Source organism: Deinococcus sp. AB2017081 (assembly GCF_034440735.1).
Lineage (GTDB): Bacteria > Deinococcota > Deinococci > Deinococcales > Deinococcaceae > Deinococcus > Deinococcus rufus.
The window spans coordinates 115,247-172,917 of sequence record NZ_CP140098.1 but is presented as its reverse complement, the minus strand read 5'-3'; the positions used below and the strand labels follow the sequence as shown (position 1 = coordinate 172,917).

General features: G+C 70.0%; 45 protein-coding genes (2 of these 45 running past the window's edge). 21 read left to right on the top strand and 24 right to left on the bottom strand.

All coding sequences use genetic code 11. The features are described from left to right. The 6 genes from U2P90_RS00815 to U2P90_RS00790 form a co-directional block, all read right to left on the bottom strand. A protein-coding gene (locus tag U2P90_RS00815) for a beta strand repeat-containing protein (protein ID WP_322473369.1) crosses the window boundary here: on the bottom strand, nt 1–5,636 show its 5' portion. The gene continues 223 nt to the left of window position 1, outside the view; only the first 5,636 of its 5,859 coding nucleotides appear in the window; its start codon is at nt 5,634–5,636; its stop codon lies off the left edge, out of view. Between the two features lie 64 nt (nt 5,637–5,700). Further along, complete coding sequence (locus tag U2P90_RS00810) at nt 5,701–10,446, bottom strand: DUF11 domain-containing protein (protein ID WP_322473368.1); 4,746 nt, start codon at nt 10,444–10,446, stop codon at nt 5,701–5,703. A 2-nt stretch (nt 10,447–10,448) separates the two neighbouring features. Continuing rightward, nucleotides 10,449–13,247, bottom strand: a complete 2,799-nt coding sequence (locus U2P90_RS00805) for a DUF11 domain-containing protein (protein WP_322473367.1) — start codon at nt 13,245–13,247, stop codon at nt 10,449–10,451. Nucleotides 13,248–13,419: 172 nt separating this feature from the next. Beyond that, the gene (locus tag U2P90_RS00800; RefSeq protein ID WP_322473366.1) at nt 13,420–15,741 is read right to left on the bottom strand and encodes a hypothetical protein; all 2,322 of its coding nucleotides are present in this window, start codon (nt 15,739–15,741) and stop codon (nt 13,420–13,422) included. Between the two features lie 95 nt (nt 15,742–15,836). Continuing rightward, entirely contained in the window at nt 15,837–16,334 is a 498-nt protein-coding gene (locus U2P90_RS00795) for a hypothetical protein (RefSeq protein WP_322473365.1), read from the bottom strand. A 448-nt stretch (nt 16,335–16,782) separates the two neighbouring features. Next, nucleotides 16,783–19,230, bottom strand: coding sequence for a transglycosylase domain-containing protein (locus U2P90_RS00790; RefSeq protein WP_322473364.1), 2,448 nt, complete (start codon nt 19,228–19,230; stop codon nt 16,783–16,785). Between the two features lie 175 nt (nt 19,231–19,405). Between U2P90_RS00790 and ttcA the strand changes: the two genes are divergently transcribed. Further along, nucleotides 19,406–20,239 carry a tRNA 2-thiocytidine(32) synthetase TtcA gene (ttcA, locus tag U2P90_RS00785; protein WP_322473363.1) on the top strand — a complete coding sequence of 278 codons (834 nt, stop codon included), beginning with the start codon at nt 19,406–19,408 and terminating at the stop codon, nt 20,237–20,239. 146 nt (nt 20,240–20,385) lie between these two features. Here ttcA and U2P90_RS00780 read toward each other — a convergent pair whose 3' ends face one another. From U2P90_RS00780 to U2P90_RS00755, 6 genes are all read right to left on the bottom strand, one after another. Continuing rightward, on the bottom strand, nt 20,386–21,090 hold the full coding sequence (locus U2P90_RS00780; protein WP_322473362.1) for an N-acyl homoserine lactonase family protein: 705 nt from the start codon (nt 21,088–21,090) through the stop codon (nt 20,386–20,388). 28 nt (nt 21,091–21,118) lie between these two features. Next, complete coding sequence (locus U2P90_RS00775) at nt 21,119–21,730, bottom strand: LysE family translocator (RefSeq protein ID WP_322473361.1); 612 nt, start codon at nt 21,728–21,730, stop codon at nt 21,119–21,121. 90 nt (nt 21,731–21,820) lie between these two features. Continuing rightward, nucleotides 21,821–22,504, bottom strand: coding sequence for an SDR family oxidoreductase (locus U2P90_RS00770; RefSeq protein WP_295817899.1), 684 nt, complete (start codon nt 22,502–22,504; stop codon nt 21,821–21,823). 48 nt (nt 22,505–22,552) lie between these two features. Continuing rightward, nucleotides 22,553–23,782 carry a M24 family metallopeptidase gene (locus U2P90_RS00765; protein WP_322473360.1) on the bottom strand — a complete coding sequence of 410 codons (1,230 nt, stop codon included), beginning with the start codon at nt 23,780–23,782 and terminating at the stop codon, nt 22,553–22,555. A gap of 16 nt (nt 23,783–23,798) precedes the next feature. Then, nucleotides 23,799–24,431, bottom strand: coding sequence for a DUF2268 domain-containing putative Zn-dependent protease (locus U2P90_RS00760; protein WP_322473359.1), 633 nt, complete (start codon nt 24,429–24,431; stop codon nt 23,799–23,801). A 190-nt stretch (nt 24,432–24,621) separates the two neighbouring features. Further along, complete coding sequence (locus U2P90_RS00755; RefSeq protein ID WP_322473358.1) at nt 24,622–26,181, bottom strand: DUF4153 domain-containing protein; 1,560 nt, start codon at nt 26,179–26,181, stop codon at nt 24,622–24,624. Between the two features lie 152 nt (nt 26,182–26,333). On the opposite strand from U2P90_RS00755, the gene U2P90_RS00750 reads away from it, so the two are divergent. Next, nucleotides 26,334–26,990: a hypothetical protein gene (locus U2P90_RS00750; RefSeq protein WP_322473357.1), complete on the top strand. Its 657-nt coding sequence runs from the start codon at nt 26,334–26,336 to the stop codon at nt 26,988–26,990. Between the two features lies 1 nt (nt 26,991). On the opposite strand, the gene U2P90_RS00745 is transcribed toward U2P90_RS00750, so the two are convergent. The 5 genes from U2P90_RS00745 to U2P90_RS00725 all read right to left on the bottom strand — a co-directional run bounded on the left by U2P90_RS00745 (nt 26,992) and on the right by U2P90_RS00725 (nt 31,363). After that, nucleotides 26,992–27,663, bottom strand: a complete 672-nt coding sequence (locus tag U2P90_RS00745) for an amino acid ABC transporter permease (RefSeq protein ID WP_322473356.1) — start codon at nt 27,661–27,663, stop codon at nt 26,992–26,994. A 217-nt stretch (nt 27,664–27,880) separates the two neighbouring features. Continuing rightward, nucleotides 27,881–28,648 carry a transporter substrate-binding domain-containing protein gene (locus tag U2P90_RS00740; protein ID WP_322473355.1) on the bottom strand — a complete coding sequence of 256 codons (768 nt, stop codon included), beginning with the start codon at nt 28,646–28,648 and terminating at the stop codon, nt 27,881–27,883. Between the two features lie 105 nt (nt 28,649–28,753). Further along, on the bottom strand, nt 28,754–29,905 hold the full coding sequence (locus U2P90_RS00735; RefSeq protein WP_322473354.1) for an MFS transporter: 1,152 nt from the start codon (nt 29,903–29,905) through the stop codon (nt 28,754–28,756). After that, nucleotides 29,898–30,884, bottom strand: coding sequence for an arsenic resistance N-acetyltransferase ArsN2 (gene arsN2 / locus U2P90_RS00730; protein ID WP_322473353.1), 987 nt, complete (start codon nt 30,882–30,884; stop codon nt 29,898–29,900). The genes U2P90_RS00735 and arsN2 overlap by 8 nt, the downstream gene beginning before the upstream one ends. Next, nucleotides 30,881–31,363 (bottom strand): MarR family winged helix-turn-helix transcriptional regulator, encoded by a 483-nt coding sequence (locus U2P90_RS00725; protein ID WP_295817886.1) that lies wholly within the window; start codon nt 31,361–31,363, stop codon nt 30,881–30,883. Before U2P90_RS00725 ends, arsN2 begins: the two co-directional genes overlap by 4 nt. A gap of 397 nt (nt 31,364–31,760) precedes the next feature. Between U2P90_RS00725 and gntA the strand changes: the two genes are divergently transcribed. The 5 genes from gntA to U2P90_RS00700 all read left to right on the top strand — a co-directional run bounded on the left by gntA (nt 31,761) and on the right by U2P90_RS00700 (nt 38,405). After that, nucleotides 31,761–32,606: a guanitoxin biosynthesis heme-dependent pre-guanitoxin N-hydroxylase GntA gene (gene gntA, locus U2P90_RS00720; protein ID WP_322473352.1), complete on the top strand. Its 846-nt coding sequence runs from the start codon at nt 31,761–31,763 to the stop codon at nt 32,604–32,606. Further along, nucleotides 32,603–33,220, top strand: a complete 618-nt coding sequence (locus U2P90_RS00715) for a DUF1989 domain-containing protein (protein WP_322473351.1) — start codon at nt 32,603–32,605, stop codon at nt 33,218–33,220. Before gntA ends, U2P90_RS00715 begins: the two co-directional genes overlap by 4 nt. Before the next feature lie 4 nt (nt 33,221–33,224). Then, nucleotides 33,225–34,997: an asparagine synthase-related protein gene (locus U2P90_RS00710; protein WP_322473350.1), complete on the top strand. Its 1,773-nt coding sequence runs from the start codon at nt 33,225–33,227 to the stop codon at nt 34,995–34,997. A gap of 249 nt (nt 34,998–35,246) precedes the next feature. Continuing rightward, nucleotides 35,247–36,557, top strand: a complete 1,311-nt coding sequence (gene nhaA / locus U2P90_RS00705; RefSeq protein ID WP_322473349.1) for a Na+/H+ antiporter NhaA — start codon at nt 35,247–35,249, stop codon at nt 36,555–36,557. 9 nt (nt 36,558–36,566) lie between these two features. Beyond that, nucleotides 36,567–38,405, top strand: a complete 1,839-nt coding sequence (locus U2P90_RS00700) for a menaquinone biosynthesis decarboxylase (RefSeq protein ID WP_322473348.1) — start codon at nt 36,567–36,569, stop codon at nt 38,403–38,405. Between the two features lie 3 nt (nt 38,406–38,408). On the opposite strand, the gene U2P90_RS00695 is transcribed toward U2P90_RS00700, so the two are convergent. Together U2P90_RS00695 and U2P90_RS00690 are read right to left on the bottom strand one after the other, a co-directional pair. Further along, a complete protein-coding gene (locus U2P90_RS00695) occupies nt 38,409–38,957 on the bottom strand; it encodes a molybdenum cofactor guanylyltransferase (RefSeq protein ID WP_322473347.1) in 549 nt (182 codons plus the stop codon). Next, nucleotides 38,950–40,392: an aldehyde dehydrogenase family protein gene (locus U2P90_RS00690; protein WP_322473346.1), complete on the bottom strand. Its 1,443-nt coding sequence runs from the start codon at nt 40,390–40,392 to the stop codon at nt 38,950–38,952. Before U2P90_RS00690 ends, U2P90_RS00695 begins: the two co-directional genes overlap by 8 nt. A 220-nt stretch (nt 40,393–40,612) precedes the next feature. On the opposite strand from U2P90_RS00690, the gene U2P90_RS00685 reads away from it, so the two are divergent. Further along, complete coding sequence (locus U2P90_RS00685; RefSeq protein WP_295816343.1) at nt 40,613–41,062, top strand: superoxide dismutase; 450 nt, start codon at nt 40,613–40,615, stop codon at nt 41,060–41,062. Between the two features lie 59 nt (nt 41,063–41,121). Here U2P90_RS00685 and U2P90_RS00680 read toward each other — a convergent pair whose 3' ends face one another. Next, nucleotides 41,122–42,276 carry a prepilin peptidase gene (locus tag U2P90_RS00680; RefSeq protein WP_322473345.1) on the bottom strand — a complete coding sequence of 385 codons (1,155 nt, stop codon included), beginning with the start codon at nt 42,274–42,276 and terminating at the stop codon, nt 41,122–41,124. A gap of 273 nt (nt 42,277–42,549) precedes the next feature. On the opposite strand from U2P90_RS00680, the gene U2P90_RS00675 reads away from it, so the two are divergent. After that, nucleotides 42,550–43,887, top strand: a complete 1,338-nt coding sequence (locus tag U2P90_RS00675) for a S8 family serine peptidase (RefSeq protein WP_322473344.1) — start codon at nt 42,550–42,552, stop codon at nt 43,885–43,887. 492 nt (nt 43,888–44,379) lie between these two features. On the opposite strand, the gene rimO is transcribed toward U2P90_RS00675, so the two are convergent. Together rimO and U2P90_RS00665 are read right to left on the bottom strand one after the other, a co-directional pair. Then, on the bottom strand, nt 44,380–45,861 hold the full coding sequence (gene rimO, locus U2P90_RS00670) for a 30S ribosomal protein S12 methylthiotransferase RimO (RefSeq protein WP_322473343.1): 1,482 nt from the start codon (nt 45,859–45,861) through the stop codon (nt 44,380–44,382). Nucleotides 45,862–45,991: 130 nt separating this feature from the next. Further along, nucleotides 45,992–46,228, bottom strand: coding sequence for a hypothetical protein (locus U2P90_RS00665; RefSeq protein ID WP_295816336.1), 237 nt, complete (start codon nt 46,226–46,228; stop codon nt 45,992–45,994). Between the two features lie 107 nt (nt 46,229–46,335). On the opposite strand from U2P90_RS00665, the gene U2P90_RS00660 reads away from it, so the two are divergent. From U2P90_RS00660 to U2P90_RS00605, 12 genes are all read left to right on the top strand, one after another. Next, the gene (locus tag U2P90_RS00660) at nt 46,336–47,634 is read left to right on the top strand and encodes a hemolysin family protein (protein WP_322473342.1); all 1,299 of its coding nucleotides are present in this window, start codon (nt 46,336–46,338) and stop codon (nt 47,632–47,634) included. Nucleotides 47,635–47,681: 47 nt separating this feature from the next. Next, nucleotides 47,682–48,482 (top strand): septum site-determining protein MinD, encoded by an 801-nt coding sequence (gene minD, locus U2P90_RS00655; RefSeq protein ID WP_295816332.1) that lies wholly within the window; start codon nt 47,682–47,684, stop codon nt 48,480–48,482. A gap of 1 nt (nt 48,483) precedes the next feature. Continuing rightward, on the top strand, nt 48,484–48,735 hold the full coding sequence (minE, locus tag U2P90_RS00650) for a cell division topological specificity factor MinE (protein WP_295816330.1): 252 nt from the start codon (nt 48,484–48,486) through the stop codon (nt 48,733–48,735). A gap of 134 nt (nt 48,736–48,869) precedes the next feature. Beyond that, the gene (locus U2P90_RS00645; protein WP_295816328.1) at nt 48,870–49,937 is read left to right on the top strand and encodes an FtsW/RodA/SpoVE family cell cycle protein; all 1,068 of its coding nucleotides are present in this window, start codon (nt 48,870–48,872) and stop codon (nt 49,935–49,937) included. A 108-nt stretch (nt 49,938–50,045) separates the two neighbouring features. Further along, nucleotides 50,046–50,594: a dihydrofolate reductase family protein gene (locus tag U2P90_RS00640; protein WP_322473341.1), complete on the top strand. Its 549-nt coding sequence runs from the start codon at nt 50,046–50,048 to the stop codon at nt 50,592–50,594. A gap of 16 nt (nt 50,595–50,610) precedes the next feature. Beyond that, nucleotides 50,611–51,201 (top strand): YdeI/OmpD-associated family protein, encoded by a 591-nt coding sequence (locus U2P90_RS00635; RefSeq protein ID WP_322473340.1) that lies wholly within the window; start codon nt 50,611–50,613, stop codon nt 51,199–51,201. Then, on the top strand, nt 51,198–51,614 hold the full coding sequence (locus U2P90_RS00630; protein ID WP_322473339.1) for a cupin domain-containing protein: 417 nt from the start codon (nt 51,198–51,200) through the stop codon (nt 51,612–51,614). The genes U2P90_RS00635 and U2P90_RS00630 overlap by 4 nt, the downstream gene beginning before the upstream one ends. Beyond that, nucleotides 51,611–52,384, top strand: coding sequence for a DUF429 domain-containing protein (locus tag U2P90_RS00625; RefSeq protein ID WP_322473338.1), 774 nt, complete (start codon nt 51,611–51,613; stop codon nt 52,382–52,384). Before U2P90_RS00630 ends, U2P90_RS00625 begins: the two co-directional genes overlap by 4 nt. Nucleotides 52,385–52,436: 52 nt before the next feature. Next, on the top strand, nt 52,437–53,384 hold the full coding sequence (locus U2P90_RS00620) for an aldo/keto reductase family protein (RefSeq protein WP_322473337.1): 948 nt from the start codon (nt 52,437–52,439) through the stop codon (nt 53,382–53,384). A gap of 113 nt (nt 53,385–53,497) precedes the next feature. Beyond that, nucleotides 53,498–54,463 (top strand): ABC transporter ATP-binding protein, encoded by a 966-nt coding sequence (locus tag U2P90_RS00615; RefSeq protein WP_322473336.1) that lies wholly within the window; start codon nt 53,498–53,500, stop codon nt 54,461–54,463. Beyond that, the gene (locus tag U2P90_RS00610; protein ID WP_295816316.1) at nt 54,456–55,328 is read left to right on the top strand and encodes an ABC transporter permease; all 873 of its coding nucleotides are present in this window, start codon (nt 54,456–54,458) and stop codon (nt 55,326–55,328) included. Before U2P90_RS00615 ends, U2P90_RS00610 begins: the two co-directional genes overlap by 8 nt. Before the next feature lie 52 nt (nt 55,329–55,380). Then, nucleotides 55,381–56,061 (top strand): histidine phosphatase family protein, encoded by a 681-nt coding sequence (locus U2P90_RS00605; protein ID WP_322473335.1) that lies wholly within the window; start codon nt 55,381–55,383, stop codon nt 56,059–56,061. Nucleotides 56,062–56,067: 6 nt separating this feature from the next. Here U2P90_RS00605 and U2P90_RS00600 read toward each other — a convergent pair whose 3' ends face one another. Further along, nucleotides 56,068–57,330 (bottom strand): vWA domain-containing protein, encoded by a 1,263-nt coding sequence (locus tag U2P90_RS00600; RefSeq protein WP_322473334.1) that lies wholly within the window; start codon nt 57,328–57,330, stop codon nt 56,068–56,070. Then, nucleotides 57,327–57,671, bottom strand: partial view of an AAA family ATPase gene (locus U2P90_RS00595; RefSeq protein WP_322473333.1) — the end only. The gene runs 555 nt beyond the window's last position; the window shows 345 of its 900 coding nt (coding positions 556–900); its start codon lies beyond the right edge, outside the window — the gene reads right to left on this strand; the stop codon is at nt 57,327–57,329. The genes U2P90_RS00600 and U2P90_RS00595 overlap by 4 nt, the downstream gene beginning before the upstream one ends.

The window sequence follows — 57,671 nt, the reverse complement described above, 5'->3', positions numbered from 1 at the left end:
CGCACCCGGTAGCCGTTGGCGACCGTGCCCAGATCCGCGCCGCCCAGGTTCCGGGCTTCCAGGCAGTATTCGAGCACCTGTCCGGGTTTCCCGCCGCCGCTCGTGCCGAAGACCGAGCTGGGCTCACTGGTGTTGCGGACCAGTTTGGTCAGCTGCGTGAGGATCATGCGGGTCGTCACGGCGGCCGAGGTGTTGTTCGCAGGGTTGGGGTCGCCCGTCAGCGTGGCGGTGGCGGTGTTCTGGACGGTGGTGGTTCCGCTGCGCACCTGCGGGTCGGTGGGCGCCGTCACGTCCAGCGTCAGGAGCTGCTGGGCGCTGCCCGCCAGCGAGATCAGGGGCCACGTCACGGTGCGTGTGCCGCCGTCGTAGGTGCCGCCGTTGCTGGCCGACACGAAGGCCAGGCCGGTGGCCAGGGTATCGGTCACGGTGTATGCGGCGGCGGCGGCGGCGGTCGTATTCGTCACCGTGATGGTGTACGTGATGGCGTCTCCCGGTCTGGCGAACGCCGGGCCGGCCTTGCCGATCGACAGGTCGGCGGCGGCGGGCACGCTCACGGTGATGGTGGCCGCGGTGCTGGTCAGGCCCGCCAGATCCTTCACGGTGTAGGAGATGGTGCTGCTGCCCAGGACGAAGCCGGGGGCGGGAGTAAAGGTCACGTTGCCGCTGGCATCGACGGTGTAGCTGCCCTTGCCGGGATCCGTGAAGGTGGTCTGCTGGCCGGCCGTGGCCGGGTCGAGGTCGACGGTGGCCGGATCGGCCGGGCCGGTGTCGTTCCCGGTGACGTTGAAGGTCACGGGCGTGAGCGGGTTGGTGCCTGTCGTGTCGGGGTTGGCGGTGGGGGTTTCACGCGCGTCGGTGTCGGTCGCCGTGTTGTTGCCGGTGCCCGGATCGGTGGTGCCGCCCGGCGCGGTCACGGTCGCGGTGTTGACCACGGTGGTTCCCGTGTACGTCATGGGCACCACGACCGTGACCGTGTACGTGACCGTACCGCCCACCGGAACCGCCACGGTGTCGCTCAGGGCGCCGGTCTGCGTGCCGCTCACCAAGGTGGTCGCGCCGCCGCTGACCGCAGCAGAGTAGGTCATGCTGCCGGCGGGAATCCCGCTGGGCAGGGGATCGCTGACCGTGACCGCGCTGGCGTTGGAGGGGCCAGCGTTGCTGACGACGACCGTGTAGGTCAGGGTGACGCCGGCCCGGAAGGTCGTGACACCGTCGGTCTTGGTGATGGACAGGTCCGTGGTTCGGGTCAGGGTGGTGGTCACGGTGCTGCTGGTGTTGTTGGCGGTGTTCGAGTCCACCACACCGGCCGGGACGGTCGCCGTGGCGGTGTTCGACAGGCTGGCTGTGGCCCCGGCCGGGATACTCGCCGTGATCACGATCTGTACACTGCCGCCGCTGGGGAAGGTCGTGACCGAACCGCTCAGGTCGCCCGAACCGTTGATGCTGGCCGTGCAGCCGCTCACGCCGCCCGTGGCGTTCTGACAGGTGGCCGTGGCGCCCGTCAGGACGTTCGGGAGGTCATCGGCGAAGGTCACGCCGTCGGCGGGGTTCGGGCCGGCGTTGTTCAGGGTCAGGGTGTAGGTGACGGTGGTGCCGGCAACCGCGCTGGCGGGGCCAGCCTTGGCGATGCTCACGTCCACGGTCCGGCCGTTGGTGAAGGTGCAGCTCAGGTTGTCGCCGGGGGCCGGCGTCAGCGTGAAGCTCGTGCCGGTGCCGCTGGGAGTCTGGCCGCCGGCCAGGGTGTTCGTGCAGGCGTAGGTGGTGGTGTAGTTCCCCAGCACCGTCGTGCCGGCGGCCGTCTCGGAGATGGTGTAGGTCGTGCCGGCGACCGCCGGATTCAGGGTCGCGGCCGCGCTGGTCACGCTGGTGCCGGTGCCGGTGGTCGTGACGTTCACCGCGCCGATGTTCAGCGTGAACTGATCGGTGCTGGACAGCCGCGCCACGCTCAGGGCCTTCTGCAGCGTGATGACCGGCGACCGGTGGTTGGTGAAGGTGCAGGTGATGTTCGAGCTGGCCGCCGTGGCCGCCGCGTCCAGGGTCAGGGTATTTCCGCTCAGGGTCGCGGTGCCGCCGCTGCCCAGGCCGGTACAGGTGGCCGATGCGAGCACGAAGCCTGCTGCCGGGGTCTCGGTGATGGTCGTGACGGTCGAGGTGGCCGTGAGCAGCCGGGTCACTCCGGTCACGCCGGTGCCGGCCGTGGTGGTGGTCAGGGTCTGGCTGACCACGCCGTTCGTGCCCGAGAAGCTGAACGCGCCCACGCCGCCCTGCGAGACCTTCGTGATCGTCAGGCGCGGCAGGGTGCTGGAGAAGCCGAAGTCCGGGCCGGTGTTCGTGCCGCTGGTGTAGTTCGGGGTTCCGGGAATCGCGGCGTTGTTCGGTGTGGCCAGGGTATAGCCGGCCGGCACGGTGCTCGGCTCACCGGCCAGCGAGCCGTCCTCGACATGGACGTAGTACGTGAAGCCCGTCGGGGGCGGCGGCACGTTTGTGAACACGTACTTGCCGGTGTCGGCCCCCACGCCCGTGGTGGTCTTGGCGACCGTGACTGGATTGCCGTTGGCGTCGGTGTAGCGCAGGTCGACCACCACGCCGGCCGGCAGCTGCGGCTCGGCAGGGTTCTGGAAGGTGCTGCTGGTGTTCAGATCGGCGTACAGGTAGCCGCTCAGGGTGTTCGTCCAGTTGCCCTGGCAGTGGTTCAGGTTCAGCTGGTCGAAGGCGAAGTCATTGCCGTTCCCGGACGGCACGTTGTTCACCAGCTTGAAGGTCAGAGAGGTCGAGGTGCCCGAGTTGAAGACGAAGCCCGAGGTGCGCCATTTCGCGGCCATGTCCTGGGGAATGTTGCCCGTCTTGAAGAAGGTGTTGCCGTTGATATAGAGCGTCACATCCGGAAGGATGTGTCCGGTGGTCCCGTTGTCGATGACGTTGGCAAACAGTCCGGTCAGCTGGTAGTTGGTGTTGGGACTCAACCCGCCGATGGTCGTCTCCAGCACCGAGAGACCTGGATTCGCGCCGTTGACCAGCAGGAACCGTCCGGTGGCCGAGTCGTCCGAGGCCACGCCGCTGCTACTCACGGTGATGGGCGTCAGGGTCGAGGTCCAGACGTTGAAGATTCTGGGGCTGCCCATCCGGTTGACCAGGGACACGAAGCCGTCATTCGGGCTGGTCGAGCTGGCCTGGATGTAGGTGTAGTTGGGCAGGTTGGCCGCCGTGTACGGCCATGCCGCAGGCGATTTCGTGCCGGTGGAGGCCACCGTGGGATCACTGGTACTGACACCGAATGTTCCATTGTTGAAATCCGTGACCAGGTTGCTGCCCAGTCCGGTGTTGCCGCTCAGGGTAGAACAGACGTTTGGCGTGGTGGTCACGAAGGGCGGAGTCACATTGGTGGTCTGCGAGCCGGCGTTGTTCGTCGTATAGGTGTCGGTCGTGCCGGCAGGTGCCGCGATATTCGCCGTGTTCGTGAAGCTGCCGGTGCTCGACGACTGGCCGGTCACTGTGATCGTCAGGTAATCCCCAGTCGTGGGTGCGGCGTTGGTCGCGCCGGCCGCGCCGGTGCTGGTGTTCACCGGCAGGGCACCGCTGGCGAAACTGATGGCATTGCCGCTGCCGCTGGCCGTTCCACACGCAGCCGTGCCGCTGGCCGTGCAACTCCAGGTGACGTTCGACAGGTTGCTGGGCACTGTGTCCGTGATCGTCGCTCCGGTCGCGGCACTCGGCCCCTGGTTCCAGACCTTCAGCGTGTAGGTGGCCGTATCGCCCTCCACGACGGTACTGGTACCGGTCTTGGAGATCGCCAGGTCGGCGACCGGCGTGACCGTGTCGGTGTCGGTGGCGGTGTTGTTGCCGGAGGTGAGGTCCGTGGTGCCGCTGGGGGTGGCGATGGTGGCGGTGTTGGCGACACTGCCGCTGGTGGCGGTGACGGTGCCCGTGACGGTCAATTCGTAGAACTGACCGCTGGTCAGGGTGGGCAGGGGGTAGCCGGCCTGGAGCTGGGCGACGGTGGGGGTGGTGCCGGCGGTGCACTGGCCGGGCGTGGCCGAGCACGCGACGGTGGTGACGTTCAGGCCCGTGACGGCCGCGTCAGTGAGGGTGGCGCCGGTCACGCTGCCGGGGCCGTTGTTCGTGACACGGATGGTGTACGTGGTGGTGCCACCGGCATTCACGCTGGTCACGCCGTCTGTTTTCGTGATCGCCAGATCGGCGACGGGCGTGATGGTGGCCGTCGTGGGATCCAGAGTCGCGGTCTGCGTCTGGGTCACGCTGCCCGCCGGCACGGCCGTCCACCCGGTCGCAGCGGTCGTGGTGGGCGGGAAGGCGGTCGTGGTATCGACGTTGTCGCTGTTGGTGCTGCTGATACCGGTGCCGGTCGCGGTGGCCTGATTACTCAGGGTGGTCGGGAGCAGGATTACGCCGACCGTCACGGGAATGTCCACGCTGATGGTGCCGCCGACGGCGAGGGTCTGTGCCGCTGCCAGCAGGGTATTCGCGGCCGCAAGACCGGTGTAGGTCGCGTTTCTGGCCCCCGCCGTGACGGTGCCGTTGACCTTCACGGTCTGCGCGCCCACGCCGGTGATCGTCACGTTGGTGGGCAGCGTGTCGGTCAGCTGGACGTTCGTGACGGCCGCGTTGCCGGTGTTCACGGCGGTCAGCGTGTACGTCAGCGTGTCGTTCGGGGTGATGCTGCCCGAGCCGTCGGCGTCCGTGGTGAGCTTCACGGACTTGTACACGTCGACGACGGGGGTGGTGTACGTCGACTCTGCCATCTGGAAGCTGTAGGCCCCGAGGCGGTTGCAGGCATTGGATCCACTTGGCGGCGACACTACTGTTGTGTCACAGGCGTTGGCGTCTGAACCCTGAATGGCGCCCGCCAGGAAGTCGATTTGCCCGGGATTGTCGTAGCGGGCGCTGGCCCGGTACGCGGGATCGACGGTGATGCCGTTGACGGAGTAGATATTGGGTGTGGCTGCTGCGGGTTTGACCGTGTACTGGGTTCCTGCTCCCGTCACGGTCGTCAGGAGGTTGGTGGTGCCGGGCAGGCCCGTGCCGCTGAAGCCCCGGTATTCGATGTACTCCCGCAGGCCGTTGACCACGCCGTTGGTGTCCGTGTCGGAACTGGTCATGAAGACCGTGCCGGGCAGGGGATTCAGGGTGGTCGTGCCCACGGTGTAGAACCTGATGGTGAACAGCACGCCCGACGTGACGCCGGCGGTGTCCGGTGCCACCACGATGGGCGCGAACACTTCCGGGTGGGCTCCGGCAATGGCAGTGCCAGTTGCCGTTGAGTAGGCCACCGTGTCGTTGTCGAAGGGAGTGGCCAGGGAGGCGGCGCCGACGAAACTGGTTACCGTGATGACCGCGTCCCGCTGAAGCGCGGCGGGCGGGTTGCCCTGCACCACGTTGCTGTACCGGCACTGGCTGCCGACGATCAGGCCGCACGCGCCGCCGCCGCCGGACAGACCGGCGGTTCCGCCGCTGAATGTCAGGTTCAGCGTGCCGGCCTGGGCGGCGCCGCTCATGCCGAGCAGCAGGATCAGCAGTCCCTGCCAGAAGCGGCGCAGCAGCGGCGTGAGCAGAGTGACGGGGAGTGAAGGTGAAGGTGCAGTTCGGGCTGATCCGGATGCCGGGGAGTGGGTGTTCACGGGCGACGTCCTTGTTCGCGGGGGTGGTGGGGGACGCGGGCGGGCGCGGCGGTGGAGGGGAGACTCACTTGCCGTCTCCCAGGGTCTCGTCAACGGTCAGATCGAGGCGCAGGTACGCGCCCTGACGGGTGTACGCGCTCCCCAGGCCGTCGAAGCCGGCGGGGTTGTAGCCGGCGGTCAGCCACGTGCCGGGCAGGACGCGCACGCTGCCTTCCAGGCCGTAGCCGTACTGGGTGGTGCCGCTGCCGGGCTGCGTGAGCAGGCGGCCCCACGCGCCCACACCGAAGCGCTCACCGAAGTAGTACGTGCCGCCCAGGCCGAGCTGCGCGGTGAAGCTGCCAGGGTCGTTCAGCAGGGTGCGGGTATCCAGACCCCCGCGCACCGCCCACTGCGGCTGACGGTACTCGGCGGCCAGGATGCTGCTGAATTCGGGGGCATTGCCCGCCAGCGTGCCGGTCACGTAGCGCACCGTGCCCAGCGAGTTGAACGCCGAGGCGCGGTAGGCATAGCCCAGGGCGGCCCGCTGGCCGTTCTTGCCCGCGCCGAACTCCACCAGACCGTCGGCGGTCAGGGTGAGCTGGTCGCTGAGCTGCCCACTGACACCGGCGCGGAGCACCACACCGAAGCCCTTGCTCCCTGCCGTCACGTCGGTGCCGGCGGCGGCGGTCACGCGGTCCGTCTTGTAGGTCAGGTCGGCCCCGGCCCCCAGTTCGGACTGGGCGGCCGCCACGTCGTACAGGGCATTGCCGCGCAGACCCACGGTCACCTGCTCGCCCAGCGGCAGCGTCGTGTTGACGCCGAAGCGGGCGCGGTTGCCCTGCCCGCCGCTCCCCGGCAGGTCGTAGGTGGCCGTGTAGTTGGTGTTTCCCACGCGGTTGTCCACGCTCAGCGAGGCCCGCTGGCCGGTGTTCCAGTTGATCTCGTCGCGCACGCTGACACTCAGGGCGTCGGACAGGGCATAGCGGGCCGAGACGGTGGTGGTGGGATCGAGGGTTCCGCCCCCCAGCGGCTGGCTGTGCGTCACGTCCACATCCACCGGTGCCCGGTGATACCCCACCCCCACCACCGCCGCCACGCCCTGCTGATCTCCATACGCCGCCTTGATCCCGGCCCCCACGCTGAAGGGCGCCACCTGATAGTCCGCCCGCGCCGTCACGCTGCCGCCCTGCACCCGCGCCGCGCTGACCGCGCCGCTGTCGTGGTACTCCGCCTGAGCGCTCGCGCTCAGGGCCGGCGTCAGCTTGGTGGTCGCGTCCACGCCCACCGTGAGGCCGGGGGTGAGGGGAGCGAGGCCGGTGTAGGTGGGGGCCTGATAGCGGACGCGGGCGGCGAGGGTGGTGGAGCCGAACTTCGTGCCGGCGTCGAGGGTGGCCTGGAGGCCGTTCGAGTAGGCCAGGAGGCCATCGGCGCGCAGGGTGCCGTCGTCGTAGGTGGCGCGGGCGCCGACGGTGACGGTGTCGTCCAGGCGGACGGCGGCGGCGCCCACCGAGTACTGCCGCGCCGTGTACTTCACCTGCGCGCCGAAGGCGGGATGCCGCTGAGACATGGGATCTGCGAGGCGGTAGCTGGCGAGGACGACGACATCGTTGAGGCTCAGGTCGACCGCGTCCAGCGCCCGCGCGAGCGTGATGATGCCCGTGTTCAGGTCGATCAGGTAGTCCACGTTGCGGCGCAGGGTCGCGCGGCTCAGCTCCTTGCCAGTGGCGCGTTCCAGCGTCACGACCGTCAGCGTCTCGCTGCCGTCGGAGATGCCGCCCTGGCTCAGGCGCAGCAGGCGGGTGCCTTCCGGCGTGAGCCGCTCGTCGGTCACGCGCTCGTCCGGCACCAGCGCCGCGAAGCCCGAGACCTGGACGCTGCCCTTGCTGGACGCGGTCAGGGCGGTCAGCTGCTCGCCCACCGGCAGCACGTCGACCGGTGCCGCGCTGCGGCGGTACGCGGCGCGGAAGCTGGGATGGTCGTAGGCGAAGGCCACGGGATCGATGCCCTGGAGGGGCACACTCTCGGTGGAGCTGTCGCCGGACTGGGCGAAGCGCTTCAGCGGATCGCGGTCGGTCGGCAGGCCGTCCCTGTCGGCGGCGACGTACAGCTTGCCGGCCCCCAGCGGGGTCTCCAGCGACGCGCGGCCCTGCCACGTCACGTCGTCCTGCAGACTCAGGGCGCCGTCCAGGCCCACGGTGGCGCTCAGCATCCCCACGCCCACGCGGCTCGCGTCCGGCCGCACCTCGAAGGTGTAGGTCTTCACGTCCGTGCCCTGGAGCACATCGAGCTTGAGGGTGGTCGGGGTCGCCTGGGGCTGCAGTTCCAGCACGCCCTCGCCGTTCACGAGCCGCACCTGGTAGCCGCTGGTGCCAGGTTCCGCGTCGGGTGTGCGGGGCTCCAGCGAGGGCGCCACCGTCACGCTCGGCTGATCCGTCGGATGGCCGTTGGCATCCAGGGTACGGATCGTGAGTCGCAGCGGGCTGCTGCCGTCGGCGATCAGCGCCGTCGGCGTGACCTCGGTGCGCGCCGTGGCTCCGACCAGCTCCACGCGGACACGGTCCGGGCCGGCGCTCAGGGTATTCGGGCCGGGGTGCAGCAGCACGCCCACATACGTGACGCGCCGGCTGCCGTCGGCGGCGGTGGTGACCTCTCCGATCTGCGTGTCCGGTACGGGCTGCCCGTTCACCTGCAGGGCGGGCACCTCGCCGCGTGCGACCCGGACGGTCACGCTGATGCGGTCGCGGATACGGATCAGACTGCCGTCCAGCGGGGAGGCGATCCGGCCGGCGTTCTCCTGGCGGGTCGGGGCGCTGGTCAGGGGTCTGGCTGCCGCGAGGTCGGCGGTGTCGATCTGGCCGCTCAGCACCTCGCTGCGCTCTCCGGCGAATCGGGCCAGCAGTGCGGGTGAACCGAGCGTGTCGAGCGTTCCCGGATGGCCCACGGTGTAGGAGACCACGCCGCGCTGCGTGTCCGGCGTCTGGGCGGCGTGGCCCGGCACGGCCCAGTACAGCGTGCCGCTCGGCCCACGCAGCGGATCGGGCAGGAGGGCGTCGTTCAGGCGGGCGCTGCCCGGAATGTAGGTCGCGCCGGTGGGCACCCGGTGGGCCACGATCAGCTGGGTGGCCCCGGCGGGCGCGTCGAAGGGCAGCACGATCCGGCTCACGCGGCGCTGGGCCGGGGCCTGGGCCGGAGTGGTCACCACGTTCAGCGTGGCGGCCGTGGTCTGGGGGGCCGCGCAGTCGGGGGTGCGCAGGTCGGCCCGCAGCAGCACCGGGTCGGTGCCGGTCACGCGCGCCCGGTAGCTCAGGGCGCGGGTCTCGCCGGCGGCGAGCGTGCCCGTGAACTGCGGCGTGGTCAGTGGGCTCAGGCCCGGCGCGGCCGTGTCGGTCAGCTCATACGCGGCGGGGCGCTCCGTGAGGTTCGTGACGCGCAGCGTGACGGCCACCTCGCCGCCAGGAATGGCCGTGGGCAGGGGGTCGCGGCTCAGCCGCAGGCTGGCGACGTCCGGCCGCACCGTGACGGTCGCCGTCTCCTCCAGTCCCCACGGGGCCAGACGGGCCCGGATTGCCAGCGGGCCGGGCGCGGTGGCGACGCCGGTGATCCGCAGCTCGCCGGGGGTGGCGGCGCTCAGGACGCCATCGAGCCGCTGCGGACCGGCGATGCTCAGTCCCGGCGCATCCACGTTCAGCGCCAGGGGCAGGTCGCCGCCGAAGTCGGTCTCGGCGCGGGCGGTCACGGTGACGGTGTCGCCCACGCAGACCTCCGGCCGGTCGGTGTGGAGATTCAGCCGCACCTGTGGGCGGATCTGCACGTGCGCCGCTGCTGTGCCGCCGGCGGGCACCGCGACGGCGCTGTGATCCACCGTGACCTCGGCCCCCGGCACCGGCAGCGGGACGACCGGGTAGGTGCCGGCCGCGGCCGGCTGCTCGAAGGTGCCACGAACCGTGACGGGCGTGTCGCCCACGGTGACTTCGGCCTGGGTCGGCTGGCCGCCGCCCGGCAGCAGCAGTTCGGCCGTGACGCGCAGGGTGCCGCTCTGATCCGTGCGGCTCACCACGATCGGCGTGGCGGCCCCCGCGCGGGTCAGGCCGAAACTCACGGTGTTGGAGAACTGCCGCGCCGTGGCCGGCTGGCGCAGCTCCACGGTGTATGTCCCGGCCTGGGCCGGCAGCACCAGGTCGCTGTACGCCAGATCCGCGCTGACCGTCAGCGGGATCACCCGTCCCTGCTCGTCGCGCAGCCGGGCCTCCAGCTCACGGGGGCCGTCGCCGTCGTACACGCGCAGGACGTGGGGCTGCCCGTCGGAGGTGACCTGCACGGCGGGCACGAAGGCGCGCGAGTGGATGTTCACGCTCAGGCGGTCGGCGCTGATCATGGCGCTGACACCGGCCAGGCGCACCGCGAAGGTGTTCTTGGCGTTGCCCTGCGTGGCGGCCACCAGCCGGTACGCGCCGGCGGGCAGCTCCTGATCCAGCAGCGTCTCCCACGCCTGGGCGCCGGGCGTGAAGCGGCGCGTGAGCACGACGGTTCCGTCGCCGCGCAGCAGCGTGAAGGTCGTGGTGACCGGGGTGCGTCCGGCGTCGTACTGCTCGTCGCCGTAGTACGTGGCGCTGCGGTAATCCGACAGATCGACGCGCGGACTGTACAGTTCCAGCCGCACGCGGCCGCTGGCCGGCACGTTCAGGGTCAGGGTCTGGTCGCCGACCGACCACATCAGGCGGTCGCCGACCGAGGTCAGGGGCAGGCTGGTGCTCAGGTTCTGGGCCTCGCTCAGCCCGACAGCGAGCAGGGCCGTCAGGGCAGTCGCGAGGCGTTTCACGACGGAATTCACGATCAGTACCTCCAGCTCATGACCGGATCCGTGGTGGCGGCACCCGGTGCCCCGGCCCACAGGAAGCGGTAGGTGAAGGTGTGTTCACCCGCGATCAGCGTACCGGTGACGGTATTTCGGCCGTCTTGCAGCACGGCGCCCGGCGGCAGCGGATCGTCGAGGTCGACTCCGTCCAGGGCACGGGGCGTGGTGACGCGCAGGGTGACCGCATAGCCGCCGGGCAGCTGGGTCACGGTCTTCTCGATCGTGACGTCGCCGACCAGCAGCGTCGTGTGCCGCAGCACGCTGATGTCGCCGCCCAGCGGTGCGAGCGGGAAGTCCACGCTGGTCAGGCCGCGCACCGGCACGCTGCGGGTGCCGCTCAGGCCGCCGTCGGACGTGAGCTGGAGCGGCGGGTACGGTGTGGTGTGGGGATCCAGCCGCAGCGCGTGGGTGCCGTGCGCGACGTTCAGGAACGAGTAGCGCCCCAGGGGATCGGTCAGCGCCTGTCGCCCGCCGGCCAGCAGGATGCGGGCACGCGGCACGGGCGTGTCGATGGCCGGGTCGAAGCGCCCGTCGCGGTTGCGATCCACGTACACCACGCCCACGATGTCGGCCAGCGGCGCGAACAGCAGCGGACTGAGCTTGATGGTCGCGGTCGCGCGGTTGCTGGCGACCGCCCTGGCGATGCCGCCAGCCCCGGTGCCGCTCACGACGACCGCGTTCACCAGATCACCGCTCGCCTCGGGCGTGACTCTCGTCTGATACGCGATCACGACCGGGCGGCCTGCCGGGAGTTCCGGCAGCGTCCAGCGCAGCGTGCCGCCCGACAGCACCGGATCGACCAGCGGCTGGCCGTCCAGGGTACTCGTACCGGGCACGTAGTCCAGGCCGCGTGCGGGCGTGTCGGTCACGGCCGCCTGCATGATCGCGGTCGTGACCGACTGGTTGGTGATGGTCAGGGTGTACGTCAGGCGGTCGCCGTAGGTCGCCTCCTTCGCGCTGACTGCCTTGACGACCCGCAGCTGCGCCGACCACACGGGCGTGACGGTCTCGTTGCTCGGCACCGGGGTGACCAGTTCGGTGGTCGTCAGGGTAAAGACGTTCTTCAGTCCCTCGCCGTCCACGGCCCGTGGGCTGACGGTGGTGACCAGGGTCAGCGTCCGGGTCTCGCCGGGGGCCAGGGTGCCCAGGGTCCAGGTGGCGGACTGGGCCCCCGGCTGTCCGGTGATCACGCCGCCGGCCGCGGCACTCACCGCAGTCACGTGCGCGGGTACCGGGTCACGCACCACCGCGCCGGTCAGGGCGTGGGCATAGGGATTGCGCACCACCAGGGTGTACGTGACGGTATCGCCCGTGGCGACGCTGCCGCCCTCGGGCACCGCCACGGTCTGACCGCCCTCGTCGACGGTGGTCGCGGCGGCGGACTTGCGCAGTTCCGGCAGCCCCGATTCCACCACGCCCACCAGGTCATGGGTGGTGTTGCTCGTGCCGCGGGCGCCGGCCACCGTGACCAGCGCGTCCAGCGTGCCTGCCTGCGCGGCGTGACACACGCGCACCAGCGTGCTCTGACCGGGCTCCAGGCTGACCGGCAGGGCGAGCGGTTTCCCGGCGGCGTCCAGCAGGGTGGGCGTGGCCGTGCCCTGCGGGTACGTGACCGTGACCGTGAAGTCGTCGCGCACGTCGCCGGTGTTCAGCAGCGTGTGGTCGAAACACACGGGCTGCCCGGCCACCGCGAAGGGCACGCGCTGCGCGTCGGCCGCCGTGCCCTCGGGGGCCTGCGGAGCACCGACGGGGCCGATGGCGACCCCCGGCAGGTAGCGCACGTCCGCACTGGCCGAGCCGCTCGCGCGCTCGCCCCCGGTCTCGGCGGTCGCGGTGTTGGGAATCACGTGGTTCTCGGCCGCTGCGCCGGCCAGCATGCGGAAGGTCAGGGTCGCGGTCGCGTCCGGCGCCAGGGCCGGCAGCCGCACCCGCACGCCGCGCACGGTGGCCGGCTCGGCGGCCGACCACGCGGTGCCGTCGGCGGTGTATTCCAGCGTGCCGACGGTGGTGCGGGCGCTGCCGGCCACGAAGGTCAGCCCCTGCGCCGTCTGGGCGGCCAGCAGGTCCGTCAGGAGCACCTCGCGGCTGGTGCCCTGGCCGCCGTTGCGGGCCGTGACGGTCACAGTCGTCTCGGTGCCGGGCCGCACCAGGGCGGGGGTGAAGGTCTTGGTCACGCCCAGTGCCGGTGGCGGCCCGACCTGCACGGCGCTGACATTGTTCGTGTCGGTGGCCGAACCGTCGGCACAGCTGGCGGTCACGTTCACGTAGGCGTTCCCGGCCCCGGCGCTGCGCGTGGTGTCCACGACCAGCAGCACGCCCGCGCGGGCGTCGGCCGCCAGGGTCACGCTGCTCACCTCGGGCTCCGTGCTGTCGGGCAGACCGTTGCCGTTCGTATCCAGAACCACACGGATGGCGGGGGTCAGGGTGCTGGCGGCATCGACCACGCCCTGCACGGGAAAGGTGCCGGGCGTATTCCCGGTGTTCACGACCGTGTAGGGGAACACCGCCCGCTCGCCGGGAAGCAGGGTGGCCCGCTGACCCGGCTGCGCCACCGTGCCGTCCGGCGTCACACTGACGGAACACACCGCCTGCACGACCGTGCTGATGGTGTTCGAGGCGGTTTCCTGGAGATCCTGCGGGTTCGGCGTACCGAACAGGGCAGACGCCCGGTTGGTGATGACCGTGCCAGCCGGCGTACCGGCCGCACCCGCCACGCCGGCCATGACCAGCACACTGACCAGCGCGGTTCGGAGGGAGGGTGGACGGGATAGCTTCACAGGGGCGCTCCTAGGGATCAGGGCAGGGTCGGGAGTGATCGCGCTGCCGCAGGGCGAGGGAGTGAGACGAGAGCACCAGGACGGACACGCAAAAAGGGCGCAGGGAAAAAGGGATTCTGGTGTTATGAAGACCCGGCACGCCCTCGTGGTGCGGCGTGCCGGGCGAGGAGGCTTACTGGACGGTCACCACGAAATCGACGCTCAGGGTGGCACCGGGGGCAAGGTTGTCCGGGAGGTTGTTGTTGTCGGCGTCCGGCGCGACGTCGATCACCGTGCCGGCCGGGAGGTTGGCTGCGGGGGCCGTGGCCGACCACGTCCCGGTGTTGCCGCCGATGCGGTAGATGGTCTTGGTGGGCAGCGGGGTGATCGCCACGCTGGTGAACGCGGTGTTCGCCGGCACGGTGTCACGCACGAACAGCGGCACCGGGGTGTTGTAGTTGTTCTTGGCGATGATCCGGTAGCTGATGGTCTCGGCAGGCTTGGCCCCGTTCTGGCCGGTCGCGGTGTAGCCGGCCGGGTTGTTGATGCCGTACATGGGATCGCTGCCGGCCGCGACGCCCGCCTTGGCGGCGAACTTGGCGACGGCCACGCTGCCGGTCGGGCTGACCCGGACGATGTCGTTGGTGTCGCTCACGGTGGTCGAGCTGTAGTTCGAGACGGCGGTCTGGCTCACGGTGTAGTCGCCGGTGCCGGTGCCGGCGGGCGTCTGCACGACCGCGACCGCCTTGTACTCGGTGCCGGGGGCCATGACCGGGGTGATGAACTTGTTGTAGTCCGGGCTCAGGGGATCGCTGCTCAGGCGGGGCAGCGGGGTCACGCCGTCGGTGGCGTAGTACAGCACCGGCACGGTGGTGAGCGCGCCCGTCACGGCGTCCGTGAAGGTCACGCTGCCGCTCAGGGTGTAGGAGTCGTTGTACTGGCCGTTGTTCACGGCGTCTACGGGGAAGACCGCCGTGTTGTCGGTCGTGACGGCGCTCGAGCCGTCGCTGGCCGCACCACTGGGGTTCACGACCTGCACCGGGGCCAGGGTGGCGTCTGCGCCCTGTGCGGCAGTGCTGTCGCCGAACTGCGTGGCCGGCGGCAGGATGGTGTTGGTCGCCGTGTTGTTCGAGGTCGTGTCCGCGTCGCTCAGCGAGTCCGCGCCGACCGGGATGCTGTACTGGGGCACGGCGGCCGAGTCGTCCGAGTCGGGGAAGGTGACTTCCGTGCGGTACACGGCGGTGCTGTTGTTCGGCACAGTCAGCGTGGGGTACTGGGCCACGGTCGGGTTGGCGGGGTCGGTCGAGGCCAGGATGACCGCGCCGGTCACGGGATCCAGGAAGCGCACCGTGACGCCGGTGGTCGCGTTGACGAACTCGCCGGTGGCGGGATTGTAGGTATACGCCGGATCCGGCGTGCCGTCGGCCAGGGCGGGGAACAGCTGCACCTTGTCGGACAGGCCGCCGGTATTCGTCACCGAGTTCGTGAACACGACCGTGTCGGGTGTGCTGTTGGTGTCGGCCTTGGGATACGCGACCTGCTCGTCGGCCGAGACCTGTGCAATCGGCGTGCCGCCCGGCGTGGGATCACCGGTCACGGGCGTGGGGTTGGTATAGCCGGACGTGCTGATCACGGGGGTGGCGTCGCCGGGCGTGCCGACGACCTGGGTCGGCACGAGCACCGGCACGATCGTCGGAACCGCCGCCGGATCCGTGATGGGGTTCCCGGCCGAGTCGACCGGTGTGGTGACCGCGCCGTTGGGATTGTTGTCCAGCACCGGGAGGTACACCTCGGCGCGCATGAACTGCAGGTCGGTGCCGGCGGTCTTGTCCTCTTCGGTGGCGGTCGCACCACTGGCGTAGCCGTTGCCAGGGGTGGTCAGCGGGTCGGCACCCTGCGTGCCGGTGACGGTGGCGACCGGGGACGCCCCGAAGACCTTGGTGGAATCGATCTGTGCCGGATCCGTCGGCAGGGTGACCACCTGGATGATCTTGACCAGACCCTCGTCGTTCTCGACGGCCGGCGTGGCCGGGTTGTCCACGGTGGCGGGATCGTCGGCCGGTACCGTCACCGTGCCGGTGGTGATCTCGGCGCCACGGCTGCCGTCCGGGTTGGCCAGGTAGTACTTCACGGTCGCGCCGGGCGCGCTGCCGGTCGTGTCGGCGCTGAGGTTCAGGGTCAGCGCGACGTTGCCGTTGTTCACCAGCGAGTACGGCGTGGAGATCTGCTGCCCCGGCACCGCACCGGTCGTGACGACCGTGGTCGTGGCCAGGGCGTTCTGCGTGCCGCCGTCGGTGGTGCCGCCCGTGAACGTCACGTCGAAGCCGGGCTTGGGCAGCACGACCGTGGACACCGTGTTCGACGGCATGCTCACGGTGGTGGCCGTGTTGGTGGGATCCGGATACTCGGCACTGGCCGTGTTGGTGATCGTGGTGCCGGCGAGGGTGCCCTCGGCGCTGGCAGTGCCGGCGGCCAGGGCGACCATCAGAACGAGGATGTGCGGGGCTTTTTGCATGAATGTCCTCCGGAGCGTGGAGAGAATGGGGTGTAAGGAGGGCCTCCCCGCCGCATGGCGGGAAGACGGAAGGTTGCGCTGTGGACGCGCCGCGCCTACTTCACCTGGATTCGGTAGCCGAGCTTCATGGTCTGTCCGGCACCCAGTTCACTGACGAACCAGCGCACAGCCGTGTACTCGTTGGGCTTGACCTCCACTTCCCTCGTCACGCTCCTGCCGTTCTCGGTGACCGTCACCGTTTTCTTCATCGGCGCAGCGGCGAAAGATTTTCCACCGTCGATGGAGTACTCCGTCCGGGTCACTGCCATGCTGGCCTCGGGTGCCACGTACACGGTGTTCTTGGGCACCGGCAGGGTCACCGGGATGTTCTTGACCGCCGTGTTGCCCGTGTTGCGTACCGTGACCACCTGACTCAGCAGGTCACCCGGCAGGACATTGCCGGGATTGGCCGTGAGGCGCTCGGTCACCTTCCCGTCGACGGTCACGCTCTTCACGGCGAAGAGTGTGAGGGTCAGGGCGATCGGGCTGGCCGTCTGGGCCAGCACCGTCCCAGTCCCGAGGGTGATCAACAGCGCAGAGGTAAGGGGTTTCATGGCGGTCTCCTTCTGTGGGCAACGCAGGGAACGACGATCGACATGGCGGTTCCAGGGCAGCCCTGGAACGTGAAGGCAGGTTAATCAAGTGGTTCTTACCGCCTGCTTACGGCTGAGCGCCACGCTGTGATGTTTTGCGTGCAGGACGACGAGTTCCACTGGATGGCAGGTCATTCTTCACGGTAGAGGGCGGTGCGGGGGCGCGCAGGCAGCGCGGCATCCCGGCCGCCCGCGCATCCTGCAGAAGGCCGCAGCCGCCCCCGGCCGGCCGAAGCCCACGAGCAGGAGGGCTGTGGAGCAGCGTGTTCACGCTGGACTCGACCGCGGCCGCCGCGCCATCGGCAGTTCCGGGGTCTGTATGGTTGACCCACAGGGGCCAGCCGGCCCTGCGGATTGAGGCTCGCACCCCGTCCGTGACCTCGCGGACTGGACACACCGCCGGGGCGCGTCAGTTCAGCGGCGGAATCTCGTTGTCCGGCTGGGCCGAGGGATCCGTGGGGAGGGCCTCGGGCGGCAGGGGATCTTGCAGGGGATCGGTGACCAGCCCCGGATCGGTGGCCGTGCCCGTGTCCCCGCTGTCCGGCTGTGCAGGCACAGGATCCGTAGGGAGGGCCTCGGGCGGGGCCGCGTCGATCAGCCCGGCTCCGTCCGTGTCGGCGCCGCTGTCCTGGGGAGGCACCTGATCCGCCGGGGGAGCCGTGTCGATCAGGCCGGGTTCGGGCACGGGATCGACGGTCGGTGCCTCCTCCGGTGTGATGACTGCCGGCTCCTGCGTCACCGGTTCCGGTTCCGGGGTGACCGACTCCTGCACCGGCTCGGGCGCGGGCTCGGGAGTAGGGGCCGGCACGGGCGTGCGGCGGCGCGTGAAGAAGCCGCCCCCCTGTCCACTGCCGTCCCGCGCCACCGGATCCTGATCCGCCTCGGACACGCGGAAGGCCATGTCCACCCGGCGCACGGTGCGGTACGTGATTCCGGCCGGCTCCTGAAAGGTTGTGGCGGCCTGCCCCTGGAGGGCACCCGCGACCGCCTGCTGCCACACGGGGGTGGGCACCTCGCCGCTGTACGCCCAGGGGGGCAGCGCCCCGCCCGCCTGCTTGCCGACCCACACCGCGCCCGCGACGGTCGGCGTGACCCCGGCGAACCACAGATCCTTGATGTCGTTGGTGGTGCCGGTCTTGCCGCCCACCGGCCAGCCGGGGATCAGGGCGCGGGTCGCCAGCCCGCCCTGCGACTCGCTCAGGTCGTTCACGACGCCGCGCAGCATGTCCAGCCCCAGCCACGCGGTCTGGGCGTCCCACACGCGCTTCGGCGTGGGCGCGGGGCGGGCGTACAGCACCTGCCCCCGGCTGTCCTCGACCCGGCGCACCACGCTGGGCGCGTAGTACAGCCCGCCGTTGGCGAACGCCGCATACGCCGACGCCATCTGGAGCGGGCTGGCCTCCAGCGTCCCGATGGTCAGCGACAGGCCGCCCTCGGCCGGGGGGGTCAGGCCCAGGTCGCGCAGCTTGGCCTCGAAGGTTGGCACGCCCAGTTCCTGCCCGATCCGCACGGTGGGCAGGTTCAGCGAGTGATCCAGCGAGTAGCGCATGGTCACGTAGCGCCCGGTCCAGCGGCCGTCGTAGTTCTGCGGCTGGTAGTCGCCGCTCAGGGGCGAGTCCAGCACCGTGTCGCTCTGTTTCCAGCCCTTCTGGAGCGCCAGCGTATACAGCAGCGGCTTGATCGAGCTCCCCACCTGCCGGCGGGCCTGGGTGGCGTTGTCCCAGTCGCTGGCCCGGCCGCCCGTGAGCTTCTGGCCCACCAGCGCCATGACCTCGCCGTTCTGCGGGCTGACCAGCGCGATGCCCAGGGTGGCCCCGTCGGGCACCTGTGCGTCCAGGCTGGCCTGCTCGGCGGCCTGCTGCGCGGCCACGCTCATGCCGGTCACGATCCGCCCGCCCCCGTACAGCGCCTTGCGCCCGATCAGGGGCATCAGTTCCTTCTCGACCGCCTGGAGGTAGTGCTGGTACGCATAGCGCGGCGTGTCCTGCGCCTCGAACAGGTTGATGTTCTCCTGCAGCCGGCCGGGCCGCTCCAGTACCGCCGAGCGGATCGTGCCGTCGGTGTTCCAGCCGATGCGCCACCCGGCCGGATAGATCGGGGTCTTCCACGCCTCGTTGGCCTGCGCCTGCGTGACCCGGCCGTCCTCGACCATGCGCGAGAGCAGGTCCTTCATCAGGGGCCGGTACGCCTGGAAGTCCTTGTAGCGGCGGTTCGGCGCGGGAATGATGGTCGCCAGATACACGCTCTCGGCGAGGTTCAGCTCCGAGGCGTCCTTGCGGAAATAGGCGTGGGCAGCCGTGCCGGCCCCGATGATGTCGCTGCGGCCACCATCGCCCCAGTACACGATGTTCAGGTAGGCGTTGAGGATCTTCTGCTTGTCGTAGTTGCGGTCGAGCTGGTACGCCAGCACGGCCTCCTTGAACTTGCGCTCCGGCGTGCGGGCGCCCTGGAGATCCGAGAGCAGCGTGTTCTTCACCACCTGCTGGGTGATCGAGCTGCCACCCTCCAGATCGTTGCGCAGCAGGCCCTTGAGGAGGCCGCGCGTGATCCCGATGTAGTCCACGCCGTGGTGCTCAAAGAAGCGCCGGTCTTCACTGGTGATCACGGCCTTCTGGAGCGGCGCGGCGATCCGCGACAGCGGCACCAGGTTGCGGTTCACGCCCCCCGCCGAGTCCAGGCTGGGCGTCAGGGTGCCGATCAAGGTGCCGGTGCGGTCGTATACGCGGGTCTTGCCGCTGAACTCCAGCACGTCCAGATCGGACACGCTGGGCAGGTCACGGCCCCACGCGTACCACATGCCACCCACGCCGCCCACCGCGACCATGAGCAGGGCACCCAGACCGGTCAGCCACTTCACGCCTGCCACTCTACCGGGCCGGGATGTGAGCCGTCCGGATGGACGTTACCCTGGCCGGGCCGCTGTTCGGTGCAGTACCACACCCCGCCAGTGTGCCGGACACGCCGCGCCGGCAGCGTCCACCGGAAGCATGATGGGCGGATATAGACGGGCTAGCATGGCATCTGAGACGCCCATGCCCACGCCTGACGCCACCACCGACGCCCTGCTGCGTCCCATCCTCCGCCTGAGCGGCCAGGCCGTGGCCGACTACACCATGATCGAGGCCGGCGACCACGTCATGGTCTGCGTGTCGGGCGGCAAGGACAGTTACACGCTGCTGGACGTGCTGCTGCACCTGCAACGCGCCGCGCCGATCAAGTTTCGCGTGACCGCCGTGAACCTCGACCAGGGCCAGCCGGGCTTTCCCACGGACGTGCTGCCGCGCTACCTGTCGGAGCTGGGCGTGGCGCACGAGATCATCCGCCAGGACACGTATTCGGTCGTGAAGGCGAAGGTGCCGCAGGGCAAGACCACGTGCTCGCTGTGCAGCCGCCTGCGCCGGGGGGCGCTGTATGCCCACGCCCGGCGGATCGGGGCCACCAAGATCGCGCTGGGCCACCACCGCGAGGACATCCTGGAGACCTTCTTCCTGAACCTGTTCCACGGGGCACGCCTGAAGGCCATGCCACCGAAACTCCGCAGCGACGACGGCGCGAACGTGGTCATCCGCCCGCTGGCCTACGTGCCCGAGGCCGACATCGCGGCCTACGCCCAGGCCCGCGCGTTCCCGATCATTCCCTGCGACCTGTGCGGCTCGCAGCCCAACCTCCAGCGCGAGGTCGTGGGTCACATGCTGGCCGCGTGGGAACGCGAGCACCCCGGCCGCTCGAACACCATGCTCCGCGCCCTGGGCACCGTGGAACCCAGCCACCTGCTCGACCGCGTCCTGCACGACTTCGCCGGTTCCAGCGAGCCGAACGAAAACGACCTGATGGCCGGACTTCAGGAACTGCCGATGCTGGGGTAGCGGGGCGCCCCCGATCCGTCAGACCAGACTCACGCGATTCCAAGGCATGCCGTGGACAGATCGGCATCCCTTTCCATCGCGCCAGTCCGGTCTGCATCTCATGCTCGCTCCGCTCGGGTTCGCCTTCGGCTCACCTGAGTTTGGTATCAGTCGTAGTACTCCGGCAGCAGCTTCAGCCCGTTCCACTGGGCCTCGTCGTGCCCGAAGATGACCAGCGCGGCCCGTTCCCGCTCGGCCAGATCGAGCAGTTTGATGGTGCTGGCGCGGATCGCCTCGGCGTCTGGGGTGCCCGCGCCGTCCTGGGGGTCGCGGGTGAAGCCGCTGGCAAACGGCACCGCGTCGATGGTCAGCAGTACGGTACCCGTCCTGGGCAGCCGCACCAGCACCGACTGGTGCCCCGGCACATGCCCGCTCGTCTCGACCAGGGTCAGCCCCGGCAGCAGTTCCGTATCGCCGTCCACCAGCTGGAGCCGCTCGGCGGGCTGATCCCACTGGGGCCGGATGGCCGCGTAACGCGGGTTGCTCGCCGCGTCCAGGTGGTGAGCCCGCTGGACGACATACTGCGCCCGCGTAAAGGCGGCGTGCTGGCCCGCGTGGTCGATGTCGTAGTGCGTCGAGACCACCACGTCGATGTCGTCAGGGCTGAGGCCGATGAGCGCCAGTTGCTCTACGGCATCCTGCCCATTCTCGAACTCACTCGCCTCCTCGGGAATGACCTCTGGCAGACCGGTGTCGATCAGGATGTTTCGGCCATCCTGCGTCTGCATCAGCGCACAGACGATCGGAATGCGGTACTCGGGCATGACGCCCACCTGCATCAGATAGAGACGCTGCACGGCGGTCTGGTTCATGGCTCCCCCTGGCATCGACTGTAGTGATTCAGCTGCGCCCGACCGTCGCCGTTCCCAGTCCCAGCGCGACGTAGATGCCGCCCGTGACGTACTTCTGCCGCCGGGCGAACACCCGGTTGCCGCGCAGGCGCTGGCCCACGCTGCCCGCCAGCAGGGCATACGTGGAGTCGGTGACCGTCGCCAGGGCCAGGAACACCAGCCCCAGGGTCATGGTCTGTACCCACACCGGGCCATGCGCCGGGTGGACGAACTGCGGCAGGAAGGCCAGGAAGAACATGGCCGTCTTGGGATTCAGGGCGTTCACGGTGGCTCCCTGCCAGTAGATCCGGGACAGCGGCTGCGCGGGCGGCAGGGCCACGTCTGCGACCTCGTCCCGCGCCAGCAGGGTACGGATGCCGATATAGATGAGGTATGCCGCGCCCGCGAACTTCAGGACGCTGAACAGCAGCGCCGACGACAGCACCAGCGCCGACACGCCCACGGTGGCTGCCAAGACGTGCACCAGCCCGCCCGTCTGGACGCCCAGCGCCGACACCAGCCCTGCCCGCCGCCCCTGCTGCATGCTGCGGGCGACGATGTACAGCACGCTGGGGCCAGGAATGAGCAGCAGCGCCAGGGCAGCGGCGGCAAAGGTCAGCATGGGGGGCCTCCGGCCCGCAGAGGGCTGACAGCAGAGAGCAGAGGGCCAGGAGATGATTCAGCAGTCTGCCCTCTGCTCTCTGCCATCAGCTCACTTCTCCTCGTCCGGGTACACCTTCAGTTCGGTCATGTGGGCGCGATCCGGACGGGTCAGGGCGTGGGCAACCGACTTGGCGAGGCCGCGCGGATCGATCATGGTCTCCCACTTCAGGCCGTCGTCGCGGTTGGCGGGCGTGTCGATGGCCCCCATGGGATACAGCACCATGCCGCGCACCCCCTTGGCCTTCAGCTCGTCGTGCAGGCTCAGGATGTACGCGCTCAGGGCGGCCTTGCTGGCGGTGTACAGCGCCGCCTTGGGGCCACTCATGCGGGCGGCCTGCCCGGCACTGACGCCCAGGATCAGGCCGTCCTTGGTCTTGAGCATGTGCGGCAGCACGCCCTGCACGGCGTGGAACAGCGACAGCATGTTGGCGTCGAACATCTTCCGGTAGTCGGCCGTGGTGGCCTTCTGCGCGTCCTGCATGGAGAACGCGCCGACGGTGTGTACCAGGACATCCACCTTGACCCTGCGGAGTTCCTCGACGCTGCTGTCCTGCGTGAGATCGACGTCGATGACCTCGGTGGCGGGAAAGCGGTCGGCGGCGCGGGCCAGGGAGTCGCCGTGCCCGACGAGCACCATCTGGGCACCGGCGTCTTCGAGTTCCTGCGCGATGGCGGTCGCCAGGGCACCGCCGGCACCGGTGAGCATGACTGTGGAGGAGCCGAGGTTCGCCATACCTACAGCGTAACGGGGCGCACGCTTCAGCAAGCCTTCATGGGCTGCTCAGGAGTTCAGGGCCGCCGCCCGCACGTCGACCCACTCGCCCTCGCCGAGCACGAATGGCGAGCGCTGGATCGGCGTCGTGACCTCCGGGCCGTCTGGCGACAGGTACACGTCAACCTCGCTGCGGATGCCGAAGCCCCGCGCGGCCGGGTACGTGCCGGGTTCCACGGTCACGCACAGGCCCGGCGTCAGGGCGCGGGTGTCGTGGGTCTCGTAATCGTCGAGATTCGCGCCCGCGCCGTGAATCGTCACGCCCAGGTCGTGCCCGGTGCGGTGCAGGAAGTACGGCTCCCACGTCTCGCCCATGGCGCTGCGGGCGGCGCGGTCGGCCATCCAGCCCTGCACGCGGCCCCAGCCGTCCCGTCCGTACGCTCCGTCAATGAGCTTCAGCGCGGCGTCCCGTGCAGAGGCCACGGCGTTCCAGGCGTCCAGGTATTCGGCAGTCGGCTGGCCCGCGTACCCCACCCACGTCACGTCGGCAAACGGCCGGCCCGGTTCCTGCGCCCACAGGTCGATCAGCACGCACTGGCCCGGCTGCAGGGTGGCGTGCACCTCGGGGCTGGGCTCGTAGTGGCTGTCAGCGGCGTTCACGCCGAAGCTCACATTCACCGGATGCCCCGCGTCCATGCCCGCTGCCGCGATGCGCTCCATGATCACGGCCTGCGCGTCCAGTTCGGTCACGGGCTGCCCGGCCTTCAGGCGGTCGTGGATCAGTTCGAAGGCGGCGTCCTTGGCGGCCATCAGCACGTCCACGGCGCGGCGGTGCGCGGCCAGATCGTCCGGCGACCACGTCAGGAAGGCCTGGAGCAGATCGGCGCTGCTCACCACCTCGGCCGCGCCCGCCGCCCGCACACGCTCCAGGGTGCCGGCGTCCACGCGGCTCACGTAGGGCACCTCGCCGCCCGGCGAGTATTCCATCGCCACGCGCTTCCCGGCCACCACGTCTCGCAGGGCCGCGTCCAGTTCCGCGTGCTCACCGAAGGCCCGCAACTGCGCTTCCCAGTCCTGGGTCATGCTGCGCCACGTACCGCCCTCGATGTGGTTGTGCAGCACGGTCGCCTGCCCCTCACGCGGCACGTACACGAAGAACCGCCGCGTGAGGAACGCCCCGGACGGCAGCCCCAGCACGGTGCCCGCGTGCGGGTTCAGCCCCCGGAAGTCATATACCAGCCAGCCGTCGAGATCGGTGGCCGCCAGCGCCGCCTGCATGCGCGAAATCGGAGAGGTCATACGGTGCAGGGTAGCGTCACCACACCCCCCGGAAGGCGTCGGCCGGGGTGGCGACGTGACTCACGGCGTCTCCACCCTGAACTTCGAACCCACGCCGCATGAGTTCGAAGCCCAGCGCATAGCCGCCCCAGCGGGGCAGACCGGCAGCCGGTGCGCCCATGAACCACGCGGCGTAGTCGTAGGGGCCGTCCAGCTCGTCCTGCGCCCGTGTCCACAGGGCATCGAGATCGGTGGTCGGTACGGCGTAGATGGGCCGCTCCCGGCGTTCCGTCAGCTCGAAGTGCTGGGCCAGCCCCTCGAACACCAGGGCGTCCAGTAGCGTCCCCATCCCCTGGTGTCGCCACCGCGCCGCGTGGTGCAGTTCGTGGGCCAGTGTGGCGGGCAATTCCTGCCGCCAGCCCTCCTGAAACGGGGTGCTGGTCGGTGTCAGGGCAAGGTGGACGCTGTAGCCGTCCGGTGCGGTGCCCACCATGCCGGTCTCGGGAATGGTCCACGGACTCGCGTACATGACGACGTCCACGCCATCCAGGCCGAGCTGTGCGGCCTGCCGATCCAGGGCGTGCCGGGCAACAGTCACGATGTCGTTGGCCAGTGGGGATGGGAACTGGCGTCCGGCATTCAGCAGATGGAGCGGGTTGTGGAGGCTCACCTGTTCATGCTGCGGGGCCAGGGCCGGGAATGCATCCGCGCAATGGCCGACGCTCAGACCGACTCCGCTCTATTCCGCCACAACTGGGACAGCACCAGTCGTGGCTCCATGACGCGGAGCCGGTCTCTCTTTCCTGCTCCCTCCGGTCGGATTTCATCGGCTCCATGAACCGATTCAATCGAAATCGATATCACTCCGACGGGCGGTCGATATTCGCGCTGCGGGGCGGCAGCGTCCGTACCAGCGCGTGTGCCCGCGCCTCGGCCAGATTCCACTCGCGCAGGCCGGGGGCGGCGTCGTGGCGGTCGTGCAGGGTGTCGATGACGTTCTGGCGCACGCCCGCCGCCTGTCCACGGGTCAGGACATCGAGGTTCAGGGCGATCACGGGGACGCTGCCGGCCCCCAGGCGCAGCAGTTCCCACACGCTGGCGTGCTGTGTCGTCGTCCGCAGCTCGTTGGTCACGCCCGCCACCTGCCGGTGGACGTTCACGCGGGCGATCAGGTCGGCCGGGTCGATGGCGGTGGTGCCCAGCAGCGTCACGAAGCCTGCCAGCAGCGCTGGGAACGCGAAGCGGCGCACATCCGCCCGCCACAGGCCACGGGCGAGCCACGCCAGGGTGAGCACGACCCAGATCAGGAAGGCCGCGCCCAGCACGCGGGTCTCGCTCAGGCCGTAGGCGAGGGTGTACAGCCGCCAGCGGTTGGCGGCGCTCAGGATGACCAGTGCCAGCGGCAGCAGCACCGCAAGGTTCAGCAGGCGGTAGGGCAGGCCCGCCCGCACGTCCGGACGGGTCACGGCAAAGGCCCCCAGCAGCACGCTCAGCGTCAGGAAGGCCACGGTCATCAGTTCCCCGAAGCCCTGGCGGATGTACGTGGCGAAGGTCAGGCCCTCGGGCAGCGCCGAGCCGCTCAGGAAGTACGGGAGCTGCGTGACCACGAAGGCCACGAACAGCGCCGACAGCGCTCCCAGCGGCAGCCCGGTCTCGACCAGCCCCAGGCGCGGGGGCACGCGCACGTCGGGCACCACGCTGGGCCGCAGGCTCATGACCGCCGGGTACAGCAGCCCGCCGGCCAGCGCCGCCCACCACAGCCACGTGACCCCGTCGCGGAAGAGGCCGTCCAGTCGCCAGTCGAGCAGGTGCGACACCATCTGCCCGAAGCCCTGATCCGCGCGGCCGAGCAGGCTGCCGAAGACCAGCAGCACGGGCACGGTGAGCAGCACGCCGACCAGGGCGCGGGTCACGCCGGCTCCCCGCGCGGGGCGCACCCGTGCCCACGGAAAGCGTTCCAGCAGCGCCAGCGGGCCGTACACGAGCCGCAGACCGCCCGTGACGGCCGAACCGAGCATCCCGCCCACGCCCAGTGCCGACAGCCCCGGAAAGCGCAGGAACGCCGCGCCCAGCAGCAGCGCGGTGACCATCGCCACGCTGTTCAGGAACACCAGCCCGGACGGCACGCCCCGCAGTGTGAAGCCCACGCCGAAGGCCACGGCCACGCCCAGCAGGGTCAGGCCCTCGGGCGTGGGCACCGCACCCCGGCGCACCGTGCCCCACACGGCGATCCCGGCGAACAGGGCACTCAGCAGCGCGAGGTTCACGCCGGCCCCTGTACTGCGCGTGAGCAGGTGCGCGGCCAGCCCCACGCCCAGCGCGGCCAACAGCGGGAACGCCGCGCGGGCCGGACGGGGCGGCGCACTGACCTGAGGGGTGGCGGACGGTTCACGTGGGGACAGCGCCTCGGCCTGGGTCATGGGAGCACCGTACTCACCTGAGGCTCAGGCGACGTCCGCCGGAAGGTGCAGGGCAGGGCTGGCACATTCCTGCTGGAGGGTTCGGATTCGGTGTCAGGCGAGTGGTCGTGGGTCGATAACGATTGTGGTCAGGATCTCCTATCATCACACCGATGCTCAAGGTCTTCTGGCAGGAGCCCGACGCTCCACGTGATTCGAGGATCATCGGCAGTTGCGGCGGACAGCCTCAGTTGAACGTGGGAGATCACTGTCCTGCATGCCTGAAATGCGGTGCTCTTATGCCCTATTTCTTCACCGTAGATGTAAGTGATGTGCTGCCAGGTAAATTGCTGAGCCTATTCTATTGCATCTCGTGTACCGGCAACACGGTGCCGGAGTTCCCGGCGACGCCTGTGAGTTCTCCCATTTCTGGTGCTGAGGCTCAGGAAGTTCAGAAAGATTACCGCCTTCATCTCCACTCTGCGGAGCCTCGAAGCGCCGATGTCTTTTCACCACTGATTCATAGGCCGATATTTGGAAAGACGCCACGCTCAAATAGGTATCAATTCAGCAAGATTGGTGGTGAGCCTACCAAATTCTGGGGTGCAGAAGACGGAAATATCCACAAACTGCTGCTCCGGATCCGGGAGTCGGATGATGTAAGGCTCGCCCGAAGCAGCGACTCTCCCAAGCAGAGTGCTTACAAGCTGTTCGATGGCGATCCTGATTTCATTGAGCAGGAGCATTATATTCTTGTCAACGGCATCCCTGTGTACATCTTTGCCACGCATGATGAACAGGCCGCCTTTCTGGTGACGGGGCGATTCTGATTCAGCCCCCCCGTGCGAACCGCCGCTCCAGACTCCGCTGCACGACCTCCAGCAGCGAACTGATCGCCCAGTAGATCAGCGCGGCGGCCACATACGGCCCGAAGGGTTCGAAGGTGCGGGCAATGACCAGCTGGGCGCTGCGCAGCAGTTCCACGACCGTGATCACGCTGACCAGCGACGTGTCCTTGACCAGCCCGATCAGGGTGTTGCTCAGGCTGGGCAGCGCCACCCGCGCCGCCTGCGGCAGGACGATCAGCCGCATGGTCTGCGACGGCGTCAGGCCCAGGCTGGTCGCGGCCTCGCGCTGGCCTTTCGGGATGCTCAGGATCGCGGCGCGGATCGTCTCTGACAGGTACGCGGCGGCGTTCAGGGTCAGGGCGATGATGCCGCCGGCCACCGGGTTCAGCGTGATCCCCAGACTGGGCAGCCCGTAGTAGATGACGAAGATCTGCACCAGCAGCGGCGTGCCGCGCATGAACGATACGAACACACTGCTCAGCCCGCGCAGGAACGCAAAGCGCGACAGCCGCGCCAGCGCCACCGCAAAGCCCAGCGGCAGCCCCAGCAGCATGGCCGCCAGCGCGAACCCCAGCGTGATCGGCGTGGCGGCCAGCAGCGTCGGCAGCGAGGCCCACGCGCTCTGGAGGACGAGTTGCAGCTGTTCAGTGTTCATAAGAAACCAGGGTGAGCCGGAGGCGAGCCCGAGCGAAGCGAGTATGGGCACGATACGGAACCGAAGCTATGGAAAGACATGCCGATCCTTTCACGGCATGTCTTGGAATGGCGTAGGTTCTGTATCATTGGCCCTCCGGGCAGTTCATGAGCTCCGGGCTATGAGCTCTGAGGAACATCCTCACTGCTCGCAGCCCAGAGCTCATAGCTCACCGCCCTTAAGGTTTGCTCACGTCCTGTCCGAACCACTGGCGGCTGATCTTGGCATACGTGCCGTCGGCCTTCAGTTGCAGCAACGCCCGATCCACGGCGGTCTTCAGCGAGGTGTTGGCCTTCTTCATGGCGATGCCCACGGGTTCCGCGTCACCGATCACGCCCGCGCCGCGCACGGGCAGATTCTGGGACTTGATCAGGTAACCGACCAGCAGGCGGTCGTTGTACGCAGCGTCCAGGCGGCCAGCTGCCAGATCGGCCAGATACTCGGGTGCACCGGGGTACGTGACGACGTTGATCCCGCTGGCGTCGCGCAGCTGCTTCTCGAAGTTGCTGCCCAGGCCCACGCCGACGCGCTTGCCCTTCAGGTCGGCCAGGGTCTTCGGGGCGAAGGTGCCGGCCTTCTTCACGATGATCTGCGGGCTGGAGTACGCGTACGGGGCGCTGAAGCCGATGGTCTTCTGCCGCTCGGCGGTGATCCCGACCTGGTTCACGATCACGTCGTACTTGTTGGCCTGGAGGCCGGCCAGGATGCCGCTCCACTCGGTCAGGACGAACTCGGCCTTCAGGCCCAGCTTCGCGGCGACGGCTTTTGCGATATCCACGTCGAAGCCGGTCAGTGTGCCCTTCTCATCCTTGTACGTGAAAGGCGCGTAGGTGCCCTCCATACCGATGCGCAGGACGCCCTTCGTGAGGGTGGTGGGGGCGGTGGCGGCCGACGCGGTCATGCTGGCGGCCAGGGCCAGGGTGGGGATCAGGATTCGGTAGTTCATGGCACTCCTTGAGGTAACGCAGGTTGAGGTGGCGCGGGCTAGGCAGCTGCCCGAAGCGAACCAGTGTACCAAAATTGTCAACTACTGATCATCCCCCGGTGCCTTTCAGGGTTTCTTGAGATCCGGCCTGCCCGTAACCACCCACGCCGCGCCCACGCTCAGGCCGACGCACAGCCACAGCGACGGCGCGTAGCTGCCTCCCAGCGTGTACAGCGCGCCCGCCCCCAGCGGCGTCACTGCCTGCGCGAGGTTCACGGGAAGGGACAGCCGCCCGTTTGCCGCGCCGAAGGTGTCCGGGTACCGTCCGGCCAGCAGTTCTGCGCGCGCCAGGGTCAGCGCTCCGTTGCACAGCCCGAAGACCACGACGCCCAGGGCGGCCACCTCTACCCCCTGTGGGCGTAACAGGAATAGCGCCGACAGGCCGACTCCACCCAGCAGCAGGGCGGTCAGCGGCGCGGGCGGGAGGTGCCGGAGCAGCGGAACGAAGATGGCGCGGCCCGGCAGGGCGGCCAGACCCATCAGCCCGGCCAGGAATGCAGCGCGGGCGGGGGGATGCCCGGCGGCCAGCAGCAGCGGCGCGAGTTGCAGGCCCACCGCCACCGTGACCACCCGCGCCAGTGTGAACGCCACCCCCAGCCGGGCAAAGGTCGCGTCTGGCGTGAAGGGGAGTGGGGTGGCGCGTTCCCGGCCGCCCGTGGCCGGCAGTCCCACCCAGCACGCCACGGCCACCACGAGCAGCAGCGCCGCCAGCCCGGTCGCCGCGCCCCCGACCTGTCCGCGCTGCAGCAGCCAGGCGGTCAGGGGCACAAAGAGGGTGCTCGCCAGTCCCGCCACCAGCGTCACATGCAGCGTGGCCCGTGTGCGGACGGCGGCAGGCACCGCCTGCGCGAGCACCGTGAAGGTGGCCTCGTAGAAGGTCAGGGCCATCGCCACGCCCGCCAGCAGCCACGCCAGCACGAACAGCGGGAACGGGGGCGTGACCGCCAGGATCAGCAGGGCCACGGCCCCCAGCCCGGCCCCGGCACTCAGCAGTGTGCGGCCCCCGTGCCGGTCGAGTGCCCGCCCGATTCCTGGCGCGAGCAGCGCGGTCACCAGCAGCGCCCCGGTGAAGGCCCCGCCGGTCTGCACCCGTGTCCAGCCGGTCTGGGCCTCGGTCGCCACGGCCAGCAGCGGCTGCGCGTAGTACAGCGCTCCGTAGCCGACCGTGGAGAGCAGGGCCAGTGTCCAGACGACGCCGGTACGCCGGGCCTCAGCCAAGCTGGACGACCTGGGGGCCACAGCAGCCGCTGCCCGGAGCGCAGGCATCGGCCTGGGCCTCCGCTTCGGCGGGCACCCCGCAGGCGTCCCCGGCCTTGCACTGCACGCCGGGCGTGCGCAGGTGGACGATCAGCCGCTCCGGCTGCTCCTCCACGTGCGAGACGTGATATTGCAGGGCCGGGCTGGTCGCGGTGCCGTACTCGAAGCGCACCTCGGCCTCGGGGCGCACGGGCACGCGGGCGACCACGCGGTCGTAGATACCCAGGAACTTCGCGGTCGACATGAAGCCTTCACGGGCCTCCTGGGGGCTGCCGTCCATCAGCTGGATCACGGTCTCGCGCCAGCTTGCGGCCCTGCCGCCGCAGTCCATCGCCTCGATGCTCACGGCCTTGACCTCGGTCACGTGGTAGCCGGGGCTGACCAGCGGTGCGCCGTGCAGCCAGAACTCCAGCGGGCGACTGTCCGGGCAGCGTAGAGTGTCCAGCAGCGCGTCGGTGCGGGTGGTGTCCTGGGTGCCGGGGATGGGAAGTGCAGTCGCGGTCATCGTCGTCTCCTTCAGGGGCAGGTGCAGCAGGGCGGCAGAGGCGGGGCAGGCGTCCTGAAACTCGCGCGAGGCGTTCAGGGCAGCAGGGGAGGCGGCGCGGGCCAGAGGCCGGAACCCGAAGCGGGGGAAGTACGCGGCAGCGGTGGTGGTCAGCAGGTACAGGTCGCTCAGGCCACGTGCGCGCGCCTGTTCGATGACGTGCGCGACGAGTCCGGCGGCGATCCCCCGCGAGCGGGCTACCGGAGACACGGCCACCGAGCGCAACAGGCCCACGGTGCCGTGTACCTCCAGCCCGGCCACTCCGAGCAGGGCATCGTGATCCGACGCGACCCAGAGTTCCGTGCCGTCCAGGCCGGCAGAGGGCAGGTTCAGCTCGGCCAGCAGGGCCTCCAGCGCGGCGCGGTCGCCCGGCTGGGCCAGCAGGATGGCCGTCACCGGCAGCACCCGCTGTCGTCGCCGTCCAGTTCGGCCTGGAGGGCCCCCGCCAGCGCCGAGAGCAGGCGGCGGGCCTGGGGCCGGTCGTGCTCCGGCAGCCGGGCCAGCACCCGTTCGGCCTGGGCGTTCAGGGTGCGGTCGAGGTCGGCGGCGGCCGTCCGCCCGGCGTCGGTGAGCGTGACGTTCAGCGCCCGGCGATCCGTGGGGTGCGGCCCCTTGACGATCAGTCCCTGTCCCACCAGATCGTCGGTGCTGCGGCTCAGCCACGCCTTGTCGAGGTTCAGGCGGCGCGTCAGGGCACTGAGCGTCTGATCGCCCTCGCGCAGCAGGGTCGTCAGGATGCTGCACTGGGTCGCGCTCTGCACGTCGCAGCACGCAAAATTGCGCTGTTGCAGGGTCAGGAACAGCCGCGTGACATCGCGCAGCAGGAGGCCGGAGGCGGTGACCGCCGGCATACCGTTGTCAGTGGCAACAGTCATGTGGGCACCATAGGCCGAGGACACATCGTTGTCAATGTCAACAGGTGGGACGGTATCAGTCCGGGTCTGGATCCGCTCCGGTGCATGCGCCGCCAGACCGTCCAGGCCCCCGCCGGGGGTGGACATCCCCGCCAGCACGACCGGGTGAACTGCCTGAGCGTGGCGGACGCGTGCGTCTTCAGGCCAGCTGGACGCCATCCGTCGTCCGGTCGGTGGGTCGGGTGCACGTGCCATCACGCACGACTCGGAGCTGTCCATCTGAAACCACTTCACATCAAACTGCCATGTAGAACTCACAAAGCTGACATTTTCGACTACACTCTCATACAGACGCAGCGCGGGTTTCCGGGCCGACCCCTCAGGCACGCCGCCGACGTCGGTTTCACCGGAGTGTTCCATGACCCAGCAGGCGATGCCCACTGAAGTTCCAGACCCTCTGGCCGGCACGTACCATCTGGTGCGCGGCGGCGTCCTCCAGGCCAGCCGGGGTGCCGTGACCCCACTGGCCCGGCGAGTCCAGGCCACCCTGCACCGCACGGTGCTGGCTCCGGAATTCTCGTGTCTGGCGGCCCGCGCCGCCCTGAACACCAGTGCCTACGCGCTGGGGTGTTATGGCGACCTGGGCAGCGAGGCGGCGACCCGGGGGCTGGCCCAGGATCTCGCGCAGTTCTGCGCCGATCAGGACGCCATGGCCGGCGGCTTTACCTCCATGATCGCTGTCTTTGCCGGCCCGCCGCCGCCGGACGAACACGCCTTCGAGGAGCGCCTGTGGGCACAGCTGCGTGCCCTGCACGCCCGCGATCCGCGTCCCTACAGCCCGGAGGTCGTGGCCGACCCTCAGGATCCCCGCTTCGGCTTTTCCTTCAACGGGCGCGGGTTCTTCGTGATCGGCCTGCACCCCCACAGCAGCCGGCTGGCCCGCACCTTCCCGTACCCGGCCCTGGTCTTCAACGCCCACCGCCAGTTCCGCCGCCTGCGCGAGACCGGCCGCTTCGAGCCGCTGCAACGCGCCGTGCGGCGCCGGGAACTGGCGTGGCAGGGCAGCCTGAACCCCAACCTCGCCAACCACGGCGAGGCGTCCGAGGCCCGGCAGTATTCCGGCCGCGCGGTCGAGCCGGAGTGGGCCGCGCCCTTTCCGCACCCGCCCGTGACCGCTGAGTCGCCGGGGCGCTGCCCGTTCGGATACGGGGCCGCCTCTGCCCACGAGCCCCCCACCACCCTTCAGGAGACCACCCGCGAATGACCGAGTCCCCCACCCTTTACCGGATTCCACCGCAGAGCGGCGCCGGCTTCACCCTGAAGCGTGGCGACGTACTGGTCGTGATCGACGCCTGGGGCGAACAGGTCTCGGATCTGATGGCCTTCGCCGCCGATGAGCGCGGCGAGTGGCTGTCGTCGGGGCGCACCTTCGACTACAACGAGACCATCTACCTGACCACGGGGCACGTCCTGTACTCGAACCGCAGCCGGCCGATGTTCACGCTGCTGCGCGACGACGTGGGCCGCCACGACTTCCTGTTGACCCCGTGCTCGACCGAGACCTTCGAGATCCTGTACCCGCCGGGCACCGCCGACGGGCATCCCAGCTGCTTTTCCAATCTGGTGCAGGCGCTGGCCCCCTACGGCATCCAGCCGGATCAGATCCCCACGACCCTGAACATCTTCATGAACGTCGTGGTCGACGAGTCCGGCCGGGTCAGGATCGCGCCGCCCATCTCGACCGCCGGGCAGCAGCTGCACCTGCGGGCGGAAATGGATCTGATCGTCGGCCTGACCGCGTGCTCGGCCGAGGGCAGCAACGGGGGCACCTTCAAGCCCATCGACTACCACGTCATTCCGGCCGGGACGCCGCAGTAGCGGTATGGCCCGCGACTTCAGCGCGGTGCTCGACCGCCTCCCGGATGACCGGAGTCCTGCGCCCGGCACGCGGCGGATCGGGCCGTGGCAGGTGCGGCTGGACGCGGCCGACGGCGCGCTGGTGTCGCGTCCGGAACTCGACCTGCACGTGCTGGTCAAGGGCTGCCTGTACGGGGCCACGCCGGACGACCTGCTGGACGCCTACCTGCACGGCGGCCGGGACTTTCCCCGGGACATCGAGGGCCACTACGCCGCGCTGATCCTCGACGGCCAGGCCGGGCGGGTGCTGGCCGTGGCCGACCGGGTCGGTTCGCAGGCCATGTACGTGGCGCACACCCCGCAGCACGTGCTGGTCTCGACCCGGCCCGACTGGGCCCCGTTCCGCGAACGCCCGCTGGATCTGGAGGGCGTCAGCGCCTACCTGACCAAGGGCAGCCTGCTGGGCGGCGTGACCCTGCGCCAGGGCGTCGGCGTCCTTCGCCGGGCCTGCGTTCACGATCTGGGCGGCTCCCACGTGTGCACGCACGAGTACTGGCCGCTGACCTTCACCGGGCCGCAGGCCGGGGCGAGCGTGGCCGATCTGGAAGCCGAATTCGCCCACCTGATCCGGGGGGCCATGACCCGCCGGCTTCAGGCCAGCGGCGGGCGGGCGTACCTGTCCCTGAGCGGCGGCTACGACTCGCGCGGTCTGTTGAGCGTGCTGACCACTCTGGGCGCGGACGTCCGGACGTTCTCGTATGCGCTGGACGCCCGCGCTCCCGGCAGCGACGCGCAGGTCGCGCACCGGCTCGCGGCGCAGTACGGCACGCGGCACACGGTGCTGGGCGCGTATCACGGCTCGGTGCTGGGCAACGTGCGGCGCAACGTGGCGTGGGGGGGCGGCGGCGCGCCGCTGTGCGACGAGGCCGACGCCTGGGCCGACTTCGCCGCCCTGAACCCCAGCGACGTGTTCGTGGGCGACCACGCCTTCGACATCAACAGCCACCCGCTGAGCCTGCACGCGGATCAGCTGCTGCGCCAGAAGGTGCCGCCGTCCTTCGGCATCCTGGCGTGGCTGCGGCCCACGCTGCCGAACACCACCTACGATGCCCTACAGGGGGCGTGGGAGCAGGTTCTGGCGGGTGTGCTGGCGCAGGCGGGGGCTGGCTCCGACCGAACCGGCTACCCGCTGGAGATCGCCCTGATGCTGGACGTGAACGTGGCGCACTCGCTGCTGCCGTGGCGCGACCGCTTCGCCGGGCACACGGCCCACGTGCATGTGCCGTATCTGGACGGTGCCCTGCTGGACTTCACGCTGCGGCTGCCGCTGGAGGTGCTGGCCCGCAAGGCGATGTTCCGGCGGGTGCTGCATACCCTCGACCCCCACCTGATGCGGGTGCCGCTGGCCCGCTCGCTGGGCTACGTCCCCGACTGGACGACCGAACTGATCGCCCAGCGGGCCGAGATCTGGGACAGCGTGCAGCAGACCTCCAGCCCCCTGGACGACGTGATCCCGCCGGACGTGATCCATGCCCTGCTGCTGCAGCTGGCCCCCGTGCCACGCAGCGTGCAGCTCCGGGGGGCTGTCCGGCAGACCCTGGGCCGCCTGCGCCGCACACCCCTGGGCCTGCGCGTGTTCGGCCCCGCCCCGATCCGCAAGACCGTGGACGCCGCGACCTTCCTGCGGCGCGTGCTGACCGTACGGGCAGTGGTGGCCCGCGGTGCCGGGAGCGTGGTTCAGGACGCAGAGGGGACACGTGCTCGCCCCTCAGGGCTGACGTGGGCTGCAGGTGACTGATGCGACCGGGAACCGGGAGGTGATGGCGCAGGAGGCTCAGTTCCTGACCTGATGAAGTGTTCATAGCAGCGGGTCTGAACCCACCCCCGTGGTATCCTTGACCCAAAGCAGGCCGCCTGACGGCCGGTTCCAGCGACCATACGCTGACCTGGTGGAGTCCGCATGTCGGGCTCCATCGTGTTTTCTGGTCAAGGTTTTTGATTCACGGCCGCACGGCCATCACATCCTGAGTGTCCTCCCGGAGGTTCCATGGCTTCCCACGCTCCCGCATCCCCCTTTGCCCGCTTCGTCCACAGCGAGGCCTTCGCCGGTCTGCTGCTGGTCTGCACCGCCGTGATCGCCTTCGTGTGGGCCAATTCACCCGCCCAGGGAGCCTATGCCGCCCTGCGCGACACGCATCTGGCCGTGAGCGTGGGTGGGGCCCGCCTGGATCTCTCACTGGAACACTGGGTCAACGATGGCCTGATGGCCGTGTTCTTCCTGTTGGTCGGCCTGGAGATCAAGCGCGAACTGCTGATCGGTGAACTGGCCTCGCGCCGCCGGGCCACGCTGGCGATCGCGGCGGCGGCGGGCGGGATGCTGGTGCCCGGGGGCATGTACGCCCTGCTGAACGCGGGCGGCCCCGGCGTGGACGGCTGGGGCGTACCGATGGCGACGGACATCGCCTTCGCGCTGGGGGTGCTGGCGCTGCTCGGCTCCCGCATTCCGCTGGGGCTCAAGGTCTTCCTGACCGCCCTGGCGATCGTGGACGACCTGGGCGCGGTGCTGGTGATCGCGCTGTTCTACACGTCGGATCTGAACCTGGGAGCACTGGCGCTGGCCGCGCTGACGTGGGGCGCGGCGCTGCTGGCGGGCCGCCGGGGCGTGTCCAGCCTGAAGGTGTACGGCGTGCTGGGCGTGGTGCTGTGGCTGCTCGTGCTGCAGTCCGGGCTGCACGCCACGATCGCCGGGGTGCTGCTGGCGCTGGCCGTGCCCATCCGCAAGCCCGACCCGGCGGGGTACCTGACCTCGCTCACCGACGCGGCCCGGCCGGGCCGGGAGGAGGAGGTCGGAGCGCGGCTGCGGGATCTGGAGGATCTGCTGGAGCGGGCCCAGAGTCCACTGCACCGGCTGGAGCACGCCCTGCATCCGGTGGTGACCTTCGCCGTGTTGCCGGTCTTCGCCCTGATGAACGCCGGCGTGACGGTGGGAGCGGGCGGTCTGGGCACCGTGTCGCTGGGCGTCGTGCTGGGGCTGCTGCTGGGCAAGCCGCTGGGCGTGGTCGGGGGCGCGTGGCTGGCGGTGCGCGCGGGCGTGGCCTCGCTGCCCCGCCGCGTGACCTGGCGGCACATGGTGGGGGCGGGGATACTCGCCGGGATCGGCTTCACCATGAGCCTGTTCGTCTCGAACCTGGCCTTCGAGACCGGGGCGCTGCTGACCCAGGCCAAACTGGGCGTGCTGATCGCGTCGGTGCTGGCGGCGGTGCTGGGAGGCGGGTGGCTGCTGCTGGTCACGCGGAACCGTGGCTCAGGGGCCGGGATGTCAGCGCCCGGTACGGTTGCCCCGCCCCCGGCCCCCTAGACTCCGGGCATGGCCTTTCCGGACATCCAGAGCTTCATGCGCCTGCTTGAACAGCGCGGCGAACTCGTCCGCGTGTCCGTGCCGGTCTCCCGCGAGCTGGAGATCACCGAGATCGCCGACCGGATGGTGAAGCGGGGCGGCCCGGCCCTGCTGTTCGAGAACGTCGTCGGCAGCGCCTATCCCGTGGTCATCGGCCTGCTCGGCACCAAGGAACGTGTCGCCCTGGCGCTGGGCGTGGACGACCTCGACGGCCTTGCGGAGAAGGTGCGCGCCCTGATTGACCTCTCGGGCGGCGGCAGCAAGCTGGGCCTGCTGAGCAACGTCACCAAGCTGCGCGACGCCATGAACCTCCCGCCGCGCCGCGTGAAGAACGCCCCCGTGCAGCAGGTCGTGTGGCGCGGCGACGAGGTGGATCTCTCGAGGATCCCGGTGCTGAAGTGCTGGCCGCTCGACGGCGGGCCCTTCGTCACGCTGCCCCTGGTCATCACCAACGACCCCGAGACCGGCGAGCGCAACATGGGCATGTACCGCGTGCAGGTCATGAGCCGCAACACGACCGGCATGCACTGGCAGCGTCACAAGACCGGCACGAAGCATCTGGAGAAGGCGAGGAAGCTCGGCAAAAAGCTGGAGGTCGCGGTCGCCATCGGCGGCGACCCGGCCCTGATCTACGCGGCCACCGCGCCCCTGCCGCCCGTGCCGGGCCTCGACGAGTTCGCCCTCGCCGGCTACCTGCGCGGCCAGCGCTACCCGGTCACGAAGGGCGTGACCGTCGACCTGGACGTGCCCGCCAACGCCGAGTTCATCCTGGAGGGCTACGTCGACCCCAGCGAGGACTGGGTGGTCGAGGGGCCCTTCGGCGACCACACCGGTTTCTACACGCTGCCCGACCTGTATCCGCAGTTCCACGTCACGGCCGTCACCATGCGCGAGCGGCCGGTCTACCCGGCAACCATCGTGGGCCGCCCCCCCATGGAGGACGCGTACCTCATCGAGGCGTCCGAGCGGCTGTTCCTGCCCGCCGCGCAGCTCATCATTCCCGAGATCGTCGATTACCACATGCCGCCCGCCGGGGTCGCGCACAACCTCGTGTTCGTGTCCATCAGGAAGACGTATCCGGGGCAGGCGTACAAGGTCGCCAACGGCCTGTTCGGCCTGGGCCAGATGATGTTCGCCAAGGTGATCGTGGTTGTGGACGAGGACGTGACGGTCAGCGACTTCGGCGCGGTGTGGCGCGAGGTCGCGCAGAAGGCCGTGCCGGGCCGCGACACCCTCACCACGCGCGGGCCCATCGACGTGCTCGACCACTCCAGCCGCGGGTGGGGCTACGGTGGCAAGCTGATCATCGACGCGACCACCAAGCGCCCCGAGGAGACCGGCTCCGGCGTCAGCTCCCGCGACGATCAGGCGGGCGACGTCACCCCCGAGACCTTCCAGCCGCACGCCAGCGCGGAGCTGCCCACCTTCGACGGCGTGCTCGCCCAGACCCAGACCGGGGACGGGTACTGGCTCGTGGCGCTCGACAAGACCCGCCCCGGGCAGGCGCAGGAGCTGGCCCGCGCCTTCGCCGCGCACCCCGCCGCCCGGGGGATCCGCCACCTCCTGATCTGCGACGACCAGACCGACGTGGGCAACCTCCAGGACGTGTGGTGGACGATCCTGAACAACATCGACGCCGAACGCGACGTGGCCGTGCACGGCGGGCTGCTCGCGTGGGACGGTGCGCGCAAGCTCCCCGAAGAGGGCTTCGTGCGCGAGTGGCCGCCGAAGATCGTCATGGACGGGGCGGTCGTGAACCGCGTGGACGCCCTGTGGCACGTGTACGGCCTGCCGGAGCAGTGGCGCTGAGGCTCAGGCGTCCAGGTCGCCGACCCGGTTCACGTTCCGGAAGTAGGCCGCGTCCAGACCGGGAACGAACACCGTCTGTCCCGGCGGCGCAGCTGTCCTGAGCCGCCGTTCCCCGGCGTCCAGCAGGGCCGAGATCTGGGGCAACAGATGCGTGTGGTACAGCGCGGCCAGCGGTTGTGGTCTGTCTTCGCCGTCCAGTGCGACCACCGCCAGCGCGTCCGGGGTGCGGGCAGCGGCCAGGGCCTGCCAGTACACGGGGGTCAGCCCCGGCGTGTCCACCCCCGCGAAGGCCACCCAGCCGGGCGGGGCGGCGGTCAGGGCGGCCTCCAGCCCGGCCAGCGGCCCCTGACCGGGGCGGGTGTCGGGCACCGTCGTCCAGCCGGGCAGGGCGTACTTCCCGGCCGGAGCGATCAGCACCCGCACCGGGCAGGCCTCCAGGCTGCCGGCCACGTGTTCCAGCAGCGTCCGGCCACCCAGCACGGCCAGCGCCTTGTCGCCGCCGTAGCGGCTGGACTGCCCGCCGGCGGTGATGGCGGCGGTCACGTCAGTCACGCGGGCCGGTCTGGCGCTCCAGCGCCCGCAGCGCCCACGCGGCCACGCGCGGCAGGGGACGGCCGTAGGGCGGGTACGTGAAGCGCACGCTGCTGCGTGGGCCCTCGTGCATGATGGCCCGTTCGTGGCTGAAGGTGCGGAAGCCGTGCTCGCCGTGGTACGCGCCCATGCCGCTCGTGCCCACGCCGCCGAAGGGCAGGTTCGGGTTGGTCAGGTGGATGACGGTGCCGTTCACGACCAGACCGCCGCTGGTCGTGTGCCGTTTGCTGCGCTCGATCACGCCCGCGTCCTGCGCGAACACATACAGGGCCAGCGGCGGGTCGTTGCGGCGCACATACTCCAGCGCCTCGTCCAGCGTCCGGTACGTGAGCACCGGCAGCACCGGGCCGAACAGTTCCTCCTGCATGAGCGGCATGTCTGGCGTGACGTCCGTGACGACGGTGGGGGAGATAAAGCGCGCCTGGGGGTCGAACTCGCCGCCCAGGACGATCCGGGCACCCTGCGCGGCGCTCTGGCGCGTCAGGCGCTCCAGGCGTTCCACGCTGGCGGCGTCCACCATGCGGCCGTAGTCCGGGCCGCCGCGCAGCCGCTCCGGCGTGCCGAAGCGCTGCGTGGTGATCTCCTGCACGGCACTCACGAAGGCGTCCCGCTGGGTCTCGGCGATCAGCACGTAGTCGGGGGCCACGCAGGTCTGCCCGGCGTTCAGGAATTTTCCCCACGCGATCCGTTGGGCGGCGAGACGCAGATCCGCGCTGCTGTCCACGATGGCCGGGCTCTTGCCGCCCAGTTCCAGCGTCACGCTGGTCAGGTTCGCGGCGGCAGCCTGCATGACGTGGCGACCGACTGCCGTGCTCCCCGTGAACAGGATGTGGTCGAAGGGCAGCGCCGTCAGGGCGCGGGCGGTGTCGGCGTCGCCGCAGACCACGGCAGCGAGTTTCGGCTCGAACACGCTGTCGATCAGGTCGTGCAGGGCACGGGCGACGTGCGGGGCCTTCTCGCTGGGTTTCAGGATCACCGTGTTCCCGGCAGCCAGGCTGGCGACCAGAGGCGCCAGCGCCAGATTCACGGGATAGTTCCACGGGCTCAGGATCAGCGTGACGCCGCGTGGCGTGGCCCGCACCTCGCTGGAACTGCCGACCAGCGCCAGGGGCGTGCGGACGCGCCGGGGAGCCATCCAGCGCGGCAGCCGGCGGATGACGTGCTGGAGTTCTTCCAGCACCGGATGGATCTCCGTGAGTTCCGCCTCGGCGCGGCTCTTGCCCAGGTCGCGGCGCAGCGCGTCGGCCAGGGCGATGCGGTGGGCCCGGACGGCGTCGTGCAGGCGGCGCAGGATGATCTGACGCTGCGGGGCGGTCGTCTGCGCCGCGGTCCAGCGCCACGCCTGCTGCGCGGCGAACACGGCGTCCGGGGTGGGGGAAGGGCGCGCTGGAGTCACGGTGATACCTCGCATAGGCCGGGCAGGGCAGTCTGGTCGCACTGATTTGAACCGAGTGTAACAAATGCCAGCGCCTGGCCGGGCACCCGCCGGCTCACCTGACGGCCGTCCAGGGCGCCCATTGAGGAAGTCGTCACAAAGCAAGGCTTCTGACACTTGGCAGCGCCCAGACCGGACGAGACTCCCGGATGTCACCCTTTGTTCTGTTCTGGAGGTTCCTATGTTGAAAGTTCTTGCCCTGCCCACCCTGGCCCTGGCCCTCAGCGCGTGCTCGATGTCCATGATGGCCCGTCCGATGGACTACACCCTGGCCAAGCAGCCCGCCGGGAACGCCCTGAATTCCAGCGGCACCGTCACCGTCAACAAGACCGGCTCGATGGTCATGACGACCGCGAAGGTCATGGGCCTGGCCCCGAGCACCTACTATGTCGCGCACTACCACGTGCAGGGCGCGGCCAGCACGGACGCGTGTGCGAGCGGCGGCGCGCCCATCATGTCCAGCATGATCGTCGGCCAGTCCGACGCCTCGGGCATGCTGACCCTGTCGGGCAGCGTGGCGGCGGCCGATGTCATGAACGCCACGTACTTCAACATCCACACCGCCGCCAACGCGACCGGCACCCCGGCCGACGCCGGCGTGAGCTGCACGGCCATTGCCAAGATGATGTAACGGCAGGGTCACGACGCAGGCCGGGACATGGCGTTCCCGGCCTGCGTCGTTTGGAGACCTTACAGCCCGAGCAGTTGCCGGTAGCCGCTCACCCACTGCTGGCCCCAGATCAGCGCCACCACGGCGCCCAGGGCGAGATAGGGGCCGAACTTCACGCGGTTCTCGCGTTTCATGGCGAGCTGGGCCACGCCCAGGATCGCTCCGGCGAACACGGCGATGACCAGCGCCACCAGCAGCCGCTCCCAGCCCAGGAACGCGCCGATCACGGCCGCCAGTTTCACGTCGCCGAAGCCCATGGCCGAGGCGTCGTAGGGTTCCTCGGCACTGTCCGTGCCGGCTGCCTCGTCCTCCGGCTCGCGCCGGAGCCACCAGTACACCCCCGCCACCAGCGACACGCCCCCGGCGGCGGCCAGCGCCCCCTGCACCATCAGGATCATGCCGGGGCCGGTGCCGGCACTGCCCAGCACCAGACTGAGCAGCAGGCCGCCCAGGGTCAGCCATTCCGGCACCCGGATCACGCGCCCGGCGGCCATGTTCACCGCCGCCGAGAGCACGCCCACGCCGGTGCCCCACCACGGCCCCAGCCACGCGCCGGCGATCAATCCCAGGCTGATCTGCTGGTAGCCGATGGGCAACTCCGGGTACGAGCGCTCGCGGAAGCGGCGCAGCACCCACGACCCGAACTGGTTGATCGCCACCAGCAGGCCCGCGCCCAGCAGCGCCCCCTGCACCGCGCCCGCGAAGTCCGGCAGGGTGCCCACGCCCGCCCGGCCGTTCAGGAACCCGAAGATCAGGCCCAGCGCCACGCCCGGCAGGGTCAGTTCGTCGGGGATCGTGAAGGTGTCCAGATCAATGGCACTGCCGACCAGCAGCAGCGTGAACAGGAGCATCAGGCCCAGTGCGCCCCAGCCGACCGTCAGCGGCGGGAACAGCATGGCGATCACGGCGTAGCCCAGGCCCGTCAGGAGTTCCACGACCGGGTAGCGGGCCTTGATGGGTGCCCGGCAGTACCGGCACTTCCCGCCCAGGGACAGCCACGACGCCACCGGCACCAGATCGATCACCCCCAGCCGGTGGTCGCAGTGGGGGCAGTGGCTGGGCGGAAACGCGATGTTCTCACGCCGGGGCAGCCGCCAGATCAGCACGTTCGAGAACGATCCCACCAGCAGGCCCAGCACTCCGGCAAAGATCACGATCAGCACATCGGGAGTCACCAGCGGAGTGTAGGTGTCCTCGTCTGACAGGGGGCTTGCACGTTGTCGGTGGGCAGCGCTGTCCCTGCGGGGCACCGCCTGGATTGTGACTGCCGTGTGACTCCTGCGGCCGGCGGCCCGGCCCCGACGGCGGCTGCACGCCGATACCCCCCGTGGGTAGCACTCCTGCGGCCATGAAAAGTCACACGGCAGTCTCAGAGGGTTGCCATGCTGCGGTATCGAATCTGGCCGCGATCCACGGTCAGTCCGTCCGCACTCCAGGAGAGATTCCCCATGACCCACCGCATCAGCATCCTCACAGCGCTCACCCTGTTGCTGGCCGCCTGCGGCTCGGTGCCGACCCCACAGGAGCACGTCGTCAGCACCACGCGTGTCCCCACGGTCACCGCACAGCACGCGCTGATCACCCTGACGATCCAGCCGCAGACCACCCGCGACCAGCTCCAGGCGGCCCTGCCCGGTGCGGTCATCCTGAGCTTTCATCCGGAGGTCGGCTCGGCCATCGTGGCCCAGGTGCCGTCCGGCGGATCCCTGACGACCGCCGGGCTGCGTGTCCAGGCCCTCACGGCCCTGGGGGCGACCGTCGATGCCGTGGAGGCCAACGACCAGATCACGGCCGAGGGCAGCGAACCGAGTTCGCTGGGCCTGACCACGTGGGCCGGCGGCGCGTTGACCTGGGCCGGCGGCCAGACCACGTGGGCCGGCGGCGTGAGCGGGCTCGACCCGGTGGCCCAGAGCACCTACCGCAAATTCCTGTCCCGGATCGGCATGTCCGAGTCGTACATCGCCACCATGCCCACCCAGGGGGCCGGGATCAAGGTGGCCGTGATCGACACCGGCGTGGACATGAACCATCCCTTCCTGAAGACCCAGATCAGCACCACCCAGGGCTGGGACTTCGTGGACAACGACGCGCTGCCGCAGGAGGTCGCCAGCACCATCGGGATCGGCCGCTACGGCCACGGCACCGCCGTGACGGGCGTGCTGCTGCAGGTGGCTCCCCGGGTCACCGTACTGCCCTACCGCGTCCTCGGCCCTGACGGCTCGGGCACCGTGGGCAACCTCGTGCTCGCCATCGACCGTGCGGTCGCGGACGGCGCGAAGGTCATCAACCTGTCGCTGGGCCTCACCTCGGACGTGACCGCCCTGAGCACCACGCTCAGCACCGCCCTGAAGGCCGGTGTGGTCATCACGGCGTCGGCAGGCAACGCGAACAGCACCACCCTGACCTACCCCGCCCGCTACGCCACCAGCGGCGGCCTGCTCAGCGCCCCGAAATTCGTGGGCCTGGTGAGTGTCGGCAGCATCGATCTCGACGGCAGCAAGTCCGCGTTCTCGAACTACTCCAGCGACCTGAAGATGAGCGCCCCCGGCAACGCCATCGTGTCCGCATACCCGGGTGCCCGGCTGGCCTATGCCAGCGGCACGTCCTTCGCCGCGCCCTCGGTGGCCGGCGCGCTGGCCCTGGGCATGTACCGGGGAACCCTGACGCCCGGCAGCCTGACCGACACCCTGAACGCTGCCGGCGACACGTACACCACCCTGAACGTGTTCACCATGGGCAGTATGGGCCGGCTCCTGAACGTGTCGCGGTACCTGGGCCTCCGGTAGGCCGTCCGGCGCCGGACAGCCACATACGCTGAACAGCACACACGGGCGGCGCCGGGGTTCAGACCACCGGCGCCCGTCCGTCGTGTGCTGATCCGCAGCCGGGAGCCGGGCGAGCGGCAGAGTGTGACGCCCAGATGACACGCCCTGCCCCGTCCGCGGGTGCCGCGTGACCCCCCCCGGCGGGGGGTGGGCGCGGCTGAGGAAAACCGCACACGTCCAGTCACGGAGTGGTCACATCCCCCCACCACACTGGGGTCAGAGGCCATTCCCGGCCGTCCCCTTCCGACCTCCCGAGGTGAACCGTGACGCTCTGCCCCCTCAATCTCGCCCCCGCCGTCCCCGTGCCGCCCCGCCCGTTCCGCCCGCGCCCGCATGTGCCGCGCCGCCCGCCCGGCCATCCCCGGCCCGTGTACCTGCGCCGGGCCTGAGCACCCACAGGAGAGCGCCCCGACCATGTCACGGTCGGGGCGCTCTCCTGCCAGACGGTGCCGGTCAGTGCCCGCCGAAGTGGCCCAGCTGCGGCACGTTCGGCGTCCACGCGGGCCGATCCACGACCTCGCCGTACAGGTCGTACTCGTCACTGTCCTCGATCCGGGCACGGACGATGTCCCCGATCTTCACGTGTCCGGCAAGGTCGCCGGCACTCAGGTACACCTGCCCGTCGATGCCCGGCGCATCGCCCTTCGTGCGGCCGATCAGCTTGGTGCCCGGCGGGTCGCCGTCGTCGTCGTTGAATTCGTCGATGATCACGTCCATGACCGTGCCGATCTTCGCGGCCAGCCGTGCGGCGCTGATCCGCTGCGCGACCTCCATGAAGCGGGCGAGGCGCTCCTCCTTCACGTCCTGCGGCACCGGGTCGGCCAGCGCGTTCGCGTCGGCCTCCTCCACGTCGGAGTAGGTAAACGCGCCCACACGGTCGAGCTGGGCATCTTCCAGGAAGGTCAGCAGCTCCTGGAAGTCCTGTTCGGTCTCGCCGGGAAAGCCCACGATGAAGGTGCTGCGGATCACCAGCTCCGGGCAGATCTCGCGCCAGCGGCGGATGGTCTCCAGCTGCTTCCCGGCGCCGGGGCGCCGCATGGCCTTCAGGATCTTCGGGCTGGCGTGCTGGAGGGGCACGTCCAGATACGGCAGGATCTTGCCCTGGGCCATCAGCTCCACGATCTTCTCGACATGCGGATACGGGTAGACGTAGTGCATCCGTACCCACGCGCCCATCTCGCCCAGCTTCACGGCGAGGTCCGTCAGGTGGGCCCGCACCTGCTCACCCTGGAACTCGGACTCCCGGTAGCGCACGTCCACGCCATAGGCGCTGGTGTCCTGCGAGATGATCATGAGCTCCCTGGTGCCCCCGGCGATCAGGCGGTAGGCCTCGTACAGCACCGCGCCCGCGTCACGCGACACCTGCAGGCCCCGCAGCTTGGGAATGATGCAGAACGAGCAGGTGTGGTTGCAGCCCTCCGCGATCTTCACGTAGGCGTAGTGCCGGGGCGTGAGCTTCACGCTGGGCGCGAACACGTCGCCGTGGCGGGTGTCCTCGCGGGCGGGCTGCTCCGCGCCGGCCCGCATGCCCGGCGCGGCCACCGGCAGCAGGCCCGTGAACGCACTGCTGTCGATGGGCAGCAGCGCACGGACATGACCCATCACGTCGTCCACGGCCTCACTGCCGGTGATCGCCGCGACCTTGGGGTGGCGCTCCATGATCTTCTCGGGGCGCTCGCCCAGACAGCCGGTCACGATGACCTTCCCGGTGGCCTCCAGCGCCTCCCCGATGGCGCTCAGCGACTCCTCGACCGCCGGGGTGATGAAGCCGCAGGTGTTCACGATCACCGCGTCGGCGTCCTCATAGCTGGGCGCGACCTCGTAGCCCTCGAAGCGCAGCTGCGTCAGGATACGCTCGCTGTCGACCAGCGCCTTGGGGCAGCCCAGCGAGATGAAGCCCACCCGCCGGGCGGCCTGCTGTGTTCCTTCCGTCATCCACACACCCCCGCCCCGCCCGCAGCGGGCACGGCACATTCAGCCCGCCAGTGTAGCAGGCCGTGCCCGGCGTGGACTGTCCCGCGCTGCACCTTCGGCGGGGGTGCAGCGCGCGAATCCCTCTGCTCCCTCAGCGCTCCGTGCCGCCCGACGCCCCCGGCCGCCGCCTCAGCGCCGCCCACGCCACCACGCCGCCGCCCACCACGCACGCCACGCCGATCCCGACGAGCACCAGACCGGTGACCAGTGCTCCGTCGGCCTGCCCGACCTCCGACAGGGGCCACAGCCCGAAGGCGGCCACGCCCAGGCCGGTGACGACCATCGCGGCGGCGACGACGAGCAGGGCAGTGCGGGCCAGGATCGACATGGGGGCAGTGTAGGCAGTGGCCCCGGCCACCGCCGCTGCCCGCGTCTTTACCGAAGCTGTAACGTCCTGACCCCGATTGACCGCAGACAGCCCGTACACTCCCGTATGTGGGGAACCCTCTGCTGGAATTCGGCATTCTCGTGCTGCTGCTCATCCTGAACGGCTTTTTCTCGGCGTCCGAGCTGGGGGTGGTGTCGGCGCGGCGCTCCCGGCTGGAGGCGTCGGCCTCGCGGGGCGAGCGGGGGGCAGCGGCGGCCGTGCGGCTGGGCAACGATCCGGGCGCGTTCCTGGCGACGGTACAGATCGGCATCACGTTGATCGGCACCGTCAGCGCGGTCTTCGCGGGCGGCACCCTGACGACCTACATGGAGGGCGTGCTGCGGCCTGTGCTGGGCACCTCCGCCCCGGCGGCGGCCAGCGTGGCGGTGGTGCTGCTGGTCACCTTCCTGTCGCTGGTGCTGGGGGAACTCGCGCCCAAGAACATCGCGCTGCGCAATCCCGAGGGGCTGGCCGCGCGGGTCGCTCCCTTCTTCGCGGGCCTGAGCCGCGTGGCCCGGCCGGTCGTGTGGCTGCTGGACATCACCACGCGCGGCCTGCTGGCGCTGCTGGGCATCCGGGGCCAGCCGCCCGAGGTGATCACCGAGGAGGACGTGCGGGCCATCGTGTCCCAGGCGGCCCAGAGCGGCTCGCTGGAGGAGACCGAGCGTCACCGCATCTCGTCGGTGCTGCGCTTCAACGACCGGCGCGTGCGCGACCTGATGACCCCGCGCCACCAGGCCGTGACCGTCGCCCTGAACGCTCCGGCGGCCGACGTGGCGGCGCAGGTGCTGGCATCGGGGCACGACACCTATCCCGCACGGGACGAGGCCGGTGAGGTGGTCGGCGTCCTGACGGTGCTGGACGTGCTGCGGGCCGTGCAGACCGGTGAGGCGCTGCCGGGACTGCTGCGCACCGCGCTGTACCTGCCTGAAGGCGCGTGGGCCGAGGACGCGCTGACCCGCCTGGAACGTGGCGGAGCGCGGCTGGCGGTGGTCGTGGACGAGTACGGCGCGTTCAGCGGCCTCCTGAGCCTCACCGATCTGCTCTCGGAACTGTCGGGCGGAGACGCGGCCGTGCCCGGTGACGACTCGCTGATCCGGCGCGAGGACGGCTCATTCCTGATCGACGGCGCGCTGCCCATGCACGACCTGCGCGAGATGCTGCCGCTGCCCGCGCTGCCCCGCGAGGACTTCAGCACCCTGGCCGGCTATGTGCTGGCCGCCCTGGGCGACCTGCCGCAGGTGGGCACGCGGCTGGAGGTGGACGGTTGGATGCTGGAGGTCGTGGACATGGACGGCCCGCGGATCGACCGGATGATGGTGCATGCGCCCGGCCCGGCTCCGGCCGGAACCGACCCCCAGGCGTAGACCGGCGGAAGCGGTTCACGTCATGACGCGGTACACTGCCCGACATCATGAATGCGAAGGTGATTGTCGTCACGTCAGGCAAGGGCGGCGTGGGGAAGACCACGACCACCGCGAATATCGGGGCGGCCCTCGCCAAGCTCGGAGAGAAGGTCGCGGTCATCGACGTGGACGTCGGTCTGCGCAACCTCGACGTCGTCATGGGACTGGAGTCGCGCGTGGTCTTCGACCTCGTGGACGTGCTGGAGGGCAAGTGCCGCATGGGGCAGGCCCTGATCCGCGACAAGCGCGTCGAGAACCTGTACCTGCTCCCGGCGTCCCAGACCCGCGACAAGGACGCCCTGGATCCCGAGGTCTTCAAGGGCGTGGTGCGTGACCTGATCGCCAACGAGGGCTTCGACCGCATCCTGATCGACTCGCCCGCCGGGATCGAGTCGGGCTTCCGCACCGCCGCCGCCCCCGCCGAGGGCGCCCTGGTCGTCGTGAACCCCGAGGTCTCCAGCGTCCGCGATGCCGACCGCATCATCGGGCTGCTCGAGGCGCAGCAGGTCAGCGAGATCAAGCTGGTCATCAACCGCCTGCGGCCCAAGATGGTCGCGTCGGGCAACATGCTCAGCGAGGCCGACATCCTCGACATCCTGGGCGTCAAACCCATCGGCATCGTTCCCGAGGACGAGGGCATCATCGTGTCCACCAACGTGGGCGAGCCCGCCGTGCTGGGCAAGACCCGTGCCGGGCAGGCCTTCCTGGACACCGCCCGCCGCCTGAAGGGCGAGGACGTGCCGTACCCGAAATTCGACGAGGACGGCGGCTTCATGGCGACCCTGCGCCGCTGGTTCGGGGGGGCCTGAGATGTTTTCCTGGATGAAGCGGGGCCGCACCAAGGAGACCCTGAAAGACCGCCTGGAACTGGTGCTCGCCTATGACCGCGCCCAGATTCCTCCGGGCAAGGTCGATGCCCTGCGCAACGACCTGCTGGAAGTGGTCAAACGCTATTTCCCCACCGGCAACAGCAGCGTGGAGATCGAGCAGCGCGGCGACATGGTGGTGCTCATGGCCAACATTCCCCTGGACGAGCCCGGCGGCACGACCCGGAGCCGCTGAGAAGAATGGCGGATGGATCACACGTGATCGATCCATCTCGAGCGACGCGTGTGCGACCCCCACCACCCTCCTAACCCTCTTCACCCGCCTGCGCCGTAGCCTGGGCGGGTGACACGTCTGTCCCGGTGCGCCCCATGAAGTACGACCTGCGCTTTCCGATCGTCGTCGCTGCGCTGCTGGTGGTCGGCCTGATGACCGTCAGCACGGCGGCACTGTCGCCCAGAGCCTCCAGCGGCATCTTCACCAAACAGCTGCTGGGGGTAGCCCTGGCGGCCATTCCCATCGCGGCGCTGTTGTGGGCCGGACGTGACCGCGTCTACCGGCTCGCGCCGTGGATGTATGCGGGGGCGCTGCTGCTCCAGGCCAGCACCTTCGTGATCGGCAAGGAGGTCAACGGGCAGAAGAACTGGATCCTGCTCGGCCCGATCCAGATCCAGCCGCTGGAGATCCTGAAGTTCGCGCTGATCCTCATGCTGGCGCTGGCCCTGCGCGAGGGCTACCGGGGCATGAGTACCTACCTGCGGGCCGGCGCCGTGTTCCTGCCGGCGGTGGGGCTGGTCGTGCTGGCCGACTTCGGCGGGGCACTGGTACTCAGCGTGATCTTCGGCGTGATGCTGCTGGCCGCCCGCATTCCGTGGTGGCACGCGGTGCTGGCGGTGCTGGCGGTCGGTGCGGCGGTGCCCACCGTGCTGTATCCACATCTGGAGCCGTATCAGCAAAAACGCCTGACCATCTTCCTCGATCCCTATCAGGATCCGCGTGGCGCGGGGTATCAGGTCATCCAGAGCACCATCGCGGTCGGTTCCGGCGGGCTGCAGGGCAAGGGGTACAAGGAGGGCAGCCAGTCGCACAACGGCTTCCTGCCCGAGGCCCACACGGACTTCGCGTACAGCACGTGGGCCGAGGAACAGGGCTTCGTGGGGGCGCTGGCGGTGCTGGTGCTGTACGGGGCCCTGTTCTGGGGCCTGGCCGGCATGGCCATGGAATCGCCCCGCCTGCAGGATCAGCTGCTGTTTGCCGGGGTGCTGGGCCAGATCGGGTTTCAGGTGGTCGAGAACATCGGCGCGGCCCTGAGCGTGCTGCCCCTGACCGGGATCACCCTGCCGCTCATCAGCTACGGCCTGAGCAGCCTGGTCGCCACCCTGTCCACCCTGGGCCTCGCGTACGTGGTGCACCGCGACCGTTTTCTGGGCAGCATCTAGACGCCCGTCGGGCCGGCCCGTCAAAGAGTCTGAAGGGTCAAAGAGTCTCAGCGCCGAAGCCGAGGCAGTTCTGAGACTCTCAGACCGTCGGGCCCTTAGACTTCCTCCATGCCCTTCCTGGTCTACATCGCTGCCAGCGTGGACGGCTTCATCGCCCGGCCGGACGGGTCGCTGGACTGGCTGCCCGGCACGCCCGGCGGCCCGTCCATGCCCCCCGAGAACCACGGCTACGACGCCTTCATGGCCCGTGTGGACACCGTGGTCATGGGGCGCGGCACCTTCGACACGGTGCGGGACTTCGTGCCGTGGCCATACGCGGGCCGGCGGGTGGTCGTCCTGAGCCGCACGCGGACGGCCGCCGACCTGCCCGCGCCCCTGACCGGGGAGGTCGAGGTGCATCCTGGCCCAGTTCAGACGCTGGCCCGCGACCTTCAGGGAGCCCGGGGGGTCTACGTGGACGGTGGTGTGACCATCCAGGCGTTCCTGCGGGCCGGAGTGATCGACGAACTGATCGTCACGCGCATTCCGGTGCTGCTCGGGCAGGGCCGCCCCCTGTTCGGGGCGCTGGACGCGGACGTGCCGCTCCAGCATGTGCAGACGCACGTATTTCCCAGCGGCTTCGTGCAGAGCACCTACCGCCCGGTGCGCCCCGGCTGAGGTGGCATGCTGGGGCATGGCTCCCGCGACCCCGGCTGAACTGGTCGAACCCGCATCCCGCGCCGCGTGGCGGGCATGGCTTCAGGCCAACCACGCGACCAGCCGGGGCGTCCGCCTCGTCCTTCACAAGAAGGGCTCGCCCATACCCAATCTGAGCAGTGCCGAGGCCGTCGAGGAAGCGCTGTGCTTCGGCTGGATCGACTCGCGGCCGGGCCGGCTCGACGGACACCGGTCCTTCCTGACCTTCACGCCCCGGCGGCCCGGCAGCGGCTGGAGCGCCGTGAACAAGGAGCGCATCGCCCGCCTCCAGGCCGGTGGCCTGATGACGCCTGCCGGTCAGGCCAGGATCGATGCCGCCATCGCCGACGGCACGTGGACGAAACTGGACAGCGTGGCCGCCGTGGAGGTGCCGGACGACCTGCGCGCGGCGCTGGAGGCGCGCCCCGGCGCCGCGGCGTCCTGGGAGGCCTTCCCGGTCTCTGCAAAACGCGCTGTGCTGGAATGGATCGTCCACGCCAAGACGGGCGCCACCCGTGAGAAGCGCGTGACCGAGGCCGCCGAGAAGGCGGCGCGGGGAGAGCGGGCCAACCAGTGGAGACGGCCGTGACGCCGGACGAGATCATCCGCGACCTGGGCATGCAGCCGCATCCGGAAGGTGGCCACTATGTCCAGATCTGGCAGGACACGCACACGGTGGAGGGACGTCCGGTCTGCACCTCCATCTATTTCCTGCTCCGCGCTGGCGAGGTCTCGCACTGGCACCGCGTGGACGCCACCGAGCTCTGGGCGTATCACGCCGGAGCGCCGCTGGAGCTGTCGATCTGGAGTGGGGGAGACGTACAGCGCCTGCGGCTGGGCCCGGGCATCCTGACTGGCGATCGGCCCCAGGGCACCGTGCCGGCCCACGCGTGGCAGTCGGCGCGGTCGCTGGGGGACTGGACACTGGTGGGCTGTGTGGTCGCGCCCGGCTTCCGCTTCGAGGGGTTCGAGCTGGCGCCCCCAGGGTGGACGCCGGAGTGAATTTCATCGGCCTGGATCTGGCGTGGTCGGTGCGCAACGCCACGGGAGGGGCGGTCGCCCAGCTGGACGGCCCCGGCGGTCGCGTGACCGACACCTCCCTGCTGGGCGACGACGCGGAGATCCTGGCCTTCATCGACCGGTTCGCCGATCCGGCCTGCACCGTGGCCATCGACGCGCCGCTGCGGGTGCCGAACGCCTCGGGGAGCCGCGTGGCCGAGCGGGAACTGGCCCGCGTGTTCGGACGCTTCCACGCGGGCGCCCATCCGGCCAACCGCGCGCTGGTGGGCGACGCCTCGGGCAGCGTGCGCGGCGAGCGGCTGGTCGCGGCGCTGGAGGAACGCGGCTTTGTCCACGACCCGCTGCTGGTCGCCGGAGACGCGGTGCGGCGCGTGGTCGAGGTGTTCCCCCACCCGGCCATGGTGTCGCTGTTCGGGTTGACCCGCACCCTGAAGTACAAGAACAAGGGCCAGGGCCGGGACGCCCTGGTGTCGGCATGGGCCGCGCTGCACGCGCATCTGCGGGCGCTGGACGGGGCCGATCCGCCGCTCTCGGGACTGGACGCCCTGCTGGAGACCGACGTGACGGTGCTGCGCGGCCGGGCACTGAAGGCACATGAGGATCAGGTGGACGCCGTGGTCTGCGCGTACGTCGCGCTGTACGCGTGGCGCTGGGGGCCGGCCCGCACCGAGGTCTTCGGCACGCTGGAGGGCGGAGCCATCCTCACGCCCACACTGCCGGAGCGCTGGCCGACCGGACTCACGGCGCCCTGAGCACTCCTGAACGTGACGGCCCTCAGCGGCGTGGAGGGGTACAGTGCCCAGCATGGAATTCCGGAATCTGGGCAGGAGCGGGCTCAAGGTCAGCGAGGTCGCCCTGGGCGGCTGGGTCACCTTCGGGCAGAGCGTGAACGATGACGCCATGGTGCGCGAGATCGTGACCACCGCCTACGACCAGGGCGTGAACTTCTTCGATCAGGCCGACGTGTACGCCCGGGGCCGCAGCGAGGAACTGATGGGCGCGGCGCTGCGTGAACTGCCCCGGCACACGCTGGTGATCTCCAGCAAGGTGTACTGGCCCATGAGCGACGACGTGAACGACCAGGGCCTGAGCCGCAAGCACATCCTGGAGAGCGTCGGGAAGTCCCTGAAGCGGCTGGGCACCGATTATCTGGACATCTACTTCGCGCACCGCTACGACGAGACCGTGCCCATGGACGAGATCGTCATGGCCTTCGATCAGGTGATCCGGAACGGTCAGGCGCTGTACTGGGGCACCAGCATGTGGCCCGCCGCCCGCATTGCCGAGGCCGTGGAATTCGCCCGTGCCCGTGGCCTGCACGGCCCCGTGACCGAGCAGCCCGAGTACTCCATGATCCACCGCGACCGCGTCGAGAAGGACATCCTGCCGTATACCGAGCGGGCCGGCGTGGGTCTGGTCGTGTGGAGCCCCCTGGCGATGGGCCTGCTGACCGGCAAGTACGACGCCGGCAAGCCCGAGGGCGCCCGCCTGAGCGAGAACGAGAGCTTCGCGCGGGACTTCCTGACCGACGAGAACATCCAGAAGGTGCGCGACCTCAGGCCCATCGCGGACGACCTGGGGATCACCCGTGCCCAGCTCGCCGTGGCGTGGCTGCTGCGCCACCGGGGTGTGAGCAGCGTCATCACCGGGGCCACGAAGCCGCAGCAGATCGCGGACACCGTGAAGGCGGCGGGCGTGAAGCTCGATGCGGGCGTGGTGCAGCGGATCGAGGAGATCCTGAACCCGGTGTGAGGTGATGGGCGCTGGGCTGAGGCCGTTGTTGCGTGGAGCCCAGTGCCCACAGTCCACGGACATTGCAACTTTCGGCCCACGCCCCCCCAGGCCCGCGCGTCTATGCTGCCCGGATGACTGCCCCCACCCCCGCCATCGAGACGCAGGGCCTGAGCAAGGTCTACCGGGGCCGCGCGGTCGTGGACGGCCTGACCCTGAGCGTGCAGCCCGGCGAGGTCTTCGGCTTCCTGGGGCCGAACGGCGCGGGCAAGAGCACCACCGTCAAGATGCTGCTGGGGCTGGTGCTGCCCAGCGGCGGCAGCGTGCGGGTGCTGGGCGGTTCGCCCGCCGATCCGGCCGTGCGGGCGCGGCTGGGGTTCCTGCCCGAGCAGTTCCGCTTCCAGACGTGGATGACCGGGCACGAGTTCCTGCGCTTCCACGGCCGGCTGGCCGGCATGACGGCGGACGACCTGCGCACCCGCATTCCCGAGGTGCTGGAGGTCGTGGGCCTGGGCGGGCGCGGCCACGAGGCGCTGGGCGGGTATTCCAAGGGCATGCTCCAGCGGGCGGGGCTGGCCGGGGCGATCCTGGCGCGGCCGCAGCTGGTCTTTCTGGACGAACCGACCAGTGCCCTCGATCCCATCGGGCGGGTCGAGGTGCGGGAGATCATCGAGCGGCTGCGCGGCCAGGGCGTGGCGGTGTTCCTCAATTCCCACCTGCTGAGCGAGGTCGAACAGGTCTGCGACCGGGTGGCCTTCGTCAAGCAGGGGCGGGTGCTCCAGCAGGGCAGCATGCGCGAGCTGATGGGCGGGGTGCTGCCGCTGGACGTGCGGGTCGATACCCTGCCGCCCGGCCTGCTCGACACCCTGGCCCGGTACGGCGAACTGCGCCACACCGACACGAACACGCCCGGCCGCGCCAGCGTGGAGCTGTGGCTCCAGCACGAGGACGCGATCCCGCAGGTCGCACGGGCCGTGCTGGACAGCGGGGCACACCTGTACGCCCTGACGCCCCGCCGCCCCGATCTGGAGACCTTGTTCCTGGAGCTGATCGAGGACACGCCCGAGGCGTCCTACGCTCCGGAGGTCGCCCATGCGTAACGCCCTGCTGATCGCGGAACTCTCCCTGCGCGAGGCCTTCCGCAAGCGCCTCGTGACTGTGCTGGTCGTCCTGAGCGTGCTGTTCATCGGCTTTTTCCTGTACGGTGTGCTGCGGCTGGAACAGACCCTCGACCAGCGGGCCATCGACGCGGGCCTTGACGGTCGCAGCGCCACCGGGGCCGGCAACATCCCCGTGATCTCGTCGGCGCTGTTCGGCATGTACCTCGTGTACTTCCTGGGCTCGCTGATGGCCGTGCTCTCGACCGTCGGCGCGGTCAGTGCGGACATCGAGAACGGCGTCATGCAGAGCGTGATCGCCCGGCCGGTCAGCCGCGCCCAGGTCGTGCTGGGGCGCTTCCTGGGCTTCGGCGCGGTGAATGTCGTGTACGTGGCGCTGCTGGGCACCGCGCTGCTGGGCGGCGTGTACGCCATCACCGGCTACCTGCCGCCCGCGCCGGGGCTGGCGCTGGCCCTGATTCTGCTGGCCGTGCTGATGCTCACCGCCCTGACCGTGCTGGGCAGCACGCTGTTCACCACCCTCGCCAACGGCATCGGCGTGTTCGTGCTGTACGGCGTGGGCTTCACGGGCGGCATCCTCAGCGCCATCGGCCGGCTGGCCGACACCCCCACGCTGGTCACGCTGGGCCGGGTCGCCAACGCCCTGATGCCCAGCAACGCCCTGTGGCTGGGGGCCAGCTACCACCTGCAACCCGAATTCATGTTGCAGGTCGGTGACCTGTCGCGGGGCGCGAATCCCTTCACATCCAGCACGCCCATTCCTGCCGGGCTGGTCGTGTGGGCCGCCGCGCTGCTGGTGCTGGCCGTGGGTACGGCGATGTGGCGGTTCAGCCGGAGGGACTTGTAGGGGCAGGCTCAACTCTCGAGCAGCGGCAACGGGCACGATGTTAGCCTGCCCCGTGCGCGTCCTGCTGATCCGTCACGCCCAGTCGAGCAACAACCCGCTGGAGGGATTGCCGGATTTTGCCCGTCATCGTCTTCCCGATCCGCCCCTGACGTCGCTCGGTCACGAGCAGGCGGCACGGTTCGCGGACTGGGCTGCGACAGACAGCGTATGCAGGGGAATCACCCACCTGTACAGCAGCCTGATGACCCGAGCCGTCCAGACTGCCGCTCCGCTGGCACGGACGCTCGGTCTGCCCGTCTACGGCTTTGCGGACGCCTGCGAGTGCGGGGGCCTGAGCACTGGCCCCGCTGGCGGGTTCGCACCGGTGGTGGGGCGAGACCATGCCTCGCTGCTCTCCGACTGCCCCGCCCTGGTCTGGCCGGCAGAGCTGAGCGGGCAGCCCTGGAACGGCGGCTGTGAACCGTGGGACGTGGTGCAGTTCGCCCGACGGGCTGAGCGTGTTGTCGCCCGGCTTTTGGATGGGGCAGACGACGCAGCCGTGGTAGCCCTCGTCACTCACCATGATTTCGCGCAGTTCCTGCTGGCAGAACTGTTGAAGCTGTCTCCCACCGACAGTCACGGCCCGATCTTCCGGCTGGACAACACGGGGAGTGCCCTGGTGGAACTGGCGGCCGACGGTCAGCCGCGCACCCTGCACTGGCTCAACCGCCGTCCCCACCTTCACATGCGCTGAGTCGCCCTACAGCGCTCCGCCCCGCTTCAGCCGTCCGGCCAGCGCGTGCAGGTCGTCCATGCCGCCGGCGGGCAGCAGGGCGTCCAGATACGGCAGGGCGGCCTTCACGGCCCGCTGCACCGGCTGGTAGTTCGGGGTGGCGGCCAGGGGCGAGAGCCACACCACGCGGGCGGCGCGGTGGTGCAGTTCGCGCATGGCGCGTTCCATGTCCTCGGTCGCCCCGGTGTCCAGTCCATCGCTGAGGATGAACACCAGCGTGTCACGGTTCACGTGCTCGCGCTCCTGGCGGGCCAGTTTCAGGAGATTCGCGCCGATGCGGGTGCCACCCCCCCAGGCCTCGCCCAGATCCGGGAGGTGCAGGGTCTTGCCGGGGGGAGCGCCGCGCAGCAGCGGGGTCAGGCGGGTCAGGCCGGTGGAGAAGGCATAGACCTCGACCCGGCGCGACCGCAGGTGCAGGGCGTGGGCAAAGCGCAGCAGCAGCGTGGCGTCCCGGCCCATGCTGCGGCTGCCGTCGAGCACCAGCAGGAAGCGCGGGGCGCGGCGTGGGCGGCCCAGCCACTTCAGCTCGGTGGGATCGCCAGCGGTACGGGCGGCGGCGCGCAGGGTGCGCCGGGCATCCAGTTTGTGGCCGCGTGGCATGGGCTTCACGCGGCGCGAGCGGCCCAGCTCCACCGCCCGCACCAGGGCCGACGCCGCCCGCAGCAGCTCCGGCAGGTCACCCTCGGCGGCGTCGAATTCCCCGCCCCCCGACGCATTCGGACTGAGCTTCGTGCGGATGGTCTGGGCCGGCTCGTCCGGGTCGTCGTCGGCATCGTCCGATTCCCCGAGCGGCTGGGCCTGCGCCATGTCGGCGTCGTCGCCGTCCTCGCCGTCGCCGCTGTCCTGGGGCGTGGGGGCGGGCTTCTTCTGCTCCTCGCGGCCCTCGTCCGCCTGTTTCGGCAGGGGCGGCTGCTCCTCCTGCTCGACGCCGGGGGCCTCGGTCTGTGGCACCACGGGTGGCAGGGTGGGGGGCGGCGGTTCGCCGTCACGGCGGAAGAAGGCGTTGAATTCCTGATCGAAGAGCCGGCGCTGTTCGGGGCTGGCGGTCAGCACGCAGCGCAGGGCGTCGCGCACCTCCCGTCTGCGCAGGACGTTCACCGCGCCCAGCGCCCGCAGCGCGTCGCCGGCCTCGCCCGGGCCCAGCAGGAAGCCGTGCCGCACCCGTAGCCGCGCGACGAACGCCGTGACGCGGGCGGCCAGATCGGCGCTGAGCCCGTCCGGGGCGGTCACGATCCGTCAGCCACCGGGCCGGTCGCCGCACTGGCCCTGGCCGCCAGCTGTTTCAGGGTGGGCGCGGCGAGCAGCTGATCCTCACGCAGTTTCAGCACCGCGCCCAGCGTCGCCTCGACCGAGGCCGCATCCAGGTGGTCGCGGTGCAGGCTGGCCAGCGCCGCCGCCCAGTCGAGCGTCTCGGCCACGCCCGGCGGCTTGCCCAGCGGCAGCGCCCGCAGCGCGTGGATGGCGTCCGTGACCTGCCGCGCCAGGGTCTCGTTGACCTGCGGCAGCCGGGCATGCACGATCTCCAGTTCCTGCCGCGCGGTGGGGTACTCGACCCAGTGGTACAGGCAGCG

What these genes read in the sequence shown, in the direction of transcription:
- U2P90_RS00620 (WP_322473337.1), top strand. Translation starts at nt 52,437, where the DNA reads ATGGAATTCCGGAATCTGGGCAGGAGCGGGCTCAAGGTCAGCGAGGTC.
- U2P90_RS00750 (WP_322473357.1), top strand. Translation starts at nt 26,334, where the DNA reads ATGCTCAAGGTCTTCTGGCAGGAGCCCGACGCTCCACGTGATTCGAGG.
- U2P90_RS00780 (WP_322473362.1), bottom strand. Translation starts at nt 21,090, where the DNA reads ATGAACCAGACCGCCGTGCAGCGTCTCTATCTGATGCAGGTGGGCGTC.
- U2P90_RS00710 (WP_322473350.1), top strand. Translation starts at nt 33,225, where the DNA reads ATGGCCCGCGACTTCAGCGCGGTGCTCGACCGCCTCCCGGATGACCGG.
- U2P90_RS00645 (WP_295816328.1), top strand. Translation starts at nt 48,870, where the DNA reads ATGAAGTACGACCTGCGCTTTCCGATCGTCGTCGCTGCGCTGCTGGTG.
- U2P90_RS00725 (WP_295817886.1), bottom strand. Translation starts at nt 31,363, where the DNA reads ATGACTGTTGCCACTGACAACGGTATGCCGGCGGTCACCGCCTCCGGC.
- U2P90_RS00700 (WP_322473348.1), top strand. Translation starts at nt 36,567, where the DNA reads ATGGCCTTTCCGGACATCCAGAGCTTCATGCGCCTGCTTGAACAGCGC.
- gntA (WP_322473352.1), top strand. Translation starts at nt 31,761, where the DNA reads ATGACCCAGCAGGCGATGCCCACTGAAGTTCCAGACCCTCTGGCCGGC.
- U2P90_RS00640 (WP_322473341.1), top strand. Translation starts at nt 50,046, where the DNA reads ATGCCCTTCCTGGTCTACATCGCTGCCAGCGTGGACGGCTTCATCGCC.
- U2P90_RS00615 (WP_322473336.1), top strand. Translation starts at nt 53,498, where the DNA reads ATGACTGCCCCCACCCCCGCCATCGAGACGCAGGGCCTGAGCAAGGTC.
- minD (WP_295816332.1), top strand. Translation starts at nt 47,682, where the DNA reads ATGAATGCGAAGGTGATTGTCGTCACGTCAGGCAAGGGCGGCGTGGGG.
- U2P90_RS00675 (WP_322473344.1), top strand. Translation starts at nt 42,550, where the DNA reads ATGACCCACCGCATCAGCATCCTCACAGCGCTCACCCTGTTGCTGGCC.
- U2P90_RS00665 (WP_295816336.1), bottom strand. Translation starts at nt 46,228, where the DNA reads ATGTCGATCCTGGCCCGCACTGCCCTGCTCGTCGTCGCCGCCGCGATG.
- U2P90_RS00800 (WP_322473366.1), bottom strand. Translation starts at nt 15,741, where the DNA reads ATGCAAAAAGCCCCGCACATCCTCGTTCTGATGGTCGCCCTGGCCGCC.
- U2P90_RS00755 (WP_322473358.1), bottom strand. Translation starts at nt 26,181, where the DNA reads ATGACCCAGGCCGAGGCGCTGTCCCCACGTGAACCGTCCGCCACCCCT.
- U2P90_RS00740 (WP_322473355.1), bottom strand. Translation starts at nt 28,648, where the DNA reads ATGAACTACCGAATCCTGATCCCCACCCTGGCCCTGGCCGCCAGCATG.
- U2P90_RS00775 (WP_322473361.1), bottom strand. Translation starts at nt 21,730, where the DNA reads ATGCTGACCTTTGCCGCCGCTGCCCTGGCGCTGCTGCTCATTCCTGGC.
- rimO (WP_322473343.1), bottom strand. Translation starts at nt 45,861, where the DNA reads ATGACGGAAGGAACACAGCAGGCCGCCCGGCGGGTGGGCTTCATCTCG.
- ttcA (WP_322473363.1), top strand. Translation starts at nt 19,406, where the DNA reads ATGCCCACGCCTGACGCCACCACCGACGCCCTGCTGCGTCCCATCCTC.
- U2P90_RS00685 (WP_295816343.1), top strand. Translation starts at nt 40,613, where the DNA reads ATGTTGAAAGTTCTTGCCCTGCCCACCCTGGCCCTGGCCCTCAGCGCG.
- U2P90_RS00635 (WP_322473340.1), top strand. Translation starts at nt 50,611, where the DNA reads ATGGCTCCCGCGACCCCGGCTGAACTGGTCGAACCCGCATCCCGCGCC.
- U2P90_RS00765 (WP_322473360.1), bottom strand. Translation starts at nt 23,782, where the DNA reads ATGACCTCTCCGATTTCGCGCATGCAGGCGGCGCTGGCGGCCACCGAT.
- U2P90_RS00715 (WP_322473351.1), top strand. Translation starts at nt 32,603, where the DNA reads ATGACCGAGTCCCCCACCCTTTACCGGATTCCACCGCAGAGCGGCGCC.
- U2P90_RS00795 (WP_322473365.1), bottom strand. Translation starts at nt 16,334, where the DNA reads ATGAAACCCCTTACCTCTGCGCTGTTGATCACCCTCGGGACTGGGACG.
- nhaA (WP_322473349.1), top strand. Translation starts at nt 35,247, where the DNA reads ATGGCTTCCCACGCTCCCGCATCCCCCTTTGCCCGCTTCGTCCACAGC.
- U2P90_RS00770 (WP_295817899.1), bottom strand. Translation starts at nt 22,504, where the DNA reads ATGGCGAACCTCGGCTCCTCCACAGTCATGCTCACCGGTGCCGGCGGT.
- U2P90_RS00745 (WP_322473356.1), bottom strand. Translation starts at nt 27,663, where the DNA reads ATGAACACTGAACAGCTGCAACTCGTCCTCCAGAGCGCGTGGGCCTCG.
- U2P90_RS00610 (WP_295816316.1), top strand. Translation starts at nt 54,456, where the DNA reads ATGCGTAACGCCCTGCTGATCGCGGAACTCTCCCTGCGCGAGGCCTTC.
- minE (WP_295816330.1), top strand. Translation starts at nt 48,484, where the DNA reads ATGTTTTCCTGGATGAAGCGGGGCCGCACCAAGGAGACCCTGAAAGAC.